This is a genomic window from Halomonas sp. B23F22_3, assembly GCF_043496965.1.
Lineage (GTDB): Bacteria > Pseudomonadota > Gammaproteobacteria > Pseudomonadales > Halomonadaceae > Halomonas.
The window spans coordinates 395197-452867 of the sequence record NZ_JBIEKG010000002.1; the positions used below are offsets into that span (position 1 = coordinate 395197).

The following is a 57671-nucleotide window of genomic DNA, read 5'->3' on the forward strand; positions in this document are numbered from 1 at the left end:
CGGCGTTGCCGGCGGCGCTGTCCGAGTTGCTGACCGGGCGCGAGGTCGAGGAGGGCGACGCACTGATGGCGCATCCGGCCGGGAAGCTGCTGCGCCTGCGGTTGCCCTCGCGCATGGCCATCTCGGCCACCGAGGTGCGTCGTCGCCTGGCGGCCGGGCGCAGCGTTCGCTACCTGCTGCCCGAGGCGGTGGAGGCGCGCCTCCTCGCCCGGGGACTCTATCGGCATCGTTGATGGCTGGCCTCGTGGATCGTCGACGGAATGGCGATGAGGTTGCCGACGACGACCGAGTCGAGTGCTGCCCACCGAGGCGTCGAGTCGGTACAATGGGGGTAACGATTTCCCGTTGACCAAGGGCAGATACGAAGGGCTATGCATATCGACGCACTCAAGACTCTGGTGATCGACGCACTGGAGGACCTCAAGGCCCAGGACGTCGCCGTCCTGGATGTCTCACGACTGACCAGCGTGACCGACCGCATGGTGCTGGCTACCGGCACCTCCACCCGCCACGTGGCGGCGCTGGCCGCGACCGTGGTGCAGGCGGCCAAGGACGAGGGCCTGGCGCCGCTGGGCGTCGAGGGCGAGAACGGGGCCGACTGGGTGCTGGTCGACCTCGGCCAGCTGGTGGTTCACGTGATGCTGCCCGAGACGCGCCAGCTCTACGATCTCGAGCGGCTATGGGCCGACCTGCCGAGCGACGCCGAGTCCCGGGTAGAGCAGGGTTCATGAGGGTCCGCCTGCTGGCGGTGGGCACCAAGATGCCCGACTGGGTGAACCGCGGCGTCGAGGAGTATCGCAAGCGCCTGCCCCGCGATTTCGCCCTGGAGGTGGAGGAGATCGCCCCGGGGCAGCGCGGCAAGAACGCCGACGTGGCGCGCGCCATGGCCTCGGAGGCCGAGCGCATCCGCGCCCGCTTAAGGGGCAGCGAGCATCTGGTGGCCCTCGAGGTGGGCGGCAAGGCCTGGAGCACCGAGCAGCTGGCCCGCGAGGCCGACGCCTGGCGCCTCGAGGGGCGTGACGTGGCGCTGCTGGTCGGCGGTCCCGATGGCCTGGAGCCGTCGCTCTCGGCCAGCGCCGACCAGCGCTGGTCGCTCTCGCCGTTGACCCTGCCCCATCCGCTGGTGCGCATCCTGCTCGCCGAGCAGCTCTACCGGGCCTGGACCCTGCTGGTCGGCCACCCCTATCACCGCTGACGGCGCGCCGCACCGGCACCGCTGAGGGCGCTCCTTGTTCATGAGTACCGCTGAAGGCTCTCTTCTTGAACACCGCTGAAGGCTCTTCGTGATTACCGCTGAAAGCTCTTTGCTTCATCATCCCGAGGTCATTACCTAGCATGCGTCGCCGTCGCGATACCCTCAAGAACCCGGAACAGGAGCTGCACGTGTTCCGCATGCGCTCGCTGTTGGCCGTGCTGGTGGTGCTGATCCTGACGGGGCTGCTGGGCGGGCGGCTGTTCTACCTGCAGGTGGTGCAGCACGAGATCTACAGCACGCGCTCCGAGAAGAACCGGGTGCGGGTGGAGCCGCTGCCGCCCACCCGCGGCCTGATCTACGATCGCAACGGGGCGCTGCTGGCCGAGAACCGTCCCACCTACAACCTGACCCTGGTGCGCGAGCGGGTCGATGACCTGGACGCCACCCTGGCGCTGCTGGTCGATCTGCTGGAGCTCCCCGAGGAGGAGGCCGAGGCCTTCCGGGTTCGCTCGCGCCAGCGCCAGCGGCCCTTCCAGCCGGCGCTCTTGATGAGCGATCTCGATGAGGCGCAGATCGCCCGCCTGGCGGTCAACCGGCACCGCCTGCCCGGCGTCGAGGTGCAGGCCCAGCTGCTGCGCTACTATCCCGATGCCGAGACCATGGTGCATGCGCTCGGCTACGTGGGCCGGATCAATGCCGAGGAGCTGGCGGGGCTGGATTCCGGCAACTACGCCGGCACGCACTTCATCGGCAAGAGCGGCGTGGAGCGCTTCTACGAGGACGAGCTGCACGGCGAGGCCGGCCTGCGCAAGGTCGAGACCAATGCTCGTGGGCGGGTGCTGCGCGAGCTCGGCCATACCGACCCGGTGCCCGGACGCGACCTGACCCTGACGCTGGACAGCGACCTGCAGAAGCTCGCCGTGGAGCTGCTCGACGGGCGGCGCGGGTCGATCGTCGCCATCGCCCCGGACAGCGGCGAGATCCTCGCCCTGGCGTCGGTGCCGGGCTTCGACAGCAACCAGTTCGTCACCGGCATCGACGTCGCCTCCTACCGCGCGCTGCAGGAGAACCTCGACCTGCCGCTCTACAACCGCGCCATCCGCGGCCACTACCCGCCGGGCTCGACGATCAAGCCGTTCATGGCCATCACCGGCCTCAAGGAGGGGGCGGTCACGCCGGGCGAGGTGATCTACGATCCCGGCTACTTCCAGCTGCCCAACGACTCGCGGCGCTACCGCAACTGGCTGCGCTGGGGCCACGGCCGGGTCGATCTCGAGCGGGCCCTGGCCGTCTCCAACAACACCTACTTCTATTCGCTGGCCCACGAGCTCGGGATCGATCGCATCCACGAGAACATGACGGCCTTCGGCTTCGGCGAGCGGGTCGCCCACGACGTGCAGGGCCAGAGCGATGCCCTGATGCCGTCGCGCAGCTGGAAGCGCGGGCGCTTCAACCAGCCCTGGTATCCCGGCGAGACGCTCTCGGTGGGCATCGGCCAGGGCTACCTGCAGGTGACGCCGCTGCAGCTCGCCACCGCCACTGCGGTGCTCGCCAACCGTGGCGAGTGGGTCAAGCCGCGTCTCGCCCGGCGCATCGGCGACCAGGAGGTACCGGTGGACCTGCCGGGCACGCCCGAGGATATCGAGCTCGGCAACGAGGCGTGGTGGGACAGCGTCTTCTCCGGCATGGAGAAGGTCGTCTCGGGGCGCGAGGGCACGGCGCGTCGGATCGGCCGTGACCTCGAGTACCGGATGGCCGGCAAGTCCGGCACCGCCCAGGTCTTCTCGCTGGGCCAGAACGAGAAATACAACGCCGACGAACTCAAGGAGCGGCTGCGCGACCACGCCCTGTTCATGGCCTTCGCCCCCGTGGAGGCGCCCGAGATCGCCGTGGCGGTGATCGTCGAGAACGCCGGGGGCGGCAGCACCCATGCCGCCCACCTGGCGAAGGCGATGACGGATGCCTGGCTGCTCGATGACGAGGCGCCGGACAGCGACGAGGTGCGCGAGGCACTGGAGCGCGAGGACGACCGCGTGGCGGGAGACTGATCGATGATCTGGAGCGAACTGACGCGTGGCCTGCGCAGCCATCCCGTGAAACCCTCGCTGAGCGGCATCGCACGCCGTCGCAGCCTGTGGGAGCGCATCCACCTCGATCCCTGGCTGCTCGGCATGCTGCTGGTGCTGATGCTGGCGGGCCTGGTGGTGCTCTACAGCGCCAGCGGCCAGCACTTGTCGGTGGTCACCGCCCAGGCCATCCGCTTCGGCGTCGCCCTGGTGGTGATGGTCGGGCTCGCCCAGCTCTCCACGACCACGCTGTTGCGCTGGACGCCGCTGGTCTACGTGGCGGGGCTCGGCATGCTGGTGGCGGTGGAGCTGATCGGCGACATGGGCATGGGGGCCCAGCGCTGGCTGGTCATCCCCGGCGTGATCCGCTTTCAGCCCTCGGAACTGATGAAGCTCGCCATGCCGATGATGGTGGCCGCCTGGCTGAGCCGCCAGGTGCTGCCGCCGCGCTTGCGCGACCTGGCCGTATGCGCGGTGATCATCGGCCTGCCGGTGGCGCTGATCGCGCGCCAGCCCGACCTCGGCACCTCCTTGCTGGTGGCGACGGCCGGGGTGCTGGTGGTGGTGCTGGCGGGGCTCTCCTGGCGCTTCATCTTCTTCTGTGGGGCCCTGGCGGCGGCGGCGCTGCCGCTTTTGTGGATCAACCTGCACGACTACCAGCGCCAGCGCGTGCTGACCTTCCTCGACCCGGAGAGCGACCCGCTGGGCGCGGGCTGGAACATCATCCAGTCGACCACCGCCATCGGCAGCGGCGGCTTCTGGGGCAAGGGCTGGCTGCAGGGCACCCAGTCCCAGCTGGAGTTCCTCCCCGAGCGCCATACCGACTTCATCGTGGCGGTGCTGGGCGAGGAGTTCGGGCTCGTCGGGATGCTGGCCTTCCTGCTGCTCTACCTGCTGATCGTCGGGCGCGGGCTATGGCTCGCCGGGGCCGCCCAGGAGACCTTCGGGCGGCTGGTGGCGGGCAGCATCATCCTGACCTTCTTCATTTACGTCTTCGTCAACGTGGGCATGGTCAGCGGTATCCTGCCGGTGGTCGGCGTGCCCCTGCCGCTGGTCAGCTATGGCGGGACCTCCAGCGTGACCTTGATGGCGGGTTTCGGTATTCTCATGGCCGTGAATGCCCACCGCCGATTGCTGCCGCGCTAGGCAGCCGACACGACTCAGGGAGAGCTGCGATGACGGTGTCGTCACCACAGGGAAAGCGCTGGATGACCTGGCTGGCGGGAGGGCTGCTGGCCCTGAGCGCCGCCGGCTCGCCGGCGGCCGATTTCGACCCCGAACGCCACGCCGAGGTGCGCCGGCTGGTGGAGGAACTCGCCGAACAGGGCATCGATCGCGCTTGGCTCGACGACGCCATGGAGGCGGCCGAGTACCGCCAGTCGGTGCTCGACGCCATGAGCGGCGCCGCCGAGCATCGGCTGACCTGGCCCGAGTACCGCGCCATCTTCCTCGATGAGGCGCGCATCGCTAACGGGGTGGCCTTCATCGAGGCCCACCCGGACGCCTTCGCACGGGCCCAGGACGACTTCGGCGTGCCGCCGGAGGTCATCGCCGCGATCCTCGGCGTCGAGACCCGTTACGGCGAGATCACCGGCCGTCACCGCGTGCTCGATTCGCTGTCGACGCTGGCCTTCCACCACCCGAGCCGGGGGCGCTTCTTCCGTGGCGAGCTGGCGGCCTTCCTCGAGATCGCCTACGAGCAGCGGCGTGAACCCGGCAGCCTGACCGGTTCCTACGCCGGGGCCATGGGCTATCCGCAGTTCATCCCGACCAGCTACCGCGCCTATGCGGTGGATTTCGACGACGACGGCCTGCGCGATCTCTGGACCAACCCGGTGGATGCCATCGGCAGCGTGGCCAACTACTTCGCCGAACATGGCTGGCGCGCGGACGCGCCGATCTATCATGCCGTCGAGGGGCCTGCCGCGCTGCCCGACGGCATCGAGTTCAATCGCGCCGCGCGCGCCCCCGCTGTGCCGGCCGCCCGGCTCGCCGAGGTGGGCCTCGAGGTGCCGGACGTGCTGGGCGACGAGCATCGCCTGCTGCCGGTGGCGCTGGAACAAGAGGGGCAAGACGCCTGGCGCTACGTGCTCGGCGAGCAGAACTTCTACGTGATCACCCGCTACAACCACAGCCATCTCTATGCCATGGCGGTAACGGAGCTGGCCGAGGCGATCGCCGAGGCGCGCGGCCGCAAGGCCGGCTGGCTCGAGGCCGCCGACACGCTGCCCGAGGAGGCCCCATGAGACGCGCCCTGGTGATCCTTAGCCTGGCGACGCTGCTGGTCGGCTGTGCCGGCAGCGGCGGACAGCGACCCGCGCCCGCCGAACCGGCCGAGCCCAATGCGTCGGACTCCGCGCCCGCGCCGTCAGGCGAGCGCTATGCGCTGTCCGGGGACGCCTATCCCGAGGATCCCCCCGATGTCGCCCAGGTGCCCGATGCCGTGCCGCAGCGCGAGCCGCGTTCCCGGGGCGGCAACAAGTCGCCCTATGAGGTGTGGGGCAAGCGCTACGAGGTGATGGCGGATGCCAGCGGCTACCGTCGCGAGGGGCGCGCCTCCTGGTATGGCGAGAAGTTTCACGGCTACGCCACCTCCAACGGCGAGATCTACGACATGTACAAGATGAGCGCCGCCCACCGCTCCTTGCCGCTGCCGAGTTTCGTCCGGGTCACCAGCCTCGACAACGGCCGCTCGACGATCGTGCGGGTCAACGACCGCGGGCCGTTCCACAGCGAGCGTGAGATCGACCTCTCCTATGCCGCGGCCGCCCGCCTGGGCATCCTCGAGCAGGGCACCGGCCGGGTGAGGGTGGAGGCCATCGACGTCGAGCGCTGGCTCGCCAGGCGCGGTGGTGAGCCTGAGCCCGCGCCCGACGAGGACGCGGCGGCGCCGGCCTCGGCGAGGGCGGACGCCAGCGACGCGCCGGCGGATGGCGTCTTCCTGCAGGTGGCCGCCCTGGGTTCCGAGGAGGGGGCCCGGGCCCTGCAGGCGCGCCTCGAGGCAGAAATCGCCCGGCCCGTGCGCGTGGCCAGCGCCACGGGCCTGCACCGCGTTCAGGTCGGCCCGCTGGATCCCTCGGGCCAGGTTGACCCGGTCCGTGAACAGTTGCGCCGGGCCGGCTTCGCCCAGGCCTTCATCGTCGACGATGCCGACTGAGTCGGCGTTTCCCTAGCGTATAACCCTGTGATGCACCCGATGAGAACCCTTGCCATGAGATTCACGCTTTTCCTTCGTCGTCACCGGCTCCTGCCGGTGCTGCTGGTCAGCCTGCTGCTGGTCACGTCACAGGCCGTGGCCCAGTCGGTGCCCAAGCCGCAGTCGATGATTCCCTCGCCGCCGCAGCTGGCCGCCAGCTCATGGATCCTGATGGATGCCGACAGCGGTCGGGTGCTGGCCGAGCACAACTCCCGCGAGCGCCTGCCGCCGGCCAGCCTGACCAAGCTGATGACCGCCTACCTGGTGGAGCGCGAGCTCAATCAGGGCAACATCAGCCCGGATGGGCTGGTGCCGGTCAGCGAGAAGGCCTGGCGCACGGGCGGCTCGAAGATGTTCATCGAGGTCGGCGAGCAGGTGCCGGTCAGCGAGTTGCTGCACGGCATCGTCATCGTCTCCGGCAACGACGCCAGCGTGGCCATGGCCGAGTACCTGGCCGGCGGCGAGCGTCCCTTCGCCGACCTGATGAACCAGCACGCGACCCGCCTGGGCATGCACGACACCAACTTCGTCAACCCCACGGGCCTGCCCGACGAGAACCACTACTCCTCGGCTCACGACCTGGCGCTGCTCTCCCAGCACATCATCAACGATTATCCGGAGCACTACCGGATGTATCGCCAGAAGCAGTTCAACTACGGCGGCATCGAGCAGCCCAACCGCAACCGCCTGCTGTGGCGCGACGCCAGCGTCGACGGTCTGAAGACCGGCTGGACCGAAGAGGCGGGCTACTGCCTGGTCGCCTCCGCCGAGCGTGACGACATGCGGCTCATCTCGGTGGTGATGGGCACGGCCTCCGAGGAGGCGCGGGCCCAGGAGTCCCAGAAGCTCTTGAGCTACGGCTTTCGCTACTACGAGACGATGAAGCTCTACGACGCCGGCGCCGTGCTCAATACGCCGCGCGTCTGGGGCGGCGACAAGAACGAGCTGCGCGTCGGCGTCGACAGCGGCGTGGTCATGACCGTGCCGCGGGCGCGCGATGACGAGCTCACCGCCAAGCTCGACATCCAGGCCGATCTGACCGCGCCGATCGCCGCCGGCGACCGGGTGGGCACCATGGAGGTGCGCCAGGGCGAGGAAGTGGTCGGCGAGCGTCCGCTGGTCGCCCTCGAGAGCATCGAGGAGGGCGGCTTCTTCAAGCGCCTGATCGATCAGGTGCAGCGTTTCTTCACCAACCTGACCCGCGGCTGGTTCGACTGAGCCAGCGGGCGAGCATCGCCCGCTGACGTTCTCGCTACCGCGGCGAGGTACCACGGGTCGGCCCCTCGGGCCGGCCCGTTGCGTTTCTGGCCCCGGCGTTGCCGAGGGCGAGCGCCAGGGACGTGTCCGGTTGGTCGCCGCCGCCGCGTTGCGTAGAATAGGCCCATACCCTCCATCCGGACGCGATCATGAGCGACAACTCCCTGCGCGACCTTCGCAAGCCCGCGCCCCGGTCGGGCGATGCGCCGCCGAAGATCACCTTCCCCTGCGACTATCCCATCAAGGTCGTCGGCGATGCCGCCGACGACTTCGCGGCGACGGTCTGTCAGATCGTCCACCGCCATGACCCGAGCTTCGAGGCCGCCGGCATTCAGGTGGTGCCGAGCCGCAACGGCCGTTTCCAGTCGGTGCGCCTGACACTGCGCGCCACGGGCGAGGTGCAGCTCAAGGCGCTGTTCGACGAGCTGAAGGCCACCGGCCGTGTGCACATGGTGGTGTGATGGCAGCTGACAGCACGGCGCCGATCGCTCTGCACCGCCTGGGCAGACGGCCCTATGGCCCCGTCTGGCAGGCCATGCGCAGCCTGACCGACGAGCGTGACGCCGAGACGCCGGACCAGTTCTGGCTGGTCGAGCACGACCCGGTGTTCACCCAGGGCCAGGCCGGCAAGCCCGAACACCTGCTGATGCCGGGTGACATCCCGGTGGTCGCCACCGATCGTGGCGGCCAGGTGACCTACCACGGCCCCGGCCAGGTGGTGCTCTATCCGCTGCTCGACGTGCGACGTGCACGTCTCGGCGTGCGTGAACTGGTCACCGCCCTGGAGCAGGCGGTGATCGCGCTGCTGGACGAGCATGGCGTGACGGCTCACGCCCGGCCCGATGCCCCCGGCGTCTACGTGGGGGAGGCCAAGATCGCCTCCCTGGGGCTCAGGATCCGCCGCGGGGCGAGCTTCCACGGGGTGGCGCTCAACGTCGACGGCGATCTCTCGCCCTTCGCGCGGATCAATCCCTGCGGCTACGCCGGCATGGCCATGACGCGACTGGCCGACCTGGTCGACGACTGTCCCCCGGCGGCGGCGGTCGGCATGGCGCTGGCGCGCTGCCTGGCGCGTGAGCTCGGCCGCGAGCTCGCCGAGGACGACGCGCGGCCCCCCGCCATCGCCTAGCCGGCCGCACCTGGCCGACCTGCCGCTATCTTGTACTTGAACCGCCGTCACCAACCACAGGGGCCCCCACCGCCGCGCGGTGGGGGCCCCTGTGCGAGGGCAGCGTCGACGCTCAGCCGACGTTGACGGCGTCGATGCGGTTCGGGTCCGGCGCCTGGCCCGGCACCTCGGCGGGGGCGGCCAGGCCGAGGTTGTTCTTCTCGAACACCCGATCGGCCCGGTAGCTGGAGCGCACCAGCGGGCCGGACGGCACCTCCATGAAGCCCTTCTCCAGGCCCAGCACGCGGTAGCGGTCGAACTCCTCCGGGGTGACCCAGCGCTCCACCGGCAGGTGGTTGCGGGTGGGACGCAGGTACTGACCCAGGGTGACGATATCGACGCCGATCTCGCGCAGGTCATCGAAGGTCGCCAGGATCTCCTCGTCGGTCTCACCGAGGCCCAGCATCAGGCTGGTCTTGGTGATGACGCCGGGGCGGTGGCGCTTGGCGTGGGCCAGCACGTCCAGGGTCTTGCGGTAGCCGGCGCGCGGGTCACGCACCCGCGAGGTCAGCCGTTCGACGGTCTCGACGTTCTGGGCGAAGACCTCGAGGCCGGAATCGACCACCCGCTCGATCGCCGCGGGCTCGGCGTCGAAGTCAGGCGTCAGCGCCTCGACGACCACCTCGGGAGTGCGCGCCTTGATGGCGCGGATGCAGTCGGCGTAGTGGGTCGCGCCGCCGTCGGGCAGGTCGTCCCGATCCACCGAGGTCAGCACGATGTAGCGCAGCCCCATCAGCTCCACGGAGCGCGCGGTGTTTTCCGGCTCCTCGGCGTCCAGCCAGCCCCTGGGGTTGCCGGTGTCCACGGCACAGAAGCGGCAGGCGCGGGTACACACCGAGCCCATCAGCATGATGGTCGCCGTGCCGTTGCTCCAGCACTCGCCCTGGTTGGGGCAGTGCGACTCGGCGCACACGGTGCTGAGCCGGTGGGTGGCGACGTTCTTCTTGACCGCCTCGAAGCGTTCGCCACCGGGAATCTGGGCGCGCAGCCAGCTCGGCTTGCGCCCGCTGACGCCGCCGTCCTCGACCTCGCGACGCACCTTCATGCCGTCCTTGATGGCGGCCGTGCCATGGTCGTTGCGATACTTTTCGCCGCTGGAGACGCGTGGGGAGGGGGTGTCGCTCATAGCTGTGAGCCTCTCTGCTCGCCGGCTGTCTCACCGGGACGGCGCACGGGGGCGCGTCGATCGGGGGTTCCAGTCAGCCTGGCACGTCGAATGATACGAGAATTCAAGGCCCATAACCTACCACAGCCGTCACCTTTCTGGACAGCGGGCGGGCCGTGCGTCCTCGCCGGCGCGGGCTCGGTCAAGGGGTGGCGGTCAAGCGCGAGCGCTCAGTAGGTGGTCATTGGCAGGCAGTCGACGCCGTGGCTCGGCAACGGGGTCGGGGGCGCGGCGAAGTGCTCGTGGAGCTCGGCGAGGTGTTCGCGCACGAAGCGCAGGAACAGCTCGGTGACCGGGGTCGGGAAGTGATCCCGGGGGTGCACCGTGCACCAGGCGTGGCGCAGCGGGAAGCCGGGCAGGGTCAGGGGCACGAGCAGCCCCGCCTCGATCTCCAGGCGCACGGCGAGGCGGGGCAGCACGGCCACCCCCAGCTGCGCCATCACCCCGTGCTTGACCGCCTCGTTGGAGCCCAGCTCGATGGCATGGGGGAGCCATACGTCCTGTTCGGCCGCCTGCTCCTCGAAGGCGCTGCGCACCCCGGAGCCGGGCTCGCGCATCAGCACGTAGTGGCGCGCGAAATCCTCGAGGGTAGGGTGTTCGGCCTCCAGCAGGGGGTGCCCCGGCCAGACCACAGGCACCAGCTCGCTCTCGAGGATCGGCATGAACGTCAGCTCGTCGCCCTCGGGGACCCGGGCCATGATCACCAGGTCGTCGCGCCGCTCGGCGAGGCGCTCCAGCGCCTGGCGCCGGCTGCAGACGCGCAGGCGCACCACGATATCGGGGTAGTGAGCGCGAAAGCGGGCCAGCAGGTGGGGCACCACGTACTGGGCGGTGGAGACCGCGGCGAGGTTGAGCTCGCCGTTCAGCGTGCCGGCCATGTCGGAGAGCGTCATCTGCAGGCGCGAGACCTGCCCGAAGATCGAGCGGGTCGAGGCGGCCAGTGCATCGGCGGCGGGCAGCAGGTGCAGGGTGCGCCCGGCGTACTTGAAGAGCGGCTGGCCGAGGGCCTGCTCGAGCTGGCGGATCTGGGCGCTCACGGCGGGCTGGGTCAGTCCCAGCGCCTCGGCCGCTCGGGAATAGGAGTGCTGGTCATAGACGGCACGGAACACCTGGAGCTGGCGAAAGGTCAGGCGGTTGAGCAGCTTGGGTGTGTTCATGTCGGTCTGTCCGCCGGCGCCATGCCGGGGGTCTCTGGGAGTCTGGCGCCATGCTAGCACCGCTCGAACACCGTCGGCCATGCCCGGCATGGGCACCATGACTGCTTCGGGTCTGGCCCTGGTCAACCACAAGGCCCTCGCAGCGTCCGGTGTCATGCGCTATATTGCAATGCAGCAAAGCCCGTTTTCATGCATCGGTGCCGAGGGCCTTCGGCACGGGAGCACCGAGCAACCCTGGAGCTGATAATGAACCCCCTGATACCGACTCCGGCAGCCGAGGCGCTGCCCTTCATGGATCCGTTCGGTTTCGGACGCGCGGCCTGCAACTACTGGCGAGACAGCCTGGAGCGCAGCGTACTCTTTATGGACGTCATGCGCCGGCGGGGCAACCAGTACCTCGAGCACATCGAGAAGACCAAGCCCAACGTGCTGGGCTTCGAGGCCGAAGTGCTGATGGACGGTCGCGAGCTCGATCGCCCGGTCAACTACGAACTGCTGCGCATCCAGCCGCCCGAGGGCGTCGAGACCGACCTGCAGATGCGCCCCTTCGTGGTGGTCGATCCCCGCGCCGGCCACGGCCCGGGCATCGGCGGCTTCAAGCCCGACAGCGAGATCGGCGTCGCCCTGCGCGCCGGGCATCCCTGCTATTTCATCGGCTTTCTGCCCTATCCGGTGCCGGGCCAGACCGTCGAGGACGTGGTCGAGGCCGAGGTCGCCTTCCTGCGCCACGTCATCGAGCGCCACCCCGAGACCTCCGAGAAGCCCATGGTGGTCGGCAACTGCCAGGCCGGCTGGCAGATCATGATGGCCGCGGCCCTGGAGCCCGAGCTGTTCGGTCCGCTGCTGATCGCCGGCTCGCCGCTCTCCTACTGGGCCGGCGAGCGGGGCGGCGCCCCGATGCGCTACACCGGTGGCCTGACCGGCGGCAGCTGGATGACCTCGCTGTTCAGTGATCTGGGCGCCGGGCTCTTCGACGGCGCCTGGCTGGTGCAGAACTTCGAGCGCCTGAACCCGGCCAACACCTGGTGGAGCAAGCAGTACCGGCTCTACTCCCAGGTCGACACCGAGGCCGATCGCTACCTGGAGTTCGAGCGCTGGTGGGGCGGCCACGTGGTGCTTGGCGGCGACGAGATCCAGTACATCGTCGACAACCTCTTCATCGGCAATCGCCTCTCCACCGCCCAGCTGGTGACCTCCGACGGGCGGCGCATCGACCTGCGCAACGTGCGCTCGCCGGTGGTGGTGTTCTGCTCGCGCGGCGACGACATCACCCCGCCGCCCCAGGCGCTCGGCTGGGTGCGCGACCTCTACGAGGGGGTCGAGGACGTGATCGCCAACGAGCAGACCATCGTCTACTGCGTGCATGACACCACCGGGCACCTGGGGATCTTCGTGTCCGGCAGCGTGTCCCGCAAGGAGCACGCCGAGTTCACCGCCAACATGGACTACATCGACGTCCTGCCGCCCGGCCTCTACGAGACCACGGTCTCGACCGCCGCCGAGCGGGAGGATGCCGAGCTGATCGAGCGCGACTACCTGCTCGAGTTCACGCCGCGCACCATCGAGGAGCTCGACCGGGAGGTCAAGCATCGCCCCGAGGACGATACCCGCTTCGCCGCCGTGGCGCGGATCTCCGAGATCAACCTCGGCCTCTACCGGCTCTTCGTGCAGCCCTGGGTGCAGGCGATGGCAACGCCCGAGTCGGCCAAGTGGATGCGTCGCATGCACCCCAATCGCCTGGGCTATCGCCTGCTCTCCGACCGCAACCCCTTGATGAACGCCGTACCGGTGCTGGCCGACAAGGTGCGTGCCGATCGCCAGCCGGTGCACGAGGACAACGTCTTCCGGGCCGTGGAGGGCATCCTCTCCGACCAGGTCACGCGCGGCCTGAACGCCTGGCGCGACCTGCGCGACAGCGCCAGCGAGCGCTTCTTCCTGGACCTCTACGGCCAGCCGATCCTGCAGGCCATGGTGGGGCTGGGCGGTGACGCCCACGTGCACCGCCGTCGCCCGGGCGCCGAGCCGGAGCATCGCCGCTTCATCGAGCGCCGCCGCGAGGAGGTCCATCATGCGATCACCGACGGCGGCAGCCACGAGGCGGTCATGCGCTCGGTGATCCATGTGCTGGGGGGCGCCCCGGCCACCGACGAGCGCAACTTCAAGCGGCTGCGGGCCTCGCGTGCCGAGCTCGAGCCGGGGGCGGAGCTGGCCGACTTCAAGCACCTGGTGCGCGAGCAGTTCTTCACCCTCCAGCAGGACCATGAGGCGGCACTCGAGGCGATCCCGACCCTGCTGAAGGGGCAGACGGCCCAGCAGATCGACGCCCACCTCGCGCATATCGAGCACGTGCTGGCGGCCAGTGGCGAGCTCAGCGAGCATGCGGCAGAGCGGTTCGAGCGCATCAAGGCGCTGTTCCACCAGGCCATCGATCACGCCCCCGAGGACGAGCAGGAGGCGCGTCGCGACGCCGAGGCGAGCATCGCCCGCGAGGCCGTGGCCGGAGAGCTCGCCCGCCGCGAGGTGGAAAGCCTGATGGAGACGATGCCCGTCGCCGAGTCGAGCCGGGCCGTTGCCGCGCCGCAGGCGCAGAGCGCCGCCGTTCAGGACGCCGATGCGGCCCAGGACGCCAAGGCCCCGGACGTCGAGGTACAGGACGCCAAGGCCCAGGACGTCGAGGCGCCGAAGGCGGCCACCCCGGCCGCGGAACCGTCCTCCGAACCGGCGACTCAGCCGGCCTCTGCCGGCGTCAAGCGCAAGCCGGCGAGCCGGGCCACGCCGCGGCGTCGCACGCCGCGCAACTCTGGCAAGAAGTGACCCGCAAGCAGTGATCGGCAAGACCTGAGCGACGCCGCCGGCTGGGCCGCGCGGCAACGCTCCGAAACCCACGCCCCCGCCCTCACGGCGGGGGCGTTGTCGTTGGCCCCTGGACGTTCTCGGCTTGTCGTCACGTGACTCGGCGGTCTAGGTTCAAGGAGCCGCCCGCCGGGGGCGACTGGCGTGAAGCCGATCGCTGGGGTAGGGTAAGCGCATTTTTCACCCGTCGCACAGGACGGGTCGATACCGTCTGGCGCGAGCCGTCACGCTGGCGCCATCAGCACAGTGGAGCACTATGGGCAAGTCACTGGTCATCGTCGAGTCGCCGGCCAAGGCGAAGACGATCAACAAGTATCTCGGCAACGACTTCATCGTAAAGTCGAGCGTGGGGCACATCCGTGACCTGCCGACCAGCGGCTCGGGCAAGACGGCATCGGACCCCAAGGAGCGCGCTCGACAGGCGGCGGCGACCCGCAAGATGTCGCCGGAGGAGAAGGCGGAGCATCGCAAGCGCAAGGCCCATGATCAGCTGATCCGGCGCATGGGCATCGATCCCGAGCATGGCTGGCAGGCGCACTACGAGATCCTGCCGGGCAAGGAGAAGGTGGTGGCCGAGCTCCAGAAGCTCGCCGAGAAGGCCGATGCGGTCTATCTCGCCACCGATCTGGACCGCGAGGGGGAGGCCATCGCCTGGCACCTGCGCGAGACCATCGGCGGCGACGAGACCCGCTATCGGCGCGTGGTGTTCAACGAGATCACCAAGAACGCCATCCAGGAGGCCTTCCAGGATCCCGGCCACCTGAACATCCCGCGGGTCGAGGCGCAGCAGGCGCGTCGCTTCCTCGACCGGGTGGTGGGCTTCATGCTCTCGCCCCTGTTGTGGGCCAAGATCGCCCGCGGCCTCTCCGCCGGGCGCGTGCAGTCGGTCGCGACGAGGCTGATCGCCGAGCGTGAACGCGAGATCCATGCCTTCATTCCCGAGGAGTTCTGGGACGTTCACGCCGACCTGGTTCCTCATGTCGACGGGGCCGGCGACGACGCGGCGCCGGTGCGTTTCGAGCTGGTGCGCCAGGACGGCAAGGCCTTCCGGCCCACGTCCGAGGCCGAGACCCTCGAGCGCATCGCGGCACTCCGCGAGGCGAGCCTTGCGATCACCGCGCGGGAAGACAAGCCCACCCGCTCCAAGCCCAACGCGCCCTTCATCACCTCGACGCTGCAGCAGGCGGCCAGCGGCCGGCTGGGCTTCTCGGTGAAGAAGACCATGACGCTTGCCCAGCGCCTCTACGAGGCCGGCTACATCACCTATATGCGGACCGACTCCACCAACCTCTCCCGGGACGCGGTGGAGGGGGTGCGCGAGTTCATCAATGAGGAGTACGGCGCGCGCTACCTGCCCGAGGCGCCCAACCGCTACTCCAGCAAGGAGGGCGCCCAGGAGGCCCACGAGGCGATCCGGCCCTCCGAGGTCACCCGTCGGGCCACCGATCTCGCCGGCATGGAGCGCGATGCCGAACGGCTCTACGAGCTGATCTGGCGCCAGTTCGTGGCCTGCCAGATGACGCCCGCCGAGTACCTCTCCAGCACCCTGACCGTGGAGGTCGAGGGCTTCGAGCTCAAGGCCAAGGGCCGGGTGCTGAAGTTCGACGGCTACACCCGGGTGATGAAGCCGATGGGCCGCAAGGACGAGGACCAGTCGCTGCCGGACCTCGCCGAGGGCACGCCCATGACCCTCGAGCACCTCGATCCCCAGCAGCACTTCACCAAGCCGCCGGCCCGCTACACCGAGGCCAGCCTGGTCAAGGAGCTGGAGAAGAAGGGCATCGGCCGGCCCTCGACCTACGCCGCCATCATCTCCACCATCCAGGACCGCGGCTACGTCAAGCTGGAGAACCGGCGCTTCTACGCCGAGAAGCTCGGCGACATCGTGACCGAGCGGCTCAAGGAGTCCTTCCCGGACCTGATGGACTACTCCTTCACCGCGCGCATGGAGGATAGCCTCGACGAGGTGGCCGAGGGCGAGCGCAACTGGCAGGAGCTGCTCGATGCCTTCTACGCCGAGTTCCAGAAGGAGCTCGCCGTGGCCGAGAGCGAGGAGGGCATGCGCCCCAACCAGCCGGTGCCCACCGATATCGACTGCCCGAGCTGCGGGCGCAAGATGCAGATCCGCACCGCCTCCACCGGGGTCTTCCTGGGCTGCTCCGGCTACAACCTGCCGCCCAAGGAGCGCTGCAAGACCACCATCGACCTGCTGCCCGGCGACGAGGCGGTGGCGGCCGATGCCGGCGAGGACGCCGAGACCGACGCGCTGCGCGCCAAGCACCGCTGCCCGAAGTGCGGCACCGCCATGGACAGCTACCTGATCGACGAGACGCGCAAGCTGCACATCTGCGGCAACAGCCCTGACTGCGACGGCTACGACATCGAGCAGGGCAAGTTCCGCATCAAGGGCTATGACGGGCCGACCATCGAGTGCGACAAGTGCGGCAGCGAGATGCAGCTGAAGACCGGTCGCTTCGGCAAGTACTTCGGCTGCACCAACAGCGAGTGCAAGAACACCCGCAAGCTGCTCAGAAGCGGTGAGGTGGCGCCGCCCAAGATGGATCCGATCCCCATGCCGGAGCTCGCCTGCCAGAAGGTCGAGGATCACTACGTGCTGCGCGACGGTGCCAGCGGGCTTTTCCTGGCGGCCAGCAAGTTCCCCAAGAACCGCGAGACCCGACCGCCGCTGGTCGCCGAGCTCAAGGCCCACGCCGAGGAGCTGCCCGAGAAGTATCGCTATCTGCTCGAGGCGCCCGACGCGGATCCGGACGGCCGCCCGGCGCAGATCCGCTTCTCGCGCAAGGCGAAGGAGCAGTTCGTGATGACCGATGAGGACGGCAAGGCCACCGGTTGGAAGGCCACCTTCGATGGCGGCAAGTGGCACGTGGAGGACAAGCGCAAGTGACCCCGCGAGCCCGGACCAACCAGCTGCTTTACCAGGCCGAGCTGCTGCTCGCGCTGCCCGGAGGCGATGACGAGCACGCCCAGGCGCGCCGCATGGCGGCGGAGGAGGGCGGGCTCGCCCTGCTCGAGCTGGCGTTGCAGTCGCTGCTGCGCGAGGTCACCGAGCATGCCCACCTCGAGCGCCACGACTGGCGTGAACTGCTCGGTCCCGAAGGGGCCGGCATCGCCGAGCTGCATCGCCTGCGGGAGCTGGCCGCCCGGCCCGACAGCTGGCTGTCCAGGCTACTCGCGCGGCTCGAGGCGCTGCACGGCACCGATGGCGTGGCCCGGCGGCGGCCCAGTAACCCGGGGATGATCGCCGTGGGGGGAGCCGCCTCCCTGAGTGAGGAGCTCGACGACTGCGTTCGCGAGGCCAAGCGCGAGATCGCCGCGCTGCGCGAGACCAGCGAAGAGTGGTAGCGGCGTTGGCGGCCTCGGCGGAGCGCGTCGCGCTGCTGGTCGACGTGCAGAACGTCTACTACACCACGCGCCAGGCCTTCGGTCGCCATTTCAACTACCACGCCTTCTGGGCCCGCTTCGCCGCCGGCCGCGAGGTGGTCATGGCCAACGCCTATGCGATCGACCGCGGCGACCCCAAGCAGCGCCAGTTCCAGGACATCCTGCGCGGCATCGGCTTTGCAGTGAAGCTCAAGCCCTTCATCCAGCGCAGCGACGGCTCCGCCAAGGGCGACTGGGACGTCGGCATCGCCCTGGACGCCATGGAGGCGGCGCCGCTCGTCGACCGGGTGGTGCTGGTCTCCGGTGACGGCGACTTCGACCTGCTGGCCGAGCGGCTGCGTGAGCGCCATGGCGTGGCGGTGGAGGTGGTCGGCGTTGAGCGGCTCACGGCCGAGTCGCTGATCCGCGCGGCGAGCCGCTTCGTGCCCATCGAGGGCGAGCTGCTGCTTTAGTTGGGAAGCCTCCTGGAATGGACTATGGCAAGGGAGCCGGGGGCAGGCCGGAGAAGAGGTCCTACGCCATGGATGGCGTCGGTAGCGCCCAGGAAAGGGTTCACAGCGCCTCTTCGATGGTCCGGCACCCCGGGGCCTGCCGACGGATCCTGGAGTAATCCCCAAGAGGGTCAGGATGTGAGCGGCGGCGATAACCGGTACAATCGCGCCCCCTTCACGCACTGACTGGACGCTTCATTGATCTCCACCGCCAATATCACCATGCAGTTCGGCGCCCGGCCGCTCTTCGAGAATGTCTCCATCAAGTTCGGTAACGGCCATCGCTACGGCCTGATCGGCGCCAACGGCTGCGGCAAGTCCACCTTCATGAAGATCCTCGGCGGGGATCTGGAGCCGTCTTCCGGTCAGGTGATGGTCGAATCCGGCGCCCGGCTCGGCAAGCTGCGCCAGGATCAGTTCGCCTTCGAGGACGAGCGGGTCATCGACACCGTGATCATGGGCAACGACGAGCTGTGGCAGGTCGCGGCCGAACGCGAGCGCATCTACTCGCTGCCCGAGATGAGCGAGGACGACGGCATGGCCGTGGCCGACCTGGAGGTGCGCTTCGCCGAGCTCGACGGCTACACCGCCGAGTCCCGGGCCGGCGAGCTGCTGCTGGGCCTGGGCATCCCCCTGCACCAGCATACGGGCCCCATGAGCGAGATCGCCCCGGGCTGGAAGCTGCGCGTGCTGCTGGCCCAGGCGCTGTTCGCCGATCCCGACGTGCTGCTGCTCGACGAGCCGACCAACCACCTGGACATCAACACGATCCGCTGGCTGGAGGGCATGCTGACCGCCCGGGACAGCACCATGATCATCATCTCCCACGACCGCCACTTCCTGAACAGCGTCTGCACGCACATGGCCGACCTGGACTACGGCGAGGTGACGCTGTTCCCCGGCAACTACGACGACTACATGACCGCCGCCACGGCGGCCCGTGAGCGTCAGCATGCCGACAACGCCAAGAAGAAGGCGCAGATCGCCGAGCTGCAGGCCTTCGTCAGCCGCTTCTCGGCCAACGCCTCCAAGGCCAAGCAGGCCACCTCCCGGGCGCGCCAGATCGACAAGATCAAGCTCGAGGACATCAAGCCCTCCAGCCGGGTCAGCCCCTTCATCCGCTTCGAGCAGGGCAGGAAGATCCACCGCAACGCGGTCAACGTCGAGGCGATCACCAAGGGCTTCGACGCCGATGCGCCGCTCTTCGAGCGCCTCTCGATGACCGTGGAGGCCGGCGAGCGCATCGCCATCATCGGTCCCAACGGCATCGGCAAGACCACCTTGCTGCGGACCCTGGCCGGCGAGCTGCACCCCGATGCCGGCGCGGTGCGCTGGACCGACAGCGCCGAGGTCGGCGTCTTCGCCCAGGATCACGCCGACGACTTCGCCAATGACGCCACCCTCTTCGAGTGGATGGCGCAGTGGACCACGGGCGGCGAACAGGAGGTGCGCGGTGCCCTGGGGCGGATGCTGTTCTCCAGTGACGACATCGGCAAGTCGGTCAAGGTGATCTCCGGCGGCGAGCAGGGGCGCATGCTGTTCGGCAAGCTGGCGCTGACCAAGCCCAACGTGCTGCTGATGGACGAGCCGACCAACCACCTGGACATGGAGTCCATCGAGGCGCTCAACCTGGCGCTCGAGAACTATCCGGGCACGCTGATCTTCGTCAGCCACGACCGCGAGTTCGTCTCGTCGCTGGCGACCCGCATCCTCGACATGAGCGGCACCGGGATCACCGACTTCAGCGGCAGCTACGACGACTACCTGCGCAGTCAGGGCCTCTACGGCTGATCCTCGGGATCCGGCGGCCCTTGACGGCGCCGCCGGCTCCCGACGGCGACGAGCGCATATCGGATGATCTGCATCAAGCGAAATGCCGGTGGCTTGGCTAGGCTGAAGGCAGGATCCACTCGCCCTCGTCGGGGCATCACCGGGAGGAGCGTCTCATGCGCTTTCATCAGGTCAAGGAACTGGTTGCCTGGGCGGCCGACTATCATCGGGGGCTGGCCGAGCGTTACGATCGGCTGGCCGCCGGCGACGTCAGCGATCGGGTACGCATGGCCCTGGAGTATCTGGCCGAGCACGAGCGCAAGATGCAGACCGAGCTCACGCGCTATCTCGAGGAGGGCGGCGACCATCGCAAGGTCCTCGAGACCTGGTTCGACGATCCGGCCGATTTTCCTCATGCGCCGGCCCTCGATCGTCTCACCGAGAGCATGGCCTGCGACAGCGTACAGGACGTGCTGGCCACGGCCCTGACCATGCATCGCACCCTGCAGGACCTCTATGCGCACCGCATCGAGCAGGCCGCCATCGAGGCGGAGCGCGAGTTCTTCGCTGCGCTCGCCAGCGGCCACGAGGCCGAGGTGCGACGCCTGGCCCGTGACATGCAGCGACTCGAGGACTACTAGGTGGCGTGGCACAGCTAGGGAGCCGACGATGCCGACAACGATCTTCCCCATCTCTCCGACGCTGGCGCGTGCCGATCAGGGCGCGCGCTGATGGGCAGCGAACGGTCAGCGCCCCGGGCGCAGCTGCTGCCGCGCCTGCAGGCCCAGCGAGAGTCCGGCAGGGACGTCGAGCCCGCGGATGAGGCCCTGGCGGCGCACCTGCTGATCGAGGACGCCATCCAGGCGCGGGCCAGCGATATTCATCTCGATCCTTCCCGCGATCAGTGGCGTGTGCGCCTGCGTATCGACGGCCGGGTCGTCGACGCCCTGACGCTCGAGTGGGGCGAGGGGGTGCGCCTGGTCAACCAGTTCAAGGTGCTGGCCGGCCTCGACCCGATGCCCTCCCGAGTCGCCAGCGAGGGAAGCCTGCGTTGGCCCGCCGAGGATGAGGCGGCGCAGGAGAGCTTCCTGAGGATCACGGCGGTGAACTGCGTCGCCGGCGAGAAGCTGGCCATTCGCTTCCTGGCACCCCCCAGGACCTTCCACGACCCCCTCGATCTGGGGGTCGGCGAGCAGGGCTCACGGGGCATCCGTCGCTGGATGGATGCCACCGGTGGCATGCTGCTGGTGGCCGGGCCGACCGGTGCCGGCAAGACCACGACCCTCTACACCCTGCTTCATCAGCTGCGGCTCGGCGATAGCCATGTGGTGACCCTGGAGGACCCCGTGGAGTACGCCATTCCCGGGATCAACCAGATCCAGGTGGATGCCGATAACGGCCTGGATTTCGCTACCGGTACCCGCTCTTTGCTGCGCCTGGATCCCGATTACGTGCTGATCGGTGAGATCCGTGATCCCGGATCCGCGGCCGCCGCGGTCAGCGTGGCCGGCAGCGGCCGCTCGCTGATGGGGACCCTGCACAGCCGCGATGCCGTGGGAGCTGTCTCCGCTTTGCGACAGCTGGGCTTGGTGGATGCCGAGATCAGCGCCAGCCTGGGCCTGGTGATCGCCCAGCGACTGGTCCGTCGCCTCTGCGAGCACTGCCGGGAGAAGCATCCTACCGAGCCGCAGGAGGTCGAATGGCTCGAGGCGGTGGGGCTCTCGGCCCCGCATGAGGCCTGGGTGCCGGTGGGGTGTGAGCGATGTGACGGCCTGGGCTACCGGGAGCGCACCGGCGTGTTCGAGATCTGGCAGCCGACGCCCCAGGATCACGCCCTGCTGCTCAAGCACGCCGATGACGCCGTCTTGCGACGTGCCTTGCTGGAGCGTGGCGAGACGCTGATGCTCGCCGATGGCCTGGCGAAGGCGGCGGCCGGCATCACCAGCCTGCGCGAGATATTTCGCATGGGGGCGATCCTGCCCAGCTGAGTGGTCGAGGCCGACCCTCCGGCTGTGCCTCGCCTCGCCGCAGCGACTGACAGCGCCGGCGCAATGCGGTATAACGTCGAGCCTAGCGATGCGCTTTATTTCACCACGTCCCAGAGATGACTTCCCGATGAATCACCTCTCTCGCCGCCGCTTCGGTTTGCTGGCGCTGGGTTCCCCCCTGCTGCTGCTCGGCATGTCCGCCTCGGCCAGCCAGATGGATGAACTGCTCTCCCAGGCTACCGTGCCTCGCCACGCTGGCGAGCGCTGGGTACTGGTCGATGACAGCGAGGCAAATCTCAAGGTCTATGAGGGCAACCGGCTCCTTGAGGGTTTCGATCGGGCATCGCTGGGGCGCGGAGGGGCCAAGCCCCAGCGTCGGCAAGGCGATCGGGCCACCCCGCTGGGGGAGTTCCGTGTCAATCGCTTCAACCGGCAGAGCAGGTTTCATATCTTCATCGGCCTGGATTATCCCACCCCGACCCATGCTCGCATGGCGTTGGAGTCCGGGGTCTATAGTCAGCAGGACTACGACGACTACTTCTCCTACTACCGTCGTCATGGCTACCCGCCCCAGGACACGGTCCTCGGAGGCTTCATCGGTATTCACGGACTCGGCGAAGGAGATCTCTCCATTCATCGGCGCTTCCACTGGACCGATGGCTGCGTGGCGGTCACGGACCCTCAGGTAGAGCGCTTGTCGTCGCTTATCGACATTGGCACACGCGTCGTGATCCGCTAGTCTTTACATGCGCAAGGGGCGTTCTAAGCTAAGGATAAGCGCCGTGACGTACTCCGTGACGTACTTTAGAACAGCGTTTGAATCCCCGTGCTTCGCAGCAGAAGTCGCTGCATGAAGTCCTGCATCTGCAGGAAGCCTGATTCTCAGGCAACATCAACGCAGTACCAAGGAAGACTCAAGGAGAACACCATGACTCTGAAGACTACCCTGAAGCTGACCGCCGCTGCTGCATCGCTGGCCGTGCTGGCTGGTTGTGCCTCTACCGGCGCACTGGAAGAAGTCCGCATGACCGCCGAGTCTGCCCAGGCCGACGCTGCCGAAGCTCGTAGCATCGCCACCCAGGCGCAGAACACCGCCAACCAGGCTCAGCGCGATGCTCAGGCGGCCCTGCAGATGTCTCAGCAGAACCGCGAAGAGATGAACCGCATGTTCGAGAGCTCCATGCGCAAGTGATCGTTCTCCACCGCCCGGTAGGGCGGTAGCAGAACCATCAGACAGAGGCCTCGCCATCATGGCGAGGCCTCTGTCGTTTCTGGCACGGTCGGGCGCGGGGATCGTCGGTGCGGAGCGTGACAAGCGGAGAGAGGAGGGGGCAGGCCATCTTGAGATGATGGCGCGCATGGAGGCGCCATCGGTCATTGGCCGGCAGGATGCACCCTGCCGGCCAGGCGAGGTCAGCCTTCTTCTGTCTGGCGCTCGCGGGTGGCGGTCTCGGCGGCGATCAGTTCCAGGCGATCCCAGAGCGTCTCGGGAGCCGGCTCAGCGGCCTCGACCTCCAGGGGCACCGGCATGCCGCGCGGCACCTCCACGACCTCGCGCAGGCGGGCATAATCCACCGGGTAGTCCAGGCCGCTGGTCGCCGTATCGACCTGGGAGAGTGCCTCGGTAACGTGCTGAATGGTGGTGCCGTCCTCTTCATCGAGGTAGGGGTAGGCCTGGACGTGCAGGACGCCGTCGGCCCAGCCGAACTTGATGGTCTCGTTGATCAGCGTGACCTGGGTGCCCACCGGCAGGCGCGGGAAGAGGGCCTCGATGTCCTCCGGCAGCATGCGGATGCAGCCGTGGGTGACGCGCATGCCCACGCCCTCGGGCTTGTTGGTGCCGTGGATCAGGTAGCCGGGGATGCCGAGGCGCATCTTGCGCGTGCCCATCGGGTTGTCAGGGCCCGGTGGCACCACGCTGGGGAGAGGGTCGCCGGCCTCCGCATGCTCGCGGCGGATCGACGCCGGCGGATACCAGGCCGGGTTCTTGACCTTCTCGGTGATCCGGGTCTTGCCCAGCGGCGTCTTCCAGTCCATGCGGCCCACGGCGATGGGATAGGTTTCGACCCGGGGCGTCTCGCCCTCTTCCGTGGGCGGGTAGTAGTAGAGGCGCATCTCGGCCACGTTGACCACCACGCCTTCGCGGGGGCCTTCGGGGAGGATGAAGCTTCCCGGGATCACCACTTCGGTGCCCTCGAAGGGCGCCCATATGCTGATGTCGGGATTGGCGCGGACCATCTCCTCGTAGCCGATGCCGTGCTCGTGACCGATGTCGATCAGGGTGTCTTCGCCGTTGCTGACGACGGTGTAGACCTCGCCGACGAGATCGCCCTCCTCGGGGAGGGGGTAGTGGCCACGCGGCCAGTCGTCGGTGCTGGCCTGCAGGGGCGCGCTCAGTGCGGCGGCGAGGCCCAGTGCGGTGGCAAATCGGGTCGTGAGCCCGAGCGGGGATAAGTGCGTCATCGAGTCATGTCTCGTGGTTACCGGTCGTCGGGGGCTGCGATGGGCCCGTCCTGGGCGCCTTGACCCTATAGTATCGCCCGCCGCGACCGGTTTCTGCCAGGTGGGGCGGGTGGATCGGCATTGGCTGATCCCCCGCGGTCTCGTCGATCAGGCCGCTTCGGCCTTGCGATTGAGGGTCTCGAGGAGCCGCTCCACCGCGTCGAAGCGGGCCTCCTCCTGCTCCATGCTCGCCTCGAATCGCAGGGTGTCGGCGCCGTCGAGGCGGTAGCGGTCGGGGGCCTGCTGGATCAGCTGGACCAGCACCAGCGGATCGACGGCGGTCTGGCCGGAGAAGATCACCCGGCCCTTCTCGGGGCCCGCTTCCAGGCGCGCGATGCCCAGGCGTTCGGCGCGCTGGCGCAGGCGGGTCTGGCGCAGCAGGGTCTTGACCGGCGCCGGCAGCAGGCCGAAGCGGTCGATCATCTCCACCTGCAGCTCCTTGAGCTCCGCCTCGTCGGCGGCGCTGGCGATGCGCTTGTACATCACCAGGCGCTGCTGGACGTCGTGGAGGTAGTCGTCGGGGATCAGTGCCGGCAGGTTGAGGCTGACCTCCACGCCCTGATCCAGCGGGGCCTCGATGTTGGGGGTGCGTCCCTCGCGGATCGCCTTCACCGCGCGGTCGAGCATCTGCATGTAGAGCCCGTAGCCGACGGCCTCCATCTGCCCGCTCTGCTCCTCGCCGAGCAGCTCACCGGCCCCGCGGATCTCCATGTCGTGGCTGGCCAGGGTGAAGCCGGCGCCCAGGTCCTCGGCCCCGGCGATGGCCTCCAGCCGCTTGACGGCATCCTTGCTCATGACCCGCGGCGGCGGGGCGAGCAGGTAGGCGTAGGCCTGGTGGTGGCTGCGCCCGACGCGCCCGCGCAGCTGGTGGAGCTGGGCCAGGCCGAACTTGTCCGCGCGTTCGATGACGATGGTGTTGGCACTGGGCACGTCGATGCCGGTCTCGATGATGGTCGAGCAGACCAGCACGTTGAAGCGCTTGTGGTAAAAGTCCGACATGATCCGCTCCAGCGAGCGCTCCGGCAGCTGGCCATGGGCGACGCCGACCCGTGCCTCGGGCACCAGCTCGCGGACCCGCTCGGCGGCGGTCTCGATGGTCTTGACCTCGTTGTGCAGGAAGTAGACCTGGCCGCCGCGGAGGATCTCGCGCAGGATCGCCTCCTTGATCACCGCCTCGTCGCGCTGCTGGACGAAGGTCTTCACCGAGAGGCGCCGGGCCGGCGGGGTGGCGATGATCGACAGATCGCGGATACCGCTCATCGCCATGTTGAGCGTGCGCGGGATCGGCGTGGCGGTCATGGTCAGGATGTCCACCTCGCTGCGCAGGCTCTTGAGGCGCTCCTTCTGGGCGACCCCGAAGCGGTGCTCCTCGTCGATGATCAGCAGGCCCATCTTGGGCAGCTTGGTGCTCCTGGAGAGCAGCTTGTGGGTGCCGATGACGATGTCCGCCTGGCCCTCCTCGATGCGCTTCAGGGCAGCGGCTTGGCCCTTGCCGGCGGTGAAGCGCGAGATTAGCTCGATGTTCACCGCGGTATCGGCGAAGCGGTCGCGGAAGTTCTCGAAGTGCTGGCGGGCGAGCAGGGTGGTGGGCACCAGCACCACCACCTGGCGCCCGGCGTGGACCGAGAGGAAGGCGGCCCGCATGGCGACCTCGGTCTTGCCGAAGCCGACGTCGCCGCAGACCACCCGGTCCATGGGGCGCGGGGCGGTCAGGTCGCCGATCACGGCCTGGATGGCGGCGCGCTGGTCGGGGGTCTCCTCGAAGGGGAAGCTGGCGGCGAAGCGGGCGTACTCCTCGTCGGGCGGCGGGCAGGCGAAGCCCTCCCGCGCCTCGCGGCGGGCGTAGATGTCGAGCAGCTCGGCGGCCGTGTCGCGAATCTTCTCGGCGGCGCGGCGACGGGCCTTCTCCCACTGGTCCGAGCCCAGCCGGTGCAGGGGGGCGAGTTCGTCGTCGGCGCCGGCATAGCGGGAGATCAGGTGCAGGCTGTCCACCGGCACGTAGAGCCGGGCGCCCTCGGCGTACTCCAGGGTCACGAACTCGGCGGCCTGGCCGCCGGCCTCCAGGGTCTCGAGGCCGCGATAGCGGCCCACGCCATGGGCCTGGTGAACGACCGGCGCCCCCGGGCGCAGCTCCGAGAGGTGGCGGATCGCCAGCTCGCCATCGTCGGTGGCCTTCTCGCGACGCCGGCTCTGGCGGACCACCTCGCCGAAGAGTTCGGTCTCGCTGATCACCGCGAGGTCCGGGTCGGTCAGCCACAGGCCGGCATCGATCTCGCCCTCGGTGATGGCCAGGCGCCCCTCGCTCGCGAGAAAGGCGGCGAAGTCGTCGACGTGGGGCAGGGCGAGGCCCAGCGGCGCCAGGGTCTCCTCCAGGGCCTCGCGCCGGCCCCGCGACTCGGCCACGAACAGCACGCGCGTGGCGGGGTGATCGTCGAGGAAGCTCTCGAGAGCGGCCAGCGGCTGCTTGGCCCGGGCGTTGACCGTCACCGTCGGCGGGGCCTGGCTGGCGGGCGTCACGGCATGGCGATGCTCGGCCTCCTCGATCAGGGCCACCCGGGGGTGGCGCTTGATGCCGCCGAAGACCTCGGCCACCGGCACGAACGCCCGGTGGGGCGGCAGCAGCGGGCGGGTCGGGTCGACGCCGAGGTTGTCGAAGCGGCTCTCGATGGCCGCCCAGTGGTGCTCGGCCGCCTCGAACACGCCGGGCAGCATGGCCACCCGGGTGCCCTCGGCCAGGTGCTCGAACAGGGTCGCCGTCTCGTCGAAGAACAGCGGCAGGTACTGCTCGAGGCCGGGGGAGGGGATGCCCTTGAGGGCGTCCACGTAGAGCGGGCACTGGCGCGGGTCGACGTCGAACAGCGTCTCGAATCCCTCGCGGAAGCAGGCGATGGCCGAGCGCGACAGCGAGTACTCGTGGGCCGGCAGCAGCTCGACGCGCTCCACTCGGTCGGCGCTGCGCTGGGTATCCGGATCGAAGTGGCGCAGGGTGTCGATCTCGTCATCGAACAGGTCGATGCGCAGCGGCGATTCGGCGCCCATGGGAAAGAGGTCGATCAGCGCGCCGCGCAGGGCATACTCGCCGGGTTCGAAGACCGTCTCCACGGCGCGGTAGCCGGCGCGGGAGAGGGCGCTGCGGAAGCCCTCGCGATCCAGCGTCTGACCCGCCTCCAGCGTCATGACGCGACCGGCGATGTAGTCCACCGGCGGCAGGCGCTGCATCAGGGTGTTGATGGCCACCAGCACGATGCCATGCTCGCCGTCCTGCAGGCGACGCAGGGTGCGCAGCCGGGAGGAGACGATGTCCTGGTGCGGCGAGAAGCTGTCGTAGGGCAGCGTCTCCCAGTCGGGGAAGGGCATCACCGGCATCCGGCCATAGAAGCCCAGGTCGCTCTCCAGGCGCTGGGCCGAGGCGGTGTCGGGGGTGATCACCAGCAGCGGGGCGTCTTCGGCGAGATGCGCCAGGGCCAGGGCCGTGGCGCTGCCCGCCGGGGTCTGCCAGTAGAGGAGGTCGCGCAGCCCCTGGGGGCGCGGCGGGTCGAGCGGCGAGAAGTTCGGCATGCGATTCGGTTACCCAACCGTGTTCGTGAGCGGTGTGCAGAGTGGCTTCATCATACCAGCCCCGGCGTGGCGCTGTAGTCGCGGGCCCGTTTCTGTAAAACCCCTACAGCGGCTGCGACCATCCTGCGATTGCCCCCGGGAGCATCCCCCCGGATAATACCCACACTTATTCTCACCAAGGAGAGGCCAGCCGTGAGCCAGCAGTCCCCCGATACCGTCTTCCAGGAATGGCACGACAACCAGGCGATCGCCGAGCAGATGATCCCGATGATCGGCAGCCTCTATCGCCACAACAACGTGGTCGTGACCATGTACGGGCGGTCGCTGTTCAACCGTAGCGTGATCCGCATCCTCAAGGATCATCGCTTCGTGCGTAAGGTCGAGGGAACCGAGCTCTCCGTGCAGGACACCTTCCCGCTGGTCAAGGCCATGATGGACCTGAACCTGGGGCCGGCGCACGTCGACGTGGGCAAGCTGGGCGTGGCCTTCAAGCAGCGCGGCGGCGGCGATGCCGAGGCCTTCCTGCGCGATCAGCTCAGCGAGATCGTCGATGCTCACGACCCGGACGCCGGCAACGGCAAGCCCAAGGACGTGGTGCTCTACGGCTTCGGCCGAATCGGTCGCATCCTCGCCCGGGTGCTGGTCGAGAAGGCCGGCGGCGGCAACCTGCTGCGCCTGCGCGCCATCGTGGTGCGCGGCCGGGGCGACATCGCCAAGGACCTGGAGAAGCGCGCCAGCCTGCTGCGTCGCGACTCGGTCCACGGCCCATTCAACGGCACCATCAGCGTCGACGTCGAGTCGCGCACCCTGATCGCCAACGGCAATGCCATCAAGGTGATCTACGCCGACTCCCCGGCCGAGGTCGACTACACCGCCTACGGCATCGATAACGCCGTGGTGGTCGACAACACCGGCATCTGGCGCGATGCCGAAGGCCTGGGCCAGCACCTCGCGTGCCAGGGCGTGGCCAAGGCGCTGCTGACCGCGCCGGGCAAGGGCGAGGTCAAGAACATCGTCTACGGCATCAACCACCAGGACATTCGTGACGAGGACCGCATCATCTCCGCGGCCTCCTGCACCACCAACGCCATCGTGCCGGTGCTCAAGGTGCTCAACGACGAGTTCGGCGTCGAGCATGGCCACGTGGAGACCGTGCACTCCTACACCAACGATCAGAACCTGATCGACAACTACCACAAGGGCGATCGTCGCGGTCGCAGCGCCCCGCTCAACATGGTGCTCACCGAGACCGGTGCCGCCAAGGCCGTCGCCAAGGCGCTGCCCGAGTTCGAGGGCAAGCTGACCGGCAACGCCATCCGCGTCCCGACCCCCAACGTCTCCATGGCGATCCTCAACCTGCGCCTGGACAAGGAGACCGATGCCGAGACGCTGAACAACTTCCTGCGTCGCATGTCGCTGGACTCGCCCTACCAGAAGCAGATCGACTTCGTCGACTCGCCGGAGGTCGTCTCCACCGACTTCGTCGGCAACCGTCACGCCGGCATCGTCGACGCCAAGGCGACCATCGCCAACGGCAAGAATGCCGTCCTCTATGTCTGGTACGACAACGAGTTCGGCTACAGCTGCCAGGTGATTCGCATCCTGCAGCAGGTCTCCAACGTGCACTTCCTCAAGCTGCCCCGCGCCCAGGCCTGATGCATCGAGGGTGACGTCGCCCCTCTGGGCGACGCCGCCCGCGGTGACGGCGCCGAGCGCTCGCTAACCCCCGCTGGAGCATGGCTCCAGCGGGGGTTTTGCGTTGCCGGTGCTGGGGGGTGTTGCGCGGCCTGCGACATCGTTACCCCTTGCGTCGCGGCGCGCTTTGCGACCTAAGGTCAGGTGGTCATCCCTGACGCTTGTCTTTATAATACGGTGGATTTTTCGGGGTGGTTCGAGCGAGCCTCGGGCCTGTCTGGTAACGTACTGAAAACAGAAGAATTCGAATCCATTCGAACCCCCTTTCTTCATCTATCCGATCCATCAACTGGGCGAGACTATGATCGAAGTCAAGAAAGGCCTGGATCTCCCCATCGCGGGGACACCGGAGGAGCGTATCGAGGATGCGCGGCCGGTGCGCCATGTGGCCGTCCTGGGCACCGACTATGTCGGCATGAAGCCGACCATGGAGGTCCGTGAGGGAGACAGGGTCAAGCTTGGCCAGCTGCTCTTCACCGACAAGAAGATCGATGGCGTTCGCTTCACGGCCCCGGCGGCCGGCGAAGTCGTCGCCATCAACCGTGGCGAGAAGCGCAAGCTGCTGTCGGTGGTGATCAAGGTCGACGAGACCGAAGAGGCGGTCGAGTTCACCGCCCACGGCCGCGACAAGCTGGAGAGCCTGGAGCGTCAATCCGTGGTCGACCAGCTGGTCGAGTCGGGGCTGTGGACGGCGCTGCGCACGCGTCCCTTCTCGCGCACGCCGGCCGTCGACGGCACGCCGACCGATATCTTCGTCACCGCCATCGATACCCATCCGCTGTCTGCCGATCCTGCCGTCATCATCAACGAGCAGGCCGAGGCCTTCGAGGATGGCCTGAAGGTGCTGAGCCGCCTCACCGAGGGTCAGGTCTACCTCTGCACGGCGCCCGAGGCGCGGGTGCCGGGTGGCGATCTCAAGGGTGTGCAGCAGGAGACCTTCGCCGGCCCGCACCCGGCCGGTCTCGTGGGGACGCACATCCATCATCTCTCGCCCGTTGCCCTGCACAAGCGTGTCTGGCACATCGGCTATCAGGACGTCATCGCCTTCGGCAAGCTGTTCGCTGAGGGCAAGCTCGACGTCAATCGCGTGATCGCCTTGGGTGGCCCGCGCGCCGAGAATCCTCGCCTGCTGCGCACCCGCCTCGGGGCCAGCACCGAGGAACTGCTCGACGGTGAAGTCGTCGAACCCAACGGAACCCGCGTGATTTCCGGTTCGGTGTTCTCGGGATTCACCGCCGAGGGAAGTCTCTGCTACCTGGGACGCTTCCACCATCAGATCAGCCTGCTCGAGGAAGGCAACAAGCGCATCTTCATGGGCTGGATGTCGCCTGGCGCTAACCGCCACTCGGTACTGGGCATCTATATCTCGAAGCTCAAGGGCCTGCGCAACTACGCGCCGACCACCTCGACCAATGGCTCCGAGCGCGCCATGGTGCCGGTGGGGGCCTACGAGCAGGTGATGCCGCTGGATATCCTGCCCACCCAGCTGCTGCGTACGCTGATCGTCGGCGATATCGAGACGGGAATGTCACTGGGCTGCCTGGAGCTGGATGAAGAGGACCTCGCGCTGTGCACCTACGTGTGCCCCGGCAAGTACGAGTACGGTCCCATCCTGCGTGACAATCTCACCATGATCGAGAAAGAGGCCTGATGATGGCTATCCGACAGACACTCGATAATCTCGAGCCGCACTTCCACAAGGGTGGCAAGTACGAAAAGTTCTACCCCCTCTACGAGGCGGTGGACACCATCTTCTACACGCCGCCGAGCGTGGCCAAGACCACGGCGCACGTGCGCGACGGGATCGATCTGAAGCGCATCATGATCACCGTCTGGCTGTGCACCTTCCCGGCGATGTTCTTCGGCATGTGGAATGCCGGCTGGCAGGCCAACCTGGCGATCGCCGAGGGCTTCGGTGCCCCGAGCGGCTGGCGCGAGGCGATCATCATGACGCTCGCCGGCGGCCATGACCCGAGCAGCCTCTGGGCGAACCTGGTGCTCGGTGCCACCTACTTCCTGCCGATCTACCTGGTGACCTTCGTGGTCGGCGGCTTCTGGGAGGTGCTGTTCGCGATCAAGCGCGGCCATGAGGTCAACGAGGGCTTCTTCGTCACCTCCGTGCTCTTCGCCCTGATCCTGCCGGCCACCATTCCGCTGTGGCAGGTGGCGCTCGGCATCACCTTCGGCGTGGTGATCGGCAAGGAGATCTTCGGCGGCACCGGCAAGAACTTCCTCAACCCGGCGCTGACCGGCCGTGCCTTCCTCTACTTCGCCTATCCGGCACAGATCTCCGGTGATGCGGTCTGGGTGGCGGCCGACGGCTATACCGGGGCGACGGCGCTCTCCATCGCCTTCCAGGACGGCATGTCGGCCCTCTCCAGCCAGTTCAGCTGGTGGGACGCCTTCCTCGGTTTCATCCCCGGCTCGGTGGGTGAGGTCTCGACCCTGGCCATCCTGATCGGCGCCGCGGTGCTGCTGTGGACCAAGATCGCCTCCTGGCGGATCATGCTCGGCGTGTTCCTGGGCATGGTGGCGACCAGCGCGCTCTTCAACCTGATCGGCTCCGACACCAACGCGATGTTCGCCATGCCGTGGTACTGGCACCTGGTGGTCGGCGGTTTCGCCTTCGGCATGGTCTTCATGGCCACCGATCCGGTCTCCGCCTCGATGACCAATCAGGGCCGCCTGATCTTCGGCGCCCTCATCGGTGTCATGACCGTGCTGATCCGCGTCGTCAACCCGGCGTTCCCCGAAGGCATCATGCTGGCGATCCTGTTCGCCAACCTGTTCGCCCCGCTGATCGACCACTTCTTTGTACAGGCCAACATCAAGCGCCGCCTGCAGCGCACCGGTGTGCCGGCCGAGGAGACTGCCTGATGGCACAGAGCAACAACTCCATCAAGAAGATCCTGACGGTGGCGTTCGCACTTTGTATCGTGTGTTCGATCATCGTCTCCACCGCCGCCGTGGCGCTGCGCTCCAAGCAGCAGCTCAACCAGGAGCTCGACCGCAAGTCGAACATCCTGGCCGTGGCCGACCTCTATGAGCCTGGCATGGACATCGAGGAAGCCTACAGCGAGCAGATCACGCCGCGCGTCGTCGACCTGAACACCGGCGAGTATTCCGAGGAGTACGATCCGCAGAGCTACGACAGCTTCCAGGCGGCCAAGGATCCGGCCCAGTCCCGCACGCTGTCCGGCGAGAAGGACATCGCCGGCCTGTCGCGGCTGGAGAACTACAGCACCGTCTACCTGGTGGGCAACCCGGACGATCCCCAGCAGCTGATCCTGCCGATTCGCGGCCAGGGGCTGTGGGGCCTGATGCGCGGCTACCTCTCCGTGCAGGGCGACGGCAACACCATCAACGGCATCACCTTCTACTCGCACTCCGAGACGCCCGGTCTGGGCGGCGAGGTGGATAACCCGCGCTGGAAGGCCCAGTGGGAAGGCAAGGAGATCTTTGCCGAAGACGATAGCGTGCAGCCGGCCATTCAGCTCGTGAAGGGCGGTGCCAGCGGCGAGACCGAAGTCGATGCGCTGTCCGGTGCCTCGCTGACCAGCAAGGGGGTCTCCAACCTCCTGCAGTTCTGGCTCAGCCCGCAGGGCTTCGGCGAGTACCTGGCCAAGTTCCGTGAGGACATCTCCCGGTCCGAGGTTCAGGGAATGGCCACCGCGTCCGATGACACTGAAGGAGCCTGATCATGTCTGCCCCGACTCCCAAGGGCGTCCTGACGACGCCCATCTTCAAGAACAACCCCATCGCCCTGCAGATCCTGGGGATCTGCTCGGCACTGGCGGTGACCAGCAGCATGAGCGTCTCGCTGGTCATGGCCATGGCGGTGATCTTCGTCACGGCGCTCTCGAACCTGTTCGTCTCGCTGCTGCGACATCAGATTCCCTCCGCCATCCGCATCATCGTGCAGATGACCATCATCGCCTCGCTGGTCATCGTGGTGGATCAGATCCTCAAGGCCTACGCCTATGAGATGTCCAAGCAGCTCTCGGTCTTCGTGGGCCTGATCATCACCAACTGCATCGTGATGGGGCGTGCCGAAGGTTTCGCCATGCAGAATCCGCCGCTGCTGAGCTTCCTCGACGGCATCGGCAACGGCCTGGGCTACGGCTTCATCCTGATGGTGGTGAGCTTCTTCCGCGAGCTGCTCGGCTCCGGGAGTGTCTTCGGTATCACCGTGTTCGAGACCGTCCAGAACGGTGGCTGGTACGTGCCCAACGGCCTGCTGCTGCTGCCGCCCTCGGCGTTCTTCATCATCGGCCTGATCATCTGGGTGCTGCGTGCCCTCAACCCGGAACAGGTCGAGGAGAACGAGTTCACCATGAAGGCCAACACCCAGCCGAAGGAGGCCGTGTAACATGGAACATTATCTTAGCCTGTTCGTCGCCTCGGTCTTCGTCGAGAACATGGCCCTGGCCTTCTTCCTGGGCATGTGTACCTTCCTGGCGGTGTCCAAGAAGGTCTCCTCGGCCATTGGCCTCGGCATCGCGGTCATCGTGGTGCTGACCGTCACCGTGCCGGTGAACAACCTGGTCTACACCTTCCTGCTCAAGGAAGGGGCCCTGACCTGGACCGGCATCAGCGGCGCCGAGAACATCGATCTCTCCTTCCTGGGTCTGCTCTCCTACATCGGCGTCATCGCCGCCCTGGTGCAGATCATGGAGATGTTCCTCGACAAGTACGTGCCGGCGCTCTACAACGCCCTGGGCGTCTTCCTGCCGCTGATCACCGTGAACTGCGCGATCCTCGGCGGCGTGCTGTTCATGGTCGAGCGTAGCTACAACTTCGGCGAATCCGTGGTCTACGGCCTGGGGGCGGGTACCGGCTGGGCCCTGGCGATCACGGCCCTGGCCGGGATCCGTGAGAAGCTCAAGTACAGCGATGTGCCGGCCTCGCTTCAGGGTCTGGGCATCACCTTCATCACGGTGGGCCTGATGTCACTGGGCTTCATGTCCTTCTCCGGCATCCAGCTCTGAGACGGCTCGTGTTCTTCCGGCGGCGTCCGCGCCGCCGGTGACCAGGCAACGCAAGCAATAGGAAACCGACATGGTTGATACAACAGTCATCTTGCTCGGTGTGGTCATGTTCACCGTGATCATCATCGGTCTGACCGCGGTGATCCTGGCCGCACGCAGCAAGCTCGTCAGTACCGGGGACGTGACCATCGAGGTCAACGGTGATCCCCAGCACACTCTGACCACCCAGGCCGGCGGCAAGCTGCTCAACACCCTCGCGGCCAACGGCATCTTTCTCTCCTCCGCCTGCGGCGGCGGTGGCTCCTGTGCCCAGTGCAAGTGCCGGGTCGATGAGGGCGGTGGCTCCATCCTGCCCACCGAGGAGTCGCACTTCACCCTGCGCGAGAAGAAGGAAGGCTGGCGCCTCTCCTGCCAGGTGCCCGTGAAGCAGGACATGAAGATCGAGGTGCCGGAAGAGGTCTTCGGCGTCCAGAAGTGGGAATGCGAGGTCATCGAGAACCCCAACGTGGCGACCTTCATCAAGGAGCTCAACCTGAAGCTCCCCGAAGGCGAGGAAGTGGGCTTCCGCGCCGGCGGCTACGTGCAGCTGGTGGCGCCCCCCTACGACATCAAGTTCTCCGACTTCGATATCGAGGAAGAGTACCGGGGCGATTGGGAGAAGTTCGGCCTGTTCAACATCTCCCACAAGAACAACGAGGAAATCATCCGCGCCTACTCCATGGCGAACTATCCGGAAGAGAAGGGCATCCTCAAGTTCAACATCCGTATCGCCACGCCGCCGCCCAACTCCAGCCACCCGCCGGGCCTGATGTCCACCTACGTCTTCGCGCTGAAGCCGGGCGACAAGGTCACCGTGATGGGGCCGTTCGGTGAGTTCTTCGCCAAGGACACCGATGCCGAGATGATCTTCATCGGCGGCGGTGCGGGCATGGCGCCGATGCGCAGCCATATCTTCGATCAGCTCAAGCGTCTCAAGAGCGACCGCAAGATCAGCTTCTGGTACGGCGCGCGCTCCTGGCGCGAGACCTTCTACAACGAAGAGTACGACCAGCTGGCCGAGGAGTTCCCGAACTTCGAATGGCACCTGGCGCTCTCCGACCCGCAGCCGGAGGACAACTGGGAAGGGCCGACCGGCTTCATCCACAATGTCCTCTACGAGAACTACCTCAAGGACCACCCGGCCCCCGAGGACTGCGAGTACTACATGTGCGGGCCGCCCATGATGAACGCCTCGGTGATCAAGCTGCTGGTGGACATGGGCGTGGAGCCCGAGAACATCCTGCTGGACGATTTCGGCGGCTGATCTCGCTCCCCATGCGGCAATATCCGGGCCGGCCGAGAGGCCGGTCCCTTTGCTTTCGGTGGTGAGGGTGGCCACCGGTACCAGCCATGTGGTTCTGCCGCCCGACATGACGATCGCCTTCGGTCGTCATCTCAGGCATCAGAAGGCTGACGTCATGGACCTCGCACGGTCTCATGCTGTCACACGTAGCACGCCTGGCCCTTTTCGCACTCTAGGAGACACGACATGACCCTTTTCCTGGTGGTATTCGCCTTCATGCTGCTGATCGTCGCCGCGATGGCCATCGGCGTGATCATGGGGCGCAAGCCCATCGCCGGTACCTGTGGCGGTCTCAACCAGCTCGGACTCAAGGAAGGGTGCGACGTCTGCGGCGGCAAGGACGAGGTCTGCGAGGAGGAGAATCGCAAGCGCGCCAGCGCCCGCCGCCGCAGCGATGAGAGCCGCGGTGCCGATCTGGGCTACGACGCGACTCGCCGTTAAGGGCGCAGTCACACGCATCACGTAAAAAGGCTCAAGGGCGGCAACGCCCTTGAGCCTTTTTCGATGCCGAGTGCTTCGCCCTAGGGCTCGGGTGGTTCGTTGGGCTCGGTGCCAGGGGCGGGACCGGCCGATGAAGGCGTCGCGAGACCCTCGCCGTCCTGATCGTGGAGGGCCTGCAGGAGCGCCTCGCGCAGGATCGGCAGATGGGAGCTCGCGAGATCCCTCGCCGCCGAGAGCAGGGTCAGGCGCCCCTGGCGGGCGTGGCGCATCAGGGGGAGCAGGCTCTCCGGTGCATCACGCAGCTCACCGCGGTAGCGGGCGGCGAAGACCTCCTCGCTGATCGCCTCCTGGTGATACTGCCGGCGCAAGGCCGGCGTGGGGGAGGCGTCCCGGTACCAGTCGGTCAGGGCAAGCCCCTCGCGGCGCTTGCCGCGAGGCCAGAGGCGGTCGACCAGTACCCGCGCGCCGTCCTCGTCGTCGGCCGGCTGATAGATGCGCTTGAGCGCGATGTCATAGGTCATGACGAGCCTCTCCTCATCGGGTCCGCAGGTCCGCAAGGGCCGCCCGAGCCTGCTCCTGCCAGGGGCCGGGCAGGGCGGCAGCCTGCTCGAGGGCCTCTCGGGCCTCGCCGGTGTTCCCTCGTTCCCGGTGCAAGAGCCCGAGGTTGAGCCAGGCGACGGCGAGATCAGGGTCCGCCTGTGTGGCGTCCGCGAAGGCGCTCAGGGCGCCTGCGACCTCGCCGGCCGCATGGCGCGCGTTGCCCAGGGCGAAATGGCCCATGGCAAGCGCCGGATGGCGCTCCACCAGCGCCTCCCAGGCGGGCAGGGAGGCCTGGGCACCCTGTGCACGCTCGAAGTCGGCGATGGCATCGAGCGCATCCCGGGCATCGCCGGTGGCCGGCAGCTCGCCCGGCGGCAGGGCGACGAAGGCCCAGCGGTCGCTGCGGGCCCAGGTGGCATCGAAGCGCTTGAAGGACTCGAGACGCTCGGGCTCCATGCCGCTGTGCAGGGTCAGGGTCTTGTCGTCACGATCGAAGCCGATGACCACGGCGTAATGCCAGACCGGCCAGGCCGGCAGCGAGAGGTTCTGCATCACCACCACCGGGTGGCCGGCATCGACCTCGGTCAGCAGGGCGTCGAGCGTGCCGTCGATCCGGAAGGGGATGCGGCCCTGGCGGCGCACGGTGCCCAGCATCTCGGGCTGGACGCTGCCTTCCCGCCCGGGCAGGAAGACCTGGGGAATCAGGCTGTCGACCGTCACCGGCACCCCGGAGGCGTTGAGCACCATGGCCAGTGAGGCGGGGCCGCACTGGTAGTCGCGCTGCCCGTGGAAGGGCACGTCCTCGAGGAGGGTCTGCCGGGGAAGCTGGCGCTGGGTGGACTCGGCCAGCCGAGGCGTACTGGCGCAGCCGGCCGTCACGAGCATCATCAGTGCCAACGCGAGAACGCCCGCGAGGCGGGCGTTCTGGAGGGTGGCACTGATACGATGCCTTTCAAGGCATGCCATCATGCAGGGGGCTCCCTCAGCGCGTGAAGGGGAAGACGTTGGTCAGGCCGAGGATGTCGGTGACCAGCAGGATCACGAAGACGGCGAACAGGGCACCGACCACGCTGGCCCCGGCGGGCAGCTGCTCGAGCTGGTCGGCCATCTGGGCGGCTTCCGCGTCGGAGAGCGCGGCCACGCGGGCCTCCACTTCGGCGGGATCGACGCCCTGGGCGACCAGCTGCTCCTGGACGTCGTCGCGGGCGAGGACGGCATGGATGCGCTCGCGATCGCCCTGCGACCGTTCGGCATTCAGGACATCCTGGGTGGTGACCAGGTCACTGCCCGGGTTCATCGGGGCCGCGGCCACCGGCAGGCTGCCCAGCACCAGGGCGACGATCAGCAACGGGCTCAGGTAACGGCAGATCTTCTTCATCATGTCGGTGTTCCTTCTTCTTGGGTTGGGCTTCCGGCTCCAGGCTCCGCCGCGGCTGCCTCCCTGCAGGCGGCGGAATGCGATGCCCGCCCAGTATAGGACGAAATGACGTGAAATTTCATGCCCTTGTGGGAGAGATGCCGGCATCGCGATGCGTGGCGCCACTACCGCGATGCTTCGCATCGAGCCCACAGCAGGCATGTCGCCCTCGACGGGGGCCGCGAGTTTGGCGTCTGGCGACACCAGGCGCTTGGGGGCGTTATCCGATGCGGTAGGAGGAGGGCAGCTCGGCGAGCAGGCCCCGTCCACCGGCCAGCGTCAGCGCCAGGTCGTGCAGGCCATCCCAGAGCGGTACGCTGCTGCCGCCCTTGATGGCCAGGTCCAGGCGCTGGGCAAACAGCAGCAGCTTGTGCAGCCGCTTCAGGGGCAGGCGGGCGATGGCCTGCTGATAGGCCGGGCGCCGCTTCTCGAAGATCGGCGGCTTCTGGGCCTTGCAGGCATGCTCGAGGCTCTGGCCCTGATCCAGGTGCTGGTGCAGGGAGAGCAGGATGCGCAGCTCCCGGGCCAGGGCCCACAGCACGATGGGCGCCTCGACTCCCTCGCCGCGCAGGCCGGCCATGATGCGGGCGACCCGGGCGCGTTCGCCCTTGAGGCAGGCGTCGATGAGCGTGAAGACGTCGTAGCGGGCGCTGTCCTCCACGCCGCCGGCGACCTCGCGGGGTCCGACCCGGGCTCCCGCGGGCAGCATCAGGGCCAGCTTCTGCAGTTCCTGATCGGCGGCCAGCAGGTTGCCCTCGGTGCGCTCTCCCAGCAGGCGGGCGGCGTCGAGATCCAGCGTGAGGCCGTGGCGCCCGGCCCGGTCGCGCAGCCAGTAGCCCAGGCGCGAGGCGTCCACCGGCCAGACCGGCACGAACAGCCCGACCTTGTCCAGCGCCTTGAACCAGGCGCTCTTCTGCTCGCGATAGTCGAGCTTGCCGGTGGAGAGCAGCAGGACATCCTCGCCGCTCTGCAGGGTCTCGGCGTACTCGCGCAGCGCCTTGCCCCCCTCCTGGCCCGGCTTGCTGCTGCCAAGGCGCACCTCGATCAGCCGGCGCGTGGCGAACAGCGACAGGCTGGCGGCCGCCTCGGTCAGGCGGCCCCAGGCGAAGTTGGCCTCGACGTGCAGCACCTCTCGCTCCTCGACGCCCCCCTGTCGCGCCGCGCGGCGCACGGCGTCGCAGGCCTCCATGTGCTGCAGCGGCTCCTCGCCGGCGACGATCACCACCGGGGGCAGCTTCTTGGCCAGCGCATCCTCGAGCTTGTCGGCAAAGACCTTCACGTTGTTCCCTTCACGACGGTACCTTCACGCTTGCGCCCTCATGACTCGCTCAAGGCGCGCAGGCGGTCCAGCAGCTGCCGAGCCGCCTCGTCGCGCAGCCGTTCGCGCACCGCCTCTCGCTCGGCGTCCTGGGACAGCAGCTCGTCGTCGTTGACCGTCAGGCGTTCGCTGACGGCCAGGCGCTGCTGGTCGAGGAGGTAGGCGCCGTCGGCGCGCCGCTGGACCGAGAACGGCACCTCGAGCGTCAGCTCCAGCTCGCGCGGTCCGCTGTCGAGCCCGCCCAGGCGCCGCTCGCTGAAGGCCTCGTTGCCCAGGTTGAGCACCCTGGCGGCGTCGTCATGCACCCGGGTGCCGGCGCTTTCGAGTCGCCGCGTGACCAGGCGGCGAAGGTCGGTCTCCGGCCCCGCCAGGGACAGGGCGTCGAGGCTCACCAGCGGCTGGTCGTAGCCGCGCAGGCGAAAGCCGCAGCCGGCGAGCGCCAGGGTGGCGCCGGCGGCGAGGCCGAGGCGCAGTAGGTGTCGGCGCTGCATGGGTCAATCTCCCGTCTGGCGCGATGAAGAGGGTGTAATGATCAGCCCACCACGATGTTGACGAGCTTGCCCGGCACGACGATCACCTTGCGCACGCTCTTGCCTTCGAGGTGGCGCTGGACGTTCTCCGCGGCGAGGGCCTGGGCCTCGATGGCGGCCTTGTCCGCGGCGGCGTCGACGTCGATGCGCGCGCGCAGCTTGCCGTTCACCTGCACCACCAGCTCGATGCTGTCACGGGCCAGGGCCGCCTCATCGACCCGGGGCCAGGCGGCGTCGATCGCCGGCTCGTCGTGGCCGAGCTCCGCCCACAGGGCGTGGCAGGCGTGGGGGGTGATCGGGGCGAGCAGCAGCACGCAGGCCTCCACCGCCTCGCGCGCCACGGCGAGTCCCTGGGGGGAGGTGTCGTCGAACTTCGAGAGCGCGTTGGACAGCTCCATCACCGCGGCGATGGCGGTGTTGAAGGTGGTGCGTCGGCCGATGTCGTCGCCGGCCTTCTTGATGGTCTCGTGGGTCTTGCGGCGAAGGTCGCGCTGGTCGTCGCTCAGGCCCTCGCGAAGGGTCTGGGCGTCGAGGGTGGCGGGCGTGCCGGCCGCGAGGTGCTCGCTGACCAGTCGCCACAGGCGCTTGAGGAAGCGGCTCGCCCCCTCGACGCCGGAGTCGGACCACTCCAGGGACTGCTCCGGGGGGGCGGCGAACATCATGAACAGGCGCACGGTGTCGGCGCCGAAGCGGTCGATCATCGATTGCGGGTCGACGCCGTTGTTCTTGGACTTGGACATCTTCTCGATGCCGCCCATCTCCACCGGCTGGCCGTCCTGGATCAGTATGGCGCTGACCGGGCGGCCCTTGTCGTCGCGCTTGACCTCGACGTCGGCCGGGTTGAACCACTCCTTGCCGCCGTTCTCGGCGGGGCGATAGAAGGTCTCGGCGATGACCATGCCCTGGGTGAGCAGGCGCTGGAAGGGCTCGTCGGTCTCCACCATGCCGAAGTCGCGCATCAGCTTGTTGAAGAAGCGCGCATAGAGGAGGTGCAGGATGGCGTGCTCGATGCCGCCGATGTAGAGGTCCACCGGCAGCCAGTAGTTGGCCCGCTCATCGAGCATCGCCTCCTGGTTATCGGCGCAGCAGAAGCGCGCGAAGTACCAGGAGGACTCCATGAAGGTGTCGAAGGTGTCGGTCTCGCGGGTCCAGCCGTCGCCCAGGTCGGAGAACGCCGGCATGCGCTTGAGCGGCGAGCCGGTGGCGTCGACGGTGACCTCCATGGGCAGGGCGACCGGCAGCTCCTCGTCGCTGAGCGGCACGGTCTGGCCCTCGGGGCCGTACTTGACCGGGATCGGCGCGCCCCAGTAGCGCTGGCGGGCCACGCCCCAGTCGCGCAGGCGGAAGTTGGTCTTCACCTCGCCGCGGCCGAGGTCGGCGAGCCGCTTCGCGATGGCCTCGAAGGCGGCGTCGAAGTCCAGGCCGTCGAACTCGCCCGAGTGGATCAGGGTGCCGTAATCGTCATGGGCGCCCTCGGAGAGGTCCGGGGCCTCGCCGTTGGCGTCGGCGATCACCGCCTCGATGGGCAGGCCGTACTTGGTGGCGAACTCCCAGTCGCGCTGGTCGTGGCCGGGCACCGCCATCACCGCCCCGGTGCCGTACTCCATCAAGACGAAGTTGGCGACAAAGACCGGCACCTCGCGGCCGGTGAGGGGGTGCACGGCCAGGTGGCCGGTCGGCATGCCCTTCTTCTCCATGGTGGCGAGCTCAGCTTCGGAGGTGCCGCCGTGGGCGCACTCCTCGACGAAGGCGGCGAGCTCACTATTCCCCTCGGCGGCCTGCTTGGCCAGCGGGTGGCCGGCGGCCACGGCGACGTAGGTCACGCCCATCAGAGTGTCGGGGCGGGTGGTGTAGACCGATAGCGGTTCGGCGGGGGTGCCGTCAGACGCCTGGATGTCGAATGTCAGTTCCACCCCGCGCGACTTGCCGATCCAGTTGCGCTGCATGGTCTTGACCTGTTCGGGCCAGTCGATCTTGTCCAGGTCTGCCAGCAGCTCCTCGGCGTAGTCGGTGATCTTGAGGAACCACAGCGGGATCTCCTTGCGCTCGACCGGCGCGCCGGAGCGCCAGCCGCGACCCTCGATGACCTGCTCGTTGGCGAGCACCGTCTTGTCGACGGGGTCCCAGTTGACCGTGGACATCTTCTTGTAGACCAGGCCCTTCTCGACGAGCTTGGTGAAGAACCACTGCTCCCAGCGGTAGTAGTCGACGTCGCAGGTGGCGAACTCGCGGCTCCAGTCGTAGGCGAAGCCCAGCGCCTTGAGCTGGCGGCGCATGTAGTCGATGTTGTCGTAGGTCCACTGACCCGGCGGTACCCGGTTCTGGATGGCGGCATTCTCCGCCGGCATGCCGAAGGCGTCCCAGCCCATGGGCTGCATGACGTTCTTGCCCTGCATGCGCTGGTAGCGGGAGACCACGTCGCCGATGGTGTAGTTGCGCACATGCCCCATGTGTAGCTTGCCGCTGGGGTAGGGGAACATCGACAGGCAGTAGAACTTCTCGCGGCTGGCGTCTTCCACCGCCTTGAAGCACTGGTTCTTGTCCCAGAACTGCTGGGCGTCGCGTTCGGTCTCGTGGGGCTTGTACTGTGCGTCCATCGCTCTCTTCGGGTACCTTGCAAGTCGAGCGCAGCGCCTCGGCGCCGCGGGTGTCAGCGGCCCTTGCCCGGGCTCAAGGTCGGGCGCCGGTGCGGCGCGAAACCATTGAATTACCGGCGGGATGTCGTCTAAATGGAATAACTGGCTAACCGTTAGGATACCCCAGCACGGCGGGCGGCGGCTATGGGCAGCGCCGCCGCCACCGCACGCCCCGTCGCGTTATAAGGAGAGCACCATGAGCGAGCAACAGGATTCGCATCACGACCACCGTCTGCGCGAGGGCTACGAGCGCATGCTCGAGCGGCTGCGCGAGGGCGCCGATGAACTGACCTGGGAGAATCTGCAGCAGGAACTCGATGATGCCGTGGAGTTCGAGGCCGAGCTGGAGGAGTTCACCAAGGACGAGCTCTCGCTGCTGCGCGCCTGGGTCGAGCGCGATCTCAAGGAGATGCGTCGCTACCTGGGCGCCGGTGGCGAGAGCGTGGCCACCTGGCTCGGCATCGATCTCTCCATGCTGTCGCGCAAGGTGGTCGACTCGCTGCTCTCCATCGCCGATCGCAGCGTGACCGAGCGCGAGCGTCTGGAGGAGGATCTGGAAGCGGCCCGCGCCGATTACAGCGTCGGGGAGATGGCCGCCCCCGGGCGCATGGCCTGCGTGCACTGCGACGCCATCGTCGAGCTCGAGGGCGTCACCCGGATCGAGCCCTGCCACCAGTGCGGCCACCGCTACTTCGTTCGCGCGCCGAAGTGATCCGCCGGATCGTCGCCGCGCCGCGGCGATGTCAGATCGCGATGGCGCCGCGGCGCCATCGCCCTATGACAGGCGCTCCATGAGCAGGATCGCGGCCAGGGCCAGACCGGTCATGGCCGCGGCATAGCCGAAATTCTGGCGCATCATCCCGGTGGCACTGACCCTGTAGCGCCCCTGCAGCGAGAGATTGATGCCCGACAGCGGCCCGACGCTGGTGCCCACCGCCCAGGAGGCGAGGGCCACGAAGGCGAACAGGGTCTGGTCCCGGGCATCGAGGTCGAGCATCGAGGCCAGCACCGAGACGCCGATGATCGGGTGCAGGCCGGCCACGGCGCTGGCCACGATGGCCAGGAAGCTGGCCATGGCCTGCGCCGGGCCGAAGTCGGCGAACAGTGTCCAGCCGCTGTCGGTGGCGGCGTCGATGAAGGTCGAGAGTCCCACGGTCAAGAGTCCCGCGCAGAGGAACAGCGAGATCTCGCCGCGCATCGCCGGCAATCGGGTGATGGCGTGCTGGTGGACGCGCTGGCGCGTCCAGTGCAGGCCCCGGGGCAGGTTGGCGAGCAGCGCCATCCCGGGCATCAAGAATGTGATGATGCTGACGATGGAGAGCTCTGGCGTCAGGCCATAGTGGAACACCATCACCGTGGCCGCCATGCTCACCGGCATCAGCAGGCTGCGCGGCGACAGCGAGAACCCGGCGGTGTCGGCCAGGTCGAAACGCTGGGAGAGCTCGCCGACCGTCAGCATCCCCGCGGCCAGGGCCAGCGGCAGCCCGAAGGCCAGGATGGTGGCGTAGTGCATCTCGGGGGCCAGGGTCATCACCACGCCCATCGAGGCGAAGAAGGGCGACCAGAGGGCGGCGCTGGAGAGGCCGCGATTGAGGCCGAGCAGCTGGGGCGTGGTCAGCGGGCCACGGCGCTCCAGGCGATCGCCGACCATGAAGACCGTGGAGAGGTTGAGGATCGAGCCGAGCAGGTGCACCCCGAGCCAGGTGCCGAGCACGCCTCGGGCGCCGGTCAGGGCCTTGCCGGGCGAGCGCGGGCGGCCGCGCAGGTTGCCGATCAGGCCGATGAAACTGACCCCCACCAGCATCGCGACCACGAAGGTATTGCCGTCGAGGATGCCCGGCCAGTCGACCTCGGCGCCCTGCCAGCCCTCTGCCAGCACCAGCAGCGCCAGGCCGATCACGGCCAGCAGGCCCGCCTGTCGGCTCGTGCGGCGCGGCAGGTCCTTCCACAGCAGCGCCGTCGCCAGCCACAGGCAGTAGCCCACCAGATGATCCCAGGGAACGAGGCCGGTGAACGTCAGGATCTGCGTCAGCAGTCCGGAGAGGATCAGGCCACCGGCCAGGGCGTGGCGCGGCACCAAGGGTGGGGGAGTATAGGCAGGCACGGCGAGCATCCTGGCAAATGGTGAGCAGTCTAAACAATTTGCCGCCGGGCTGTCTCGGTGCCGGGCGCCGGTCAGAGGCAATGGGGGGGGGCGGCGCCTCGTGTTGCTTCGCGATCTGTCGCGCGGCGGTGGCTGGTGAGGCGTCAGCCCCACGCCCGGGCGGCCGGCTCTCGGGCGGCGTCGAGCTGCGCAATCATGGCGTGGGCGGCATTGGAGCGAGTGCGGCTGCGGTGGACGAGATAGCCCAGCGGGCGATGGATCGGCGGGTGATCCACCTCGAGCACGTGCAGCTCGCCGGCCACCAGGCGCTCGGGCAGCAGGCTCCAGCCCAGGCCGATGGCGGCCATCATCTTCAGGGTCTCCAGGTAGTTGGTGGAGAGCGTCACCGGAAGCTCGAGCCCGGCCGAGGCGAAGCGCGACTCGATCAGCCCGCGGGTGAAGGTCATCGATCCCGGCAGCACCGCATCGAAGGCGCAGAGCTCGTGCAGCCCCAGCCGTCCTCGCCCGGCCAGGGGGTGGTCCAGGCCGCAGACGAAGCACAGCCGGTCGATCCACACCGGCACCACCTCGAGCTGCGGATCGGGGTGCGGGGCGAGGGTCACCACGGCGAGCTCCAGCTCGCCGTCCAGCACGCCCTGGTAGGCCTGCTCGGAATCGAGGAAGTGCAGGTCGAGGCGCACGTCCGGGTGCTGGTCGGTATAGGCCTTGAGCAGCGGTGGCAGTCGGTGCAGGCCGATATGGTGACTGGTGGCCAGGGTGAGGCTGCCGGCCACGCTGTCCTCCAGGTTGCCCAGTGCCCGGCGGCTGTCATCCACCATCACGAGTATCTGGCGGGCCCGGGGCAGCAGCACCCGACCCGCTTCGGTGAGACTCACACGGCGGCCGATGCGATCGAAGAGCCGGGCGTCGATCTGCCCCTCCAGCACCGCGATGCGCTTGCTGACCGCCGGCTGGGTGAGGTGCAGCTGCTCGGCCGCGCGCGAGAAGCTGCCACTATCCGCCACGGCCAGGAAGGCCTGCAGGCTTTGGGTGTCCATGGGAGGCTCCGTGGGGATCAAAGGATTCCCATATGGAATCCAATCCATAAATAACATGAATTGCTTTTATGGGCGACGGGCGGGAGACTGCTGGTATAGCGCCAAGAGCCAAAGGCTAAGGCCCAAGCGCAGAAGCATGACAACGAGGGCGCCACGCGAGCGGCGCCGGGGACAGGTGAAGGCGGAGGTCGTTTGCCAGGGAGGGCAAATGTAGCGCCCAGGGAGGGGGTTACAGCGCCTCCGCCGGTACCTGTCGCCGGGAAAGCCGCGAAGCGCCGTTGAGGACCGGATTCCAGTAAGAGGGCCCAAGGCCCGGGAGAATGAAATGGCAGGCCAGACACTCTACGACAAGCTGTGGTCGCAGCACCTCGTCAAGGAGCGTGATGACGGCACCGCGCTGATCTACATCGATCGCCAGCTGCTCCACGAGGTGACCTCGCCCCAGGCCTTCGAGGGGCTGCGCCTGGCGGGCCGCCGGCCGTGGCGCCTCGACGCCAACCTGGCGACTCCGGACCACAACGTGCCCACCACCGTGAAGGAGCGGGCCGAGGGCAACGCCGGCATCAAGGACCCGGTGTCGCTGATCCAGGTGCAGACCCTCGACGACAACTGCGTCGAGTTCGGCATCGAGGAGTTCAAGATCAACGACCCGCGCCAGGGCATCGTCCACGTGGTGGGCCCGGAGCAGGGCGCGACCCTGCCCGGCATGACCGTGGTCTGCGGCGACTCCCACACCGCCACCCACGGCGCCTTCGCGGCGCTGGCCCACGGCATCGGCACCTCCGAGGTGGAGCATGTGCTCGCCACCCAGTGCCTGCTGGCGCAGAAGATGAAGAACATGCAGGTGCGCGTCGAGGGCAGCCTCGGTACCGGCGTGACCGCCAAGGACGTCGTGCTCGCCATCATCGGCCGCATCGGCACCGCGGGTGGTACCGGCTACGCCATCGAGTTCGCCGGCAGCGCCATCGAGGGGCTCTCCATGGAAGGGCGCATGACCGTGTGCAACATGGCCATCGAGGCCGGTGCGCGCGTCGGCCTGATCGCCGTGGACGACACCACCATCGACTACCTGCGCGATCGCCACTATGCCCCGACGGACGAGCAGTGGGACGCCGCCGTCGCCGACTGGCGCAACCTGGTCTCCGACGACGATGCCCGCTTCGACACGGTGGTGACCCTGGACGCCGCCGAGATCGAGCCGCAGGTCTCCTGGGGCACCAGCCCCGAGATGGTCACCGGCATTTCCGGCGAGGTCCCCGATCCCGCCGAGGCCGCCGACGAGACCACCCAGCGCGGCTACACCCGGGCGCTGGAGTACATGGGGCTCGCCCCGAAGCAGAAGATTACCGACATCCGCCTCGACAAGGTGTTCATCGGCTCCTGCACCAACTCGCGCATCGAGGACCTGCGTGAGGCGGCCAAGGTGGCGCGCGGCAAGAAGGTGGCCGACTCCATCAAGCTCGCCATGATCGTGCCGGGCTCGGGCCTGGTGAAGCGCCAGGCCGAGGCCGAGGGCCTCGATAAGGTGTTTACCGAGGCGGGTTTCGAGTGGCGCGAGCCGGGCTGCTCCATGTGCCTGGCCATGAACGCCGACAAGCTCGGCGCCGGCGAGCACTGCGCCTCCACCTCGAATCGCAACTTCGAGGGGCGCCAGGGCTTCGGCGGGCGCACCCACCTCGTCAGCCCGGCCATGGCGGCGGCCGCGGCGATCGCCGGTCATTTCGTTGATGTAAGGAGCGTCGATATCCGCCAGAACGATGCTTCATCCGCTGCCCAGGAGGCCTGAGCCATGAACAAGTTTGTACGCGCCGAGGGCCTCGTCGCCCCGCTCGATCGGGCCAACGTCGACACCGACCTGATCATCCCCAAGCAGTTCCTGAAGTCGATCAAGCGCACCGGCTTCGGCGTCAACCTGTTCGACGAGCTGCGCTATCTCGACGAGGGGCAGCCCGGTCAGGACGTCACTAACCGGCCGATCAATCCGGATTTCGTCCTCAACCAGCCCCGCTACCAGGGGGCGAGCGTGCTGCTGGCGCGGCGCAACTTCGGCTGCGGCAGCTCTCGCGAGCACGCGCCCTGGGCGCTTGAGGACTTCGGCTTCCGGGTGGTGGTCGCCCCGAGCTTCGCCGACATCTTCTACAACAACGCCTTCAAGAACGGCCTGCTGCTGGTGACCCTGCCGGAGGAGACCATCGACCGCCTGTTCGCCGAGGTTGAGGCCAGCGAAGGCTACCGGCTCGACGTGGACCTCGAGCATCAGCGGGTGATTACCCCCGCCGGCGAGATCCTCGAGTTCGAGGTCGACGCCTTTCGCAAGCAGTGCCTGCTGGAAGGCCTGGACGATATCGGCATCACCCTGAAGGACGAGGATGCCATCCGCGCTTTCGAGGAGAAGCACCGCGCCGCGCGCCCCTGGCTGTTCCGCGATTCTGCTCAAGCCTGAAACACTCATGCTGCATCAGCCCGGCAACGGGGCTGATCCGGCGGCAGGCCTGCGAGGAGGCGCTGTGAACCCATCCCTGGGCGCTACCGATGCCATCCCTGGCATAGGACCTCCTCTTCGGCCTGCCCCCGGCGCCCCTCGGCCCAGTGGTAGTCGAACAAGGACCACGTAATGACACAGAAGATTCTGATTCTCCCCGGCGACGGCATCGGCCCCGAGATCACCGCCCAGGCCAGTCGCATCCTGGCTGCCTGCCAGGCCCGCGGCCTCGACGTCGAGGTGGAGGAGGGGCTGTTGGGCGGCGCCGCCTACGACGCCCACGGCGAGCCGCTGCCCGCCGAGACCCTGGAGAAGGCCCAGGCGGCGCGCGCCATCCTGCTCGGCGCCGTGGGCGGCCCCAAGTGGGACAAGCTCGAGGACCTCGCCAAGCGCCCCGAGAAGGGCCTGCTCGGCGTACGCAAGCAGCTCGGCCTGTTCGGCAACTTGCGCCCGGCCATCACCTATCCCCAGCTGGCCGCCGCCTCCAGCCTCAAGCCGGAGCTGGTCGCCGGCCTCGACATCATGATCGTGCGCGAGCTCACCGGGGGCATCTACTTCGGTCAACCCCGCGGCATCGAGGAGCGCAACGGCGAGCGGGTGGGCTTCAACACCTACGTCTACAGCGAGAGCGAGATCGAGCGCATCGGCCGGGTGGCCTTCGAGATGGCCCAGAAGCGCGGCAAGCGGCTGTGCAGCGTCGACAAGGCCAACGTGCTGGAGGCCACCATCCTGTGGCGCGAGGTGATGGAGCGCCTGGCGCCGGAGTACCCGGACGTCGAGCTCTCCCACATGTACGTTGACAACGCCGCCATGCAGCTGGTGCGCGCGCCCAAGCAGTTCGACGTCGTGGTCACCGGCAACATGTTCGGCGACATCCTCTCCGACGCCGCCGCCATGCTCACCGGCTCCATCGGTATGCTGCCCTCCGCCTCGCTCAACGAGAGCGGCCAGGGCATGTACGAGCCCTGTCACGGCAGCGCGCCGGACATCGCCGGCCAGGGCATCGCCAACCCGCTGGCGACCATCCTCTCGGTCGCCATGATGCTGCGCTACTCCCTCGACGCGCCGGAGCTGGCCGCACGCATCGAGGCGGCCGTGGGCAAGGTGCTGGACGAAGGGCTGCGCACCGCCGACATCGCCGCCGAGGGCACCCGCACCGTCTCGACCGCCGAGATGGGCGACGCCGTGCTGGCCGCCTTCGAGGCCCTCTGACGCGCCGGGGCCCGGTTGCGATGGCCCCATGACCCGAGCCGGCCCGCCTGCCAGGCGCGGCCGGCTCGTGTATAGTATTTCGCACATTCGATTTCTGGAGGACTTCACATGTTGAAAGTCGGTTTTGTCGGTTGGCGTGGCATGGTCGGTTCCGTGCTGATGCAGCGGATGCTCGATGACGGCGACTTCAAGGGCATCGAGCCGATCTTCTTCACCACCTCCCAGGTCGGCCAGGCCGGCCCCGACGTCGGCGTCGACGTGCCGCCGCTCAAGGACGCCTTCGACCTCGAGGCCCTCAAGGCGCTGGATGTGGTCGTCACCTGCCAGGGCGGCGAGTACACCGAGAAGGTCTACGCCGACCTGCGCCAGGGCGGCTGGAAGGGCTACTGGATCGACGCCGCCAGCACCCTGCGCATGGCCGACGAGGCGACCATCGTCCTCGATCCGGTCAACCGCGGCGTCATCGACGCCCAGCTGGCCCGTGGCGCGCGGACCTTCGTCGGCGGCAACTGCACCGTCAGCCTGATGCTGATGGGCCTGGGCGGGCTCTTCGAGGCCGACCTGATCGAGTGGATGACCTCCATGACCTATCAGGCCGCCTCCGGCTCCGGCGCCAAGCACATGCGCGAGCTGCTCAACCAGATGGGCGGCCTGCGTGACAGCGTGGCCGGCGAGCTCGCCGACCCGGCCAGCGCCATCCTGGACATCGATCGCAAGGTCACCGCGGCCATGCGCAGCGGCGACTTCCCCACCGACAACTTCGGTGCCCCGCTGGCCGGCAGCCTCCTGCCCTGGATCGACAAGCCCATGGAGAACGGCCAGAGCAAGGAGGAGTGGAAGGGCTCCGTGGAGACCAACAAGATCCTCGGTCTCCAGGACAACCCGATCCCCATCGACGGGCTCTGCGTGCGCATCGGCGCCATGCGCTCCCACAGCCAGGCCTTCACCATCAAGCTCAAGAAGGACGTCCCGATCGACGAGATCGAGGATCGCCTGGCGCGCCACAACGAGTGGGTCAAGGTCATCGCCAACGACAAGGATGCCACCATCGACGGCCTCACCCCGGCGGCCGCGACCGGCACCCTCACCGTGCCCGTCGGGCGCCTGCGCAAGCTGGCCATGGGCGGTGAGTACCTCTCCGCCTTCAGCGTCGGTGACCAGCTGCTGTGGGGCGCCGCCGAACCCCTCAAGCGCATGCTGAAGATCCTTCGTGAACAGTAAGGCTCGGGCGTAAGGCGTGGGTATGTTGACGCCACGCCGTCGATGCGCGGGGCGTCTCCTCAGGGAGGCGCCCCGCGTTTCGTTGGTAGGGGAGATTCGCGGCGGGCATGATCCATGTCGTATGTTGAAAAGTATGGGATCCGCTGATGTCCCGTGATGGGGCGCCCTTGAGTGGAATGTGTTACATAGACACCAAGACGACTAAGAATATATGACCAGACCGTCGCCCGGTTCGAGGCGCCGGCAGCAACGACGCAAGGGACCCCGATGAAACGCAAGCTGACACTCGCCATGCTGCTTTCGCTCTCCGCCGCCAGCCCCCTGGCGTTGGCGCTCGGCCTGGGGGAGGCCGAGGTCAATTCGACGCTCAGTGCACCACTGCGAGCCAGCATTCCCTTGACCGACAGTGCCGGCCTGCAGCCCGGCCTGCTCAACGTCTCCGTCGCCGATGAAGGGGCCTTCTCCGCGGCGGGGCTTTCGCGCACGCCGCTGGCGGCCAGCGTGAAGATGGAAGTGATCCGGCGACGGGGCCGCCTGATGGTCGACCTGACCACCGAGCGCGCCGTGCGCGAACCCTGGGTCGACCTGCTGCTGCGTTTCGACTGGCCCGGCGGCCAGCAGCTGCGCGAGGTGACCCTGCTGCTCGACCCGCCGGACTATGACCGGCTGCCGGCCCTGGTCGCCGCCCCCTCGGCACCGCCGCGAGAGGCCGTGTCGCGTTCTCGCCCGGCGACGAGCGCGTCGGACGCCGCGACGCGTCCCGTGGCCCGCACCTCGGCCGCGGCAGGGGCGGGCAACCCCGCCTGGGTGCGGTCCGGTGATACCCTGTGGGCCGTGGCGGGGCGGCTGCGGCCGGACAGCGGCATCAGCATGAACCAGATGATGGTCGCCCTGGTCGAGGCCAACCCCGAGGTCTTTCCCTCCGGCAACATCAACGCCATGCGCGCCGGCTTCATCCTGGTGGTCCCGCCCCGCGAGACGATCGCGGCGCGCTCCGCCGCCCGGGCCGGCGATGTCGTCCAGGCGATGAACCAGGCGTGGGCCAATCGCGGCAGCGGCGCCCCGGCCCGGGTGCCGCTCGGTGGCGCCGAGCCGGCGTCGGCCGTGGCCAGTGCCGCTACCGAGGCGCCGGCGGCCAGCGCGGAGGAGGGCGCGCCTGCCGACGCGGCAGGCGCGGTTGCGGACGACGGCGGCGAGCCCGCCGGCGAGGGCGGTCAGCGGCTGACGCTGCTGAGCGACGCCGAGATGGCCGCCGAGGGCGGTCTCACGGCGGATGGCGTCGTCGACGGCGAGACAGGCGACGCGACAGGCGCCGCCGCATCGTCGCAGGTCCCTGGCACGACGCCCTCTCTGGCGCTGTCGCCGGCGGCCCAGGGGGAGGGGAGTGTCATCGACCCCGGGGTCCTGGCGATGATCCAGGGCGGCGGCGAGCTCACCGAGGACCAGCGCCTGCTGCGTCTCGAGGAGCGCTGGCAGCAGAGCCAGGAGACCCTGGCGGCGGTGCGCGACGAGCGGGATGCGCTGCAGACCGCGCTCGGCGATCTGCGTGAGGAAGTCGAGGCCATGCGCGAGCAGCTGGCGAGCCTCGCCGCGGGCGGCGGCGGTGTCGAAGCCGCAGGTGCGGGAGGCGTGGTGGCTCCGGGAAGCGCGTCGTCGACTCAATCGACGCCCTGGTGGGGCTCCCTCTATCAGGGCGCCGTGGATCGCCCCCTGATGCTGGGCGGCGCCGCCCTGGCGGCCCTGCTGGCGCTCTGGGCCCTGGTGCGACGGCGGCGTCGTGAGGAAGAGGCCCCGACCCCGGTCTTCAACGAGGCCCGGCCGGTGGATCCCGCGGCCAGCGGCGTGGTGATGCCCGGCGCCGGCGACAGGGCCGCCGAGGAGGCCCGAGCCTCGCAGCGTGACGAGACGCCGAGGACGCCGGTGCGTGCCGCCATGCCCGAGGCCGAGGCCATCAACGAGGCCGATATCTTCATCGCCTACGGGCGCTACGATCAGGCCCGCGAACTGCTGGAGGCGAGCCTGGTCCGCGAGCCGGGCCGCGATGACCTGCGGCTCAAGCTGCTGCGGGTGCAGCTGGAGCAGGGCGATCGCAGCGCCGCCGCGCGCCAGGCCGAGCAACTGCGAGCCGGGGGCGATCCCGACGTCCAGGCCGAGGTGGCCCAGCTGATGCAGCGCCATGCGGTGCATGCCGCCGCCCCCGAACCCGAGCGCGCCGTGTTCCCCGTTCCCGATGAGCATCAGCCGCGCCGCTTCGATGAGCCCGACGCGCCGGAAGATGAGGAGGGCGCTCTGCCTGCCGATGAGGGGGTCGAGGGTGAGGCGACGAGCGCCGAGCGCTCGCCCGACCCCCTGGCCGCCTATCGTCCCCCCGAGCCGCAGGCCGCTGATGAGCCTGCCGACGCCGAGGTCGACGCGGTCCCCGACACTCATGAGTCCACCGATGCTCACGCGCCCACTGAAGCGCATGAGCCCACCGGCACGCACACCTCCACCGAGCATCAGGAGCTTGCCGAGAAGGAGCCGGCTTCGTCCCCCGCCGAAACCTCGCTGGCGACCGTTCATGCCGACGATGGGCGCGACATCATCGACTATCGCCCCCCGTCCCTCGAGGCGAACCCCGCGCCGCGAGAAGAGACGCCGATGCAGCCCAGCGTGGACTTCACGCCATCGGGCGCCGCGCCGTCGGGCGATGCGCCGTCGGCGACCGCCCAGCAGCCGGCCGGTCGCGACCTCTCCGAGGAGTGGGACGTCGAGGAGGTGGCCTTCCCGCCGCTGTCGCGGGATAATGCCCACTTTTCCGCGACGGCCTCCCCGGCGTCGACGCTCGCCGAGGCGCGACGCCTGCTGGATGACGGCGAGCGCGCTCAGGCCCGGGCGCTGCTCGAGAGCCTGATCGACGAGACCGGCGATCCGGATGCCCGGCAGGAGGCCCGCGAACTGCTGGATCAACACCTGCCATGAGGCCGAATGACCCTTTTCAGATCCCTCGATGAACGCCACCCCCTGAACGGCCGCCTGGCCCTGGGGGTGGAGTATGACGGCAGCGGCTACTGTGGCTGGCAGCGCCTCAAGCACTCCCCCTCGGTGCAGGGTGCCCTCGAGGCCGCGCTCTCGAAGGTGGCGGCCGGTCACTCGATCACCGTACATTGCAGCGGGCGTACCGACTCCGGCGTTCATGCGACCCGTCAAATCGTCCACTTCGATCCCCCGGTCACGCGGTCCGAGAAGGCCTGGGTGTTCGGCGCCAATGCCAACCTGCCGCGGGATGTCGCGGTGCGCTGGGTGAAACCGGTGTCCGATGACTTCCACGCCCGCTTCAAGGCGCTGGCGCGGCGCTACCGCTACGTGATCCTCAACCAGCCGAGTCGGCCGGTGCTCGAGCGCGCCAACGCCACCTGGTGTCGCGATCCCCTGGATGCCGATGCCATGCACCGGGCCGCCCAGGCGCTGGTCGGTGAGCACGACTTCTCGAGCTTTCGCGCCGCCGGCTGCCAGTCGAAGACGCCCTGGCGCCACCTCCACTTCATCGAGGTGCATCGCCACGGCCCCCTGGTAGTCGTCGACGTCCAGGGCAATGCCTTCCTGCACCACATGATCCGCAACATCGTCGGTGCCCTGGTGACGGTGGGGCGGGGCGAGCGGGGAGATGACTACCTGAGCGAGCTCATGGCGCTGCAGGATCGTGCCCTGGGGGACGTGACCGCCCCGGCCTGCGGCCTGCACTTCGTCGACTCTCTCTACGACGAGAGCTGGGGCCTGCCCCGTGAGCCGCTGGGCCCCAACCTGCTGGCCTTCCTCGGTGAGTGGACCGGCGAGCGAGCGCTGCCCGACTGCCCGATGGTGGCCTTCCGTCGCGGCCGTCCGGTGGCCGCCGACGCCTAGCCGCCCCCTGATCTGGAGACGTGTTCCTTGACCATTCCGGTTCCCCATCCCGCCCGTACCCGGGTCAAGCTGTGCGGCCTGACCCGTGAAGCGGACGTCGACGCCGCGGTGGCCGCCGGTGCCGACGCCCTGGGCTTCGTGCTCTGGCCGGGCAGCAAGCGCGCCATCGATGAGCAGAGGCTCGCCGAACTGAGCGCGCGGGTGCCGGCCTTCGTCACCCGCGTGGGGCTCTTCGTCGACCCGTCGCCGTCGCTGGTCGAGCGCTGCGCGTCGCACCTGGACCTGCTGCAGTTCCACGGCGACGAGACCCCGGAGGCCTGCGAGGCGGCCGGGCGTCCCTGGATCAAGGCCTTGCGCATGCGCGAAGGCCTCGATCTGCCCGCCGCGGCCGAGGCCTATCACGGTGCCCGGGCGCTGCTGCTCGATGCCTATCGCCCCGGCGTGCCGGGGGGCACGGGGGAGACCTTCGACTGGTCGCGAATCCCCGCAAGCCTGGCAAAACCTGTTATCCTCGCCGGAGGCCTGACGCCGGACAATGTCGACGCGGCGATCGCGGCCGTTGGCCCCTTCGCGGTGGATGTCTCCGGTGGCATCGAGACCGCGCCCGGCGTCAAGGATGCCACCCGCATGGCGGCATTCCTGAGCGCCGTGCGACGGGCCGACGAGTGGCGCGCGCGCTGAGTCCTCGGCGTCACCCTGATCCCCTACACCCCTTCTGGCGACCCTGTGAGGTGTCTTTCGTGAGCAAGTTCAGTGACCTGACCCGACTGCCGGATGCCCGCGGCCATTTCGGCGCCTACGGCGGCCGGTTCGTCTCGGAGACCCTGAGCTTCGCCCTGGATGAGCTGGAGAAGACCTACCTGAGTCTTCGTGATGATCCGGCCTTCCAGGCGGAATTCGACTATGACCTGGCCCATTACGTGGGCCGCCCGTCACCGCTCTATCATGCCGAGCGATGGTCGAAGCAGCTGGGTGGGGCACAGATCTGGCTCAAGCGCGAGGACCTCAATCACACCGGCGCCCACAAGGTGAACAACACCATCGGCCAGGCGCTGCTGGCCAAGAAGAGCGGCAAGCCCCGGGTGATCGCCGAGACCGGCGCCGGCCAGCACGGCGTGGCCACGGCCACCGTGGCGGCGCGCCTGGGACTCGAGTGCGACGTCTACATGGGCGCCGCGGACGTCGAGCGCCAGAAGCTCAATGTCTACCGCATGCGCCTGCTGGGGGCCAACGTCATCCCGGTCACCTCCGGTACGCAGACCCTCAAGGACGCCATGAACGAGGCGCTGCGCGACTGGGTGACCAACGTCGACAACACCTTCTACATCATCGGCACCGTGGCGGGTCCGCACCCCTACCCGATGCTGGTGCGCGACTTCAACGCCGTGGCCGGCCGTGAGGCGCGCCGTCAGTCGTTCGAGGAGTTCGGCAAGCTGCCCGATGCGCTGATCGCCTGCGTCGGCGGTGGCTCCAATGCCATGGGCCTCTTCTACCCGTTCGTCGAGGACGACGACGTCGTCATGTACGGCGTCGAGGCCGGCGGCGATGGGGTCGAGACCGGGCGCCACGCTGCGCCCCTGGCCTCGGGCGCGCCGCGCGGCGTGCTGCACGGCAACCGCACCTACCTGATGTCCGACGAGGGCGGTCAGGTCTCCGATACCCACTCGGTCTCGGCGGGTCTGGACTACCCGGGCGTCGGCCCCGAGCACGCGCTGTGGAAGGACGTCGGTCGCGTCAACTACGTGGCCGCCAACGACGACGACGTGCTCGAGGCGTTCCGCGAGCTGACCCACGTCGAGGGCATCATGCCCGCGCTGGAGTCCGCCCACGCCCTGGCCTATGCCAAGGTGCTGGCGCCGACCATGCGCCCCGACCAGAACATCGTGATCAACCTCTCCGGACGTGGTGACAAGGACATCATGACGGTGGCGAAGATCGACGGAATCGAATTCTAGATGACGGCCCATACCATGAATCGTATCGACCAACGCTTCGCTGCGCTCAAGGCCGAGGGCCGACGCGCACTGATTCCCTACATCACCGCCGGCGATCCGGCGCCCCAGCACACCGTCGGCTTCATGCACGCCCTGGTGGCGGCGGGGGGCGATGTGATCGAGCTGGGCGTGCCGTTCTCGGACCCCATGGCCGACGGGCCGGTGATCCAGAAGGCCTGCGAGCGGGCCCTCAAGAAGGGCGTGCGGCTCAGCCACCTCTTCGAGATGGTCAGCGAGTTCCGCCGCACCGACACCGAGACGCCCGTCGTGCTGATGGGCTACCTGAATCCGGTGGAGCGCCTCGGCCTCGAGAACTTCGCCGATCAGGCCGCCGAGGCCGGGGTCGATGGCGTGCTGATCGTCGACATGCCGCCGGAGGAGGCCGATGAGGTCGGTCCGCTGCTCAAGTCGCGCGGTCTGGCGTCGATCTTCCTGGTCGCCCCTACCACTTCGCGTGCCCGGGCCGCTACAATATGCGCCCACGGCGAGGGCTATCTCTACTATGTTTCGCTGAAGGGTGTGACCGGCTCGGCGACCCTCAATGCCGACGACGTGGCCGAACATCTGGCGCCGCTGCGCGAGATGACCGACCTGCCGCTGTGCGTGGGCTTCGGGATCCGCGACGGAGCCTCGGCCGCGGAGGTGGGCAAGGTGGCCGATGGCGTGATCGTCGGCTCGGCGCTGGTCAATCGCATCGCCGAGAATGCCGAGCAGCCCGAGGCGATCCCCGCCGCCCTCGAGGCGGTCCTGGGAGAGATGCGCCAGGCGCTGGACGCCTGATCCTCCTCGCCAACGAATCGACCCTGCTCCCGGCGCCGCCGGGAGCATCAGCCTTTACGGAAGTGTTTCTGACATGAGCTGGCTAGACAAGATCGTGCCCTCGGTGGGCCGCATCCAGCGCAAGGATCGCCGCGCAAGCGTCCCCGACGGCCTGTGGCGCAAGTGCCCCAAGTGTGAAGCGGTCCTCTATCTCCCTGAGCTGGAAAAGCACCATAGCGTCTGCCCCAAGTGCGACCATCACCTGCGCCTGACCGCGCGCAAGCGCCTCGACTGGTTCCTGGACA

Annotated in this window: 50 protein-coding genes (2 of these 50 only partly in view); 38 read left to right on the forward strand and 12 right to left on the reverse strand. The window is 68.3% G+C overall.

The genetic code is table 11. The annotated features are described in order from the left end of the window. The 10 genes from nadD to lipB all read left to right on the forward strand — a co-directional run. A protein-coding gene (gene nadD, locus ACGTNG_RS05420) for a nicotinate-nucleotide adenylyltransferase (RefSeq protein ID WP_394576177.1) crosses the window boundary here: on the forward strand, nt 1-233 show its final stretch. 397 nt of this gene lie to the left of the window's left edge; 233 of the gene's 630 nt are visible here — the last part of the coding sequence; its start codon lies off the left edge, out of view; its stop codon occupies nt 231-233. Nucleotides 234-371: 138 nt separating this feature from the next. Next, nucleotides 372-731 carry a ribosome silencing factor gene (gene rsfS / locus ACGTNG_RS05425; RefSeq protein WP_394575942.1) on the forward strand — a complete coding sequence of 120 codons (360 nt, stop codon included), beginning with the start codon at nt 372-374 and terminating at the stop codon, nt 729-731. Further along, complete coding sequence (gene rlmH / locus ACGTNG_RS05430; protein WP_394575944.1) at nt 728-1195, forward strand: 23S rRNA (pseudouridine(1915)-N(3))-methyltransferase RlmH; 468 nt, start codon at nt 728-730, stop codon at nt 1193-1195. The genes rsfS and rlmH overlap by 4 nt, the downstream gene beginning before the upstream one ends. A gap of 140 nt (nt 1196-1335) precedes the next feature. Next, on the forward strand, nt 1336-3243 hold the full coding sequence (gene mrdA / locus ACGTNG_RS05435; RefSeq protein WP_394575946.1) for a penicillin-binding protein 2: 1908 nt from the start codon (nt 1336-1338) through the stop codon (nt 3241-3243). A 3-nt stretch (nt 3244-3246) separates the two neighbouring features. Then, nucleotides 3247-4407: a rod shape-determining protein RodA gene (gene rodA, locus ACGTNG_RS05440; protein WP_394575947.1), complete on the forward strand. Its 1161-nt coding sequence runs from the start codon at nt 3247-3249 to the stop codon at nt 4405-4407. A 29-nt stretch (nt 4408-4436) separates the two neighbouring features. Then, nucleotides 4437-5507, forward strand: a complete 1071-nt coding sequence (gene mltB / locus ACGTNG_RS05445) for a lytic murein transglycosylase B (RefSeq protein ID WP_394575949.1) — start codon at nt 4437-4439, stop codon at nt 5505-5507. After that, on the forward strand, nt 5504-6418 hold the full coding sequence (locus tag ACGTNG_RS05450) for a septal ring lytic transglycosylase RlpA family protein (protein WP_394575951.1): 915 nt from the start codon (nt 5504-5506) through the stop codon (nt 6416-6418). The genes mltB and ACGTNG_RS05450 overlap by 4 nt, the downstream gene beginning before the upstream one ends. 54 nt (nt 6419-6472) lie before the next feature. Further along, nucleotides 6473-7675, forward strand: coding sequence for a D-alanyl-D-alanine carboxypeptidase family protein (locus ACGTNG_RS05455; protein WP_394575953.1), 1203 nt, complete (start codon nt 6473-6475; stop codon nt 7673-7675). 188 nt (nt 7676-7863) lie between these two features. Further along, entirely contained in the window at nt 7864-8175 is a 312-nt protein-coding gene (locus ACGTNG_RS05460; RefSeq protein ID WP_394575954.1) for an HP0495 family protein, read from the forward strand. Continuing rightward, nucleotides 8175-8843 (forward strand): lipoyl(octanoyl) transferase LipB, encoded by a 669-nt coding sequence (lipB, locus tag ACGTNG_RS05465; RefSeq protein WP_394575955.1) that lies wholly within the window; start codon nt 8175-8177, stop codon nt 8841-8843. The genes ACGTNG_RS05460 and lipB overlap by 1 nt, the downstream gene beginning before the upstream one ends. A 112-nt stretch (nt 8844-8955) precedes the next feature. On the opposite strand, the gene lipA is transcribed toward lipB, so the two are convergent. Together lipA and ACGTNG_RS05475 are read right to left on the reverse strand one after the other, a co-directional pair. Further along, nucleotides 8956-10008, reverse strand: coding sequence for a lipoyl synthase (lipA, locus tag ACGTNG_RS05470; RefSeq protein ID WP_394575956.1), 1053 nt, complete (start codon nt 10006-10008; stop codon nt 8956-8958). A gap of 209 nt (nt 10009-10217) precedes the next feature. Next, nucleotides 10218-11204 (reverse strand): LysR family transcriptional regulator, encoded by a 987-nt coding sequence (locus ACGTNG_RS05475; protein ID WP_394575957.1) that lies wholly within the window; start codon nt 11202-11204, stop codon nt 10218-10220. 246 nt (nt 11205-11450) lie between these two features. Between ACGTNG_RS05475 and ACGTNG_RS05480 the strand changes: the two genes are divergently transcribed. From ACGTNG_RS05480 to ACGTNG_RS05520, 9 genes are all read left to right on the forward strand, one after another. Next, complete coding sequence (locus tag ACGTNG_RS05480) at nt 11451-14018, forward strand: DUF3141 domain-containing protein (RefSeq protein ID WP_394575959.1); 2568 nt, start codon at nt 11451-11453, stop codon at nt 14016-14018. A 295-nt stretch (nt 14019-14313) separates the two neighbouring features. Further along, nucleotides 14314-16962 (forward strand): type I DNA topoisomerase, encoded by a 2649-nt coding sequence (gene topA / locus ACGTNG_RS05485; protein WP_394575960.1) that lies wholly within the window; start codon nt 14314-14316, stop codon nt 16960-16962. After that, complete coding sequence (locus ACGTNG_RS05490) at nt 16959-17420, forward strand: DUF6586 family protein (protein WP_394575961.1); 462 nt, start codon at nt 16959-16961, stop codon at nt 17418-17420. The genes topA and ACGTNG_RS05490 overlap by 4 nt, the downstream gene beginning before the upstream one ends. After that, nucleotides 17414-17911, forward strand: coding sequence for a LabA-like NYN domain-containing protein (locus ACGTNG_RS05495; RefSeq protein WP_394575962.1), 498 nt, complete (start codon nt 17414-17416; stop codon nt 17909-17911). Before ACGTNG_RS05490 ends, ACGTNG_RS05495 begins: the two co-directional genes overlap by 7 nt. A gap of 237 nt (nt 17912-18148) precedes the next feature. Beyond that, the gene (locus tag ACGTNG_RS05500) at nt 18149-19741 is read left to right on the forward strand and encodes an ABC-F family ATPase (protein WP_394575963.1); all 1593 of its coding nucleotides are present in this window, start codon (nt 18149-18151) and stop codon (nt 19739-19741) included. A gap of 155 nt (nt 19742-19896) precedes the next feature. Beyond that, on the forward strand, nt 19897-20361 hold the full coding sequence (locus tag ACGTNG_RS05505) for a 2-hydroxyacyl-CoA dehydratase (RefSeq protein ID WP_394575964.1): 465 nt from the start codon (nt 19897-19899) through the stop codon (nt 20359-20361). A gap of 90 nt (nt 20362-20451) precedes the next feature. Further along, nucleotides 20452-21708, forward strand: coding sequence for a GspE/PulE family protein (locus ACGTNG_RS05510; protein ID WP_394575965.1), 1257 nt, complete (start codon nt 20452-20454; stop codon nt 21706-21708). Between the two features lie 127 nt (nt 21709-21835). Next, a complete protein-coding gene (locus ACGTNG_RS05515; RefSeq protein ID WP_394575967.1) occupies nt 21836-22447 on the forward strand; it encodes a L,D-transpeptidase family protein in 612 nt (203 codons plus the stop codon). Between the two features lie 189 nt (nt 22448-22636). Next, nucleotides 22637-22900 carry an Lpp/OprI family alanine-zipper lipoprotein gene (locus ACGTNG_RS05520; RefSeq protein ID WP_394575968.1) on the forward strand — a complete coding sequence of 88 codons (264 nt, stop codon included), beginning with the start codon at nt 22637-22639 and terminating at the stop codon, nt 22898-22900. A gap of 221 nt (nt 22901-23121) precedes the next feature. Here the strand turns inward: ACGTNG_RS05520 and ACGTNG_RS05525 are convergent, their stop codons facing one another. Together ACGTNG_RS05525 and mfd are read right to left on the reverse strand one after the other, a co-directional pair. Further along, the gene (locus ACGTNG_RS05525; protein WP_394575969.1) at nt 23122-24171 is read right to left on the reverse strand and encodes a L,D-transpeptidase family protein; all 1050 of its coding nucleotides are present in this window, start codon (nt 24169-24171) and stop codon (nt 23122-23124) included. A 147-nt stretch (nt 24172-24318) separates the two neighbouring features. Continuing rightward, a complete protein-coding gene (gene mfd / locus ACGTNG_RS05530; RefSeq protein WP_394575970.1) occupies nt 24319-27768 on the reverse strand; it encodes a transcription-repair coupling factor in 3450 nt (1149 codons plus the stop codon). Between the two features lie 192 nt (nt 27769-27960). On the opposite strand from mfd, the gene ACGTNG_RS05535 reads away from it, so the two are divergent. From ACGTNG_RS05535 to nqrM, 8 genes are all read left to right on the forward strand, one after another. Beyond that, the gene (locus ACGTNG_RS05535) at nt 27961-29424 is read left to right on the forward strand and encodes a glyceraldehyde-3-phosphate dehydrogenase (RefSeq protein WP_394575972.1); all 1464 of its coding nucleotides are present in this window, start codon (nt 27961-27963) and stop codon (nt 29422-29424) included. Between the two features lie 340 nt (nt 29425-29764). Further along, on the forward strand, nt 29765-31114 hold the full coding sequence (locus ACGTNG_RS05540; protein WP_394575974.1) for a Na(+)-translocating NADH-quinone reductase subunit A: 1350 nt from the start codon (nt 29765-29767) through the stop codon (nt 31112-31114). After that, complete coding sequence (locus tag ACGTNG_RS05545) at nt 31114-32340, forward strand: NADH:ubiquinone reductase (Na(+)-transporting) subunit B (protein WP_394575977.1); 1227 nt, start codon at nt 31114-31116, stop codon at nt 32338-32340. Before ACGTNG_RS05540 ends, ACGTNG_RS05545 begins: the two co-directional genes overlap by 1 nt. Then, a complete protein-coding gene (locus ACGTNG_RS05550) occupies nt 32340-33161 on the forward strand; it encodes a Na(+)-translocating NADH-quinone reductase subunit C (RefSeq protein WP_394575978.1) in 822 nt (273 codons plus the stop codon). The genes ACGTNG_RS05545 and ACGTNG_RS05550 overlap by 1 nt, the downstream gene beginning before the upstream one ends. 2 nt (nt 33162-33163) lie before the next feature. Beyond that, entirely contained in the window at nt 33164-33832 is a 669-nt protein-coding gene (locus ACGTNG_RS05555; RefSeq protein WP_394575979.1) for an NADH:ubiquinone reductase (Na(+)-transporting) subunit D, read from the forward strand. Nucleotide 33833: 1 nt separating this feature from the next. Beyond that, nucleotides 33834-34451, forward strand: a complete 618-nt coding sequence (gene nqrE / locus ACGTNG_RS05560; RefSeq protein ID WP_071945613.1) for an NADH:ubiquinone reductase (Na(+)-transporting) subunit E — start codon at nt 33834-33836, stop codon at nt 34449-34451. A gap of 70 nt (nt 34452-34521) precedes the next feature. Next, the gene (gene nqrF / locus ACGTNG_RS05565; protein WP_394575980.1) at nt 34522-35754 is read left to right on the forward strand and encodes an NADH:ubiquinone reductase (Na(+)-transporting) subunit F; all 1233 of its coding nucleotides are present in this window, start codon (nt 34522-34524) and stop codon (nt 35752-35754) included. A gap of 225 nt (nt 35755-35979) precedes the next feature. Then, complete coding sequence (gene nqrM / locus ACGTNG_RS05570) at nt 35980-36234, forward strand: (Na+)-NQR maturation NqrM (RefSeq protein WP_394575981.1); 255 nt, start codon at nt 35980-35982, stop codon at nt 36232-36234. A gap of 80 nt (nt 36235-36314) precedes the next feature. On the opposite strand, the gene ACGTNG_RS05575 is transcribed toward nqrM, so the two are convergent. From ACGTNG_RS05575 to leuS, 6 genes are all read right to left on the reverse strand, one after another. Further along, a complete protein-coding gene (locus ACGTNG_RS05575) occupies nt 36315-36755 on the reverse strand; it encodes a DUF488 domain-containing protein (RefSeq protein WP_394575982.1) in 441 nt (146 codons plus the stop codon). A gap of 13 nt (nt 36756-36768) precedes the next feature. Beyond that, a complete protein-coding gene (locus ACGTNG_RS05580) occupies nt 36769-37662 on the reverse strand; it encodes a PA2778 family cysteine peptidase (protein ID WP_394575984.1) in 894 nt (297 codons plus the stop codon). Between the two features lie 94 nt (nt 37663-37756). Further along, nucleotides 37757-38152 (reverse strand): PA2779 family protein, encoded by a 396-nt coding sequence (locus ACGTNG_RS05585; protein ID WP_394576178.1) that lies wholly within the window; start codon nt 38150-38152, stop codon nt 37757-37759. A gap of 259 nt (nt 38153-38411) precedes the next feature. Then, nucleotides 38412-39470, reverse strand: a complete 1059-nt coding sequence (gene holA, locus ACGTNG_RS05590) for a DNA polymerase III subunit delta (RefSeq protein WP_394575986.1) — start codon at nt 39468-39470, stop codon at nt 38412-38414. Between the two features lie 38 nt (nt 39471-39508). Next, nucleotides 39509-40000: an LPS-assembly lipoprotein LptE gene (locus ACGTNG_RS05595; protein ID WP_394575987.1), complete on the reverse strand. Its 492-nt coding sequence runs from the start codon at nt 39998-40000 to the stop codon at nt 39509-39511. A 41-nt stretch (nt 40001-40041) separates the two neighbouring features. Continuing rightward, nucleotides 40042-42636, reverse strand: coding sequence for a leucine--tRNA ligase (gene leuS, locus ACGTNG_RS05600; protein ID WP_394575989.1), 2595 nt, complete (start codon nt 42634-42636; stop codon nt 40042-40044). A 235-nt stretch (nt 42637-42871) separates the two neighbouring features. Between leuS and ACGTNG_RS05605 the strand changes: the two genes are divergently transcribed. After that, complete coding sequence (locus ACGTNG_RS05605; protein ID WP_394575990.1) at nt 42872-43387, forward strand: zinc ribbon-containing protein; 516 nt, start codon at nt 42872-42874, stop codon at nt 43385-43387. A gap of 63 nt (nt 43388-43450) precedes the next feature. Here the strand turns inward: ACGTNG_RS05605 and ACGTNG_RS05610 are convergent, their stop codons facing one another. Together ACGTNG_RS05610 and ACGTNG_RS05615 are read right to left on the reverse strand one after the other, a co-directional pair. Beyond that, the gene (locus ACGTNG_RS05610; RefSeq protein ID WP_394575991.1) at nt 43451-44779 is read right to left on the reverse strand and encodes a hypothetical protein; all 1329 of its coding nucleotides are present in this window, start codon (nt 44777-44779) and stop codon (nt 43451-43453) included. Nucleotides 44780-44922: 143 nt separating this feature from the next. Further along, the gene (locus ACGTNG_RS05615; protein WP_394575992.1) at nt 44923-45816 is read right to left on the reverse strand and encodes a LysR family transcriptional regulator; all 894 of its coding nucleotides are present in this window, start codon (nt 45814-45816) and stop codon (nt 44923-44925) included. 325 nt (nt 45817-46141) lie between these two features. Here ACGTNG_RS05615 and leuC point away from each other — a divergent pair, with 325 nt between their 5' ends. The 10 genes from leuC to accD form a co-directional block, all read left to right on the forward strand. Then, a complete protein-coding gene (gene leuC / locus ACGTNG_RS05620; RefSeq protein ID WP_394575993.1) occupies nt 46142-47602 on the forward strand; it encodes a 3-isopropylmalate dehydratase large subunit in 1461 nt (486 codons plus the stop codon). A gap of 3 nt (nt 47603-47605) precedes the next feature. Further along, nucleotides 47606-48259, forward strand: a complete 654-nt coding sequence (gene leuD / locus ACGTNG_RS05625) for a 3-isopropylmalate dehydratase small subunit (RefSeq protein ID WP_394575994.1) — start codon at nt 47606-47608, stop codon at nt 48257-48259. Nucleotides 48260-48430: 171 nt separating this feature from the next. Then, on the forward strand, nt 48431-49510 hold the full coding sequence (gene leuB, locus ACGTNG_RS05630; RefSeq protein WP_394575995.1) for a 3-isopropylmalate dehydrogenase: 1080 nt from the start codon (nt 48431-48433) through the stop codon (nt 49508-49510). A 108-nt stretch (nt 49511-49618) separates the two neighbouring features. After that, nucleotides 49619-50731, forward strand: a complete 1113-nt coding sequence (asd, locus tag ACGTNG_RS05635; RefSeq protein ID WP_394575996.1) for an aspartate-semialdehyde dehydrogenase — start codon at nt 49619-49621, stop codon at nt 50729-50731. Nucleotides 50732-50998: 267 nt separating this feature from the next. Next, the gene (locus ACGTNG_RS05640) at nt 50999-53692 is read left to right on the forward strand and encodes a FimV/HubP family polar landmark protein (RefSeq protein ID WP_394575998.1); all 2694 of its coding nucleotides are present in this window, start codon (nt 50999-51001) and stop codon (nt 53690-53692) included. A gap of 6 nt (nt 53693-53698) precedes the next feature. Beyond that, nucleotides 53699-54613: a tRNA pseudouridine(38-40) synthase TruA gene (gene truA, locus ACGTNG_RS05645; protein ID WP_394575999.1), complete on the forward strand. Its 915-nt coding sequence runs from the start codon at nt 53699-53701 to the stop codon at nt 54611-54613. 27 nt (nt 54614-54640) lie between these two features. Further along, complete coding sequence (locus ACGTNG_RS05650; protein ID WP_394576000.1) at nt 54641-55294, forward strand: phosphoribosylanthranilate isomerase; 654 nt, start codon at nt 54641-54643, stop codon at nt 55292-55294. A gap of 59 nt (nt 55295-55353) precedes the next feature. Continuing rightward, on the forward strand, nt 55354-56568 hold the full coding sequence (gene trpB / locus ACGTNG_RS05655) for a tryptophan synthase subunit beta (protein WP_394576001.1): 1215 nt from the start codon (nt 55354-55356) through the stop codon (nt 56566-56568). A gap of 15 nt (nt 56569-56583) precedes the next feature. Then, nucleotides 56584-57387 (forward strand): tryptophan synthase subunit alpha, encoded by an 804-nt coding sequence (gene trpA / locus ACGTNG_RS05660; RefSeq protein ID WP_394576002.1) that lies wholly within the window; start codon nt 56584-56586, stop codon nt 57385-57387. A gap of 73 nt (nt 57388-57460) precedes the next feature. Then, on the forward strand, nt 57461-57671 hold the 5' end (the start) of the coding sequence (accD, locus tag ACGTNG_RS05665; protein WP_394576004.1) for an acetyl-CoA carboxylase, carboxyltransferase subunit beta. Its footprint extends 806 nt past the window's final position; only the first 211 of its 1017 coding nucleotides appear in the window; its start codon is at nt 57461-57463; the stop codon falls past the right edge of the window.

Excerpts from the sequence above, each read along its gene's own strand:
- rsfS (WP_394575942.1), top strand. The coding sequence starts at position 372 with ATGCATATCGACGCACTCAAGACTCTGGTGATCGACGCACTGGAGGAC.
- rlmH (WP_394575944.1), top strand. The coding sequence starts at position 728 with ATGAGGGTCCGCCTGCTGGCGGTGGGCACCAAGATGCCCGACTGGGTG.
- mrdA (WP_394575946.1), top strand. The coding sequence starts at position 1,336 with ATGCGTCGCCGTCGCGATACCCTCAAGAACCCGGAACAGGAGCTGCAC.
- rodA (WP_394575947.1), top strand. The coding sequence starts at position 3,247 with ATGATCTGGAGCGAACTGACGCGTGGCCTGCGCAGCCATCCCGTGAAA.
- mltB (WP_394575949.1), top strand. The coding sequence starts at position 4,437 with ATGACGGTGTCGTCACCACAGGGAAAGCGCTGGATGACCTGGCTGGCG.
- ACGTNG_RS05450 (WP_394575951.1), top strand. The coding sequence starts at position 5,504 with ATGAGACGCGCCCTGGTGATCCTTAGCCTGGCGACGCTGCTGGTCGGC.
- ACGTNG_RS05455 (WP_394575953.1), top strand. The coding sequence starts at position 6,473 with ATGAGATTCACGCTTTTCCTTCGTCGTCACCGGCTCCTGCCGGTGCTG.
- ACGTNG_RS05460 (WP_394575954.1), top strand. The coding sequence starts at position 7,864 with ATGAGCGACAACTCCCTGCGCGACCTTCGCAAGCCCGCGCCCCGGTCG.
- lipB (WP_394575955.1), top strand. The coding sequence starts at position 8,175 with ATGGCAGCTGACAGCACGGCGCCGATCGCTCTGCACCGCCTGGGCAGA.
- lipA (WP_394575956.1), bottom strand. The coding sequence starts at position 10,008 with ATGAGCGACACCCCCTCCCCACGCGTCTCCAGCGGCGAAAAGTATCGC.
- ACGTNG_RS05475 (WP_394575957.1), bottom strand. The coding sequence starts at position 11,204 with ATGAACACACCCAAGCTGCTCAACCGCCTGACCTTTCGCCAGCTCCAG.
- ACGTNG_RS05480 (WP_394575959.1), top strand. The coding sequence starts at position 11,451 with ATGAACCCCCTGATACCGACTCCGGCAGCCGAGGCGCTGCCCTTCATG.
- topA (WP_394575960.1), top strand. The coding sequence starts at position 14,314 with ATGGGCAAGTCACTGGTCATCGTCGAGTCGCCGGCCAAGGCGAAGACG.
- ACGTNG_RS05505 (WP_394575964.1), top strand. The coding sequence starts at position 19,897 with ATGCGCTTTCATCAGGTCAAGGAACTGGTTGCCTGGGCGGCCGACTAT.
- ACGTNG_RS05510 (WP_394575965.1), top strand. The coding sequence starts at position 20,452 with ATGGGCAGCGAACGGTCAGCGCCCCGGGCGCAGCTGCTGCCGCGCCTG.
- ACGTNG_RS05515 (WP_394575967.1), top strand. The coding sequence starts at position 21,836 with ATGAATCACCTCTCTCGCCGCCGCTTCGGTTTGCTGGCGCTGGGTTCC.
- ACGTNG_RS05520 (WP_394575968.1), top strand. The coding sequence starts at position 22,637 with ATGACTCTGAAGACTACCCTGAAGCTGACCGCCGCTGCTGCATCGCTG.
- ACGTNG_RS05525 (WP_394575969.1), bottom strand. The coding sequence starts at position 24,171 with ATGACGCACTTATCCCCGCTCGGGCTCACGACCCGATTTGCCACCGCA.
- mfd (WP_394575970.1), bottom strand. The coding sequence starts at position 27,768 with ATGCCGAACTTCTCGCCGCTCGACCCGCCGCGCCCCCAGGGGCTGCGC.
- ACGTNG_RS05540 (WP_394575974.1), top strand. The coding sequence starts at position 29,765 with ATGATCGAAGTCAAGAAAGGCCTGGATCTCCCCATCGCGGGGACACCG.
- ACGTNG_RS05545 (WP_394575977.1), top strand. The coding sequence starts at position 31,114 with ATGATGGCTATCCGACAGACACTCGATAATCTCGAGCCGCACTTCCAC.
- ACGTNG_RS05550 (WP_394575978.1), top strand. The coding sequence starts at position 32,340 with ATGGCACAGAGCAACAACTCCATCAAGAAGATCCTGACGGTGGCGTTC.
- ACGTNG_RS05555 (WP_394575979.1), top strand. The coding sequence starts at position 33,164 with ATGTCTGCCCCGACTCCCAAGGGCGTCCTGACGACGCCCATCTTCAAG.
- nqrE (WP_071945613.1), top strand. The coding sequence starts at position 33,834 with ATGGAACATTATCTTAGCCTGTTCGTCGCCTCGGTCTTCGTCGAGAAC.
- nqrF (WP_394575980.1), top strand. The coding sequence starts at position 34,522 with ATGGTTGATACAACAGTCATCTTGCTCGGTGTGGTCATGTTCACCGTG.
- nqrM (WP_394575981.1), top strand. The coding sequence starts at position 35,980 with ATGACCCTTTTCCTGGTGGTATTCGCCTTCATGCTGCTGATCGTCGCC.
- ACGTNG_RS05575 (WP_394575982.1), bottom strand. The coding sequence starts at position 36,755 with ATGACCTATGACATCGCGCTCAAGCGCATCTATCAGCCGGCCGACGAC.
- ACGTNG_RS05580 (WP_394575984.1), bottom strand. The coding sequence starts at position 37,662 with ATGATGCTCGTGACGGCCGGCTGCGCCAGTACGCCTCGGCTGGCCGAG.
- ACGTNG_RS05585 (WP_394576178.1), bottom strand. The coding sequence starts at position 38,152 with ATGAAGAAGATCTGCCGTTACCTGAGCCCGTTGCTGATCGTCGCCCTG.
- ACGTNG_RS05595 (WP_394575987.1), bottom strand. The coding sequence starts at position 40,000 with ATGCAGCGCCGACACCTACTGCGCCTCGGCCTCGCCGCCGGCGCCACC.
- leuS (WP_394575989.1), bottom strand. The coding sequence starts at position 42,636 with ATGGACGCACAGTACAAGCCCCACGAGACCGAACGCGACGCCCAGCAG.
- ACGTNG_RS05605 (WP_394575990.1), top strand. The coding sequence starts at position 42,872 with ATGAGCGAGCAACAGGATTCGCATCACGACCACCGTCTGCGCGAGGGC.
- ACGTNG_RS05615 (WP_394575992.1), bottom strand. The coding sequence starts at position 45,816 with ATGGACACCCAAAGCCTGCAGGCCTTCCTGGCCGTGGCGGATAGTGGC.
- leuC (WP_394575993.1), top strand. The coding sequence starts at position 46,142 with ATGGCAGGCCAGACACTCTACGACAAGCTGTGGTCGCAGCACCTCGTC.
- leuD (WP_394575994.1), top strand. The coding sequence starts at position 47,606 with ATGAACAAGTTTGTACGCGCCGAGGGCCTCGTCGCCCCGCTCGATCGG.
- leuB (WP_394575995.1), top strand. The coding sequence starts at position 48,431 with ATGACACAGAAGATTCTGATTCTCCCCGGCGACGGCATCGGCCCCGAG.
- asd (WP_394575996.1), top strand. The coding sequence starts at position 49,619 with ATGTTGAAAGTCGGTTTTGTCGGTTGGCGTGGCATGGTCGGTTCCGTG.
- ACGTNG_RS05640 (WP_394575998.1), top strand. The coding sequence starts at position 50,999 with ATGAAACGCAAGCTGACACTCGCCATGCTGCTTTCGCTCTCCGCCGCC.
- truA (WP_394575999.1), top strand. The coding sequence starts at position 53,699 with ATGACCCTTTTCAGATCCCTCGATGAACGCCACCCCCTGAACGGCCGC.
- trpA (WP_394576002.1), top strand. The coding sequence starts at position 56,584 with ATGAATCGTATCGACCAACGCTTCGCTGCGCTCAAGGCCGAGGGCCGA.